The organism is Mycobacterium sp. 050134 (assembly GCF_036409085.1).
Taxonomy (GTDB): Bacteria; Actinomycetota; Actinomycetes; order Mycobacteriales; family Mycobacteriaceae; genus Mycobacterium.
On sequence record NZ_JAZGLV010000005.1, the window covers coordinates 1 to 55,025 of the forward strand.

A 55,025-nucleotide genomic window follows, 5' to 3' on the forward strand; every position below is an offset into this window, starting at 1 on the left:
AGGAGCGAGGAGCGAGGAGCGAGGAGCGAGGAGCGAGGAGCGAGGAGCGAGGAGCGAGGAGCGAGGAGCGAGGAGCGAGGAGCGAGGAGCGAGGAGCGAGGAATCATGCTAATTGAGGCAGGATCCCCCAGGCCGTCGCGGCGCATCAGTCCGCGGACGTGTAGTCGTAGCTCGCGTACGGATTTAGGATCTGCCTGTGCCACAGTAGATTTCGTTGTGAGCGGGTCAGCCTGGCGAGGTCGGCGACTTCTGTCCATTCGCGCTCGATCAGGTCAATCTGCCCGTCGATGATGTCACGCCCCTGGCCGATGGTCAGGCCGTACACGGGTGCGGCGCGGAGGCACGCGGCGAAGGAGCTGTCGCGAGCGCCGTCACGATCGAAGGCTATGGCTTGCGCCGAGGTCTCGCCGGAGCGGGGCTGTGGGCACAGGTCATAGGCGGGGGTTAGTTCAAGGGATTGTCCGTCCCAGAACGCGGCGTGGTTGCGCGCATGGTCGTCGTTGTTGCCGATGGCCACGTTGAACACGATGCGTTCGAATAGCTGTCTGCCTACGTCGGCATGGATCCCGGTGCGGCGCAACACGTCTAGAATGTCCGGGTACGTCGCGTACCGTCCTTCCATCTCGTCGAGCCCGAGCATCGTGAGTCCGGACACGACGATGCGCCGTCCGCCGGCGGGCGGGCGATCGAACCGCTCGATCATGAGAACATCGCGGCCGAGTGAGCTGGCGAGGAACGATGGCGTGGTCTCGATTCCGGCACGCCGGGCGAACTCAAGAGCCAGCGCCTCGGCGTTGACCACGGGGTACGTGTCCGACGTCGAAGAGAACTTGGCGATGTGGCTCACCCCGTCGACGTCGATGAGCGCCTTAGGACGTGCGCCACCAATGGAGGTGCCCCGAACCAGCGCGGCGGCGAGTTCATCGGAAAGCGGGCGTCCCTCCTGCAGCGCGTCAGCAGCCGCATGCAGCTCGTCAATTGTCGCGGAGCTACCACGCGGCACGTAGACATCTGGGCTCGTCTGAAAGTCCAGGCCGCCGATCCGGTTTGACCCCGATTCCAGGAAGTAGGTGATTTGGTCCAGGTCACCGGGGTCGGCGTCGCGCCCCTTGGGGCCGAGGAGTCGTTCGAGGATCACGCGCTGTCCCCAAGAGTCGGGGCCGGCGTCGCGCAGCGCGGAAGCGATCGACATGTGGGAGCTAGGAATCTGCCATCCGGCCGTCAGCGGTAATTCTGGTGTGTAGAGGCTGATGGCGTCGGGGCGGTCGAGGTAGCTGCGTCCGTATCCGAATACATACGGCCCCCCGTTGCGCTGGCGTTGGACGCGCCCCGCGACGACCGGGTCGACGTGACCGGGCAGCCAGACCCAGACAAAGGCGTCACGCCGGGCGGGGATGTTGCGATCAGAAGTTGAGGTCATTGTCAGCGTCGGCTGGTATCGATCGGGGCTGGTATTCGCGGGACGGGAGGAGCGCCACTCGCTCCTCGCCGCGGCGGCGAAGCCTCGCCAGTTCGTCGTCGTCGGCGCCGAATAGTGGCACGCCGAGCACTGTTGCGGCGCTGAAAACGGTGCCGATGGCGACACCGGGCGAGCCCCGCTCGATGGCGGTGACGGTGCGCGGGTCCGCGCCGATGCGCATGCCCAGCGCGGCGGCTGTCCAGTTCTTCTCGTGCCGCGCGAGGCGGATTTGTGCACCGAGCACAGCAAGAGCGTCCGCGGCGGTGCGAGTCGGGGCGTTTATCCGCTTCGGCATGGCTACTTACCTTTAAATGTCATTAACTGTGTTCTAGTGACATTTTATTGTCAATCCGGTCCGGAGGTCAAGGACGCTTAGCCGCCGTATTCGGGGCAGTAGGCGGCGGTGCAGGCGTTGATCGTGGCCGCCGCCTGCCAGCCGGTGAAAGTGCGGTCGTTGGCGAACACCTGCTGCACGGCCCACAGCGCCGCCTGCCGCTTCAAATGCGCCGACTGTGCCGTAGGCGTGCAGTCCGGTGCAATTCCCCGCCAGGGTGCACAGGTCGAGGTAGCCGAGGAGGCGTTCACCCCGTTCGGGGTCTTTCTTGGCGATAGGTGAGCAGGTAATTACGGTTGTCGCCGCGTGCGTAGAGGTCGATGCCGCCCTGGTGTGCGACGACAGCGGGGTAGTCGCGAGTCCACTTGGGCGCGCTACTCATGAGATCGTCTTCGCCAGCTGGTTGACGGCGGCGTGGACTCACGCCGTCGCTGGGTGAGCAGCTTCGCCAGCTCGGGCAACTTCGCGCTACTGAGCACCCGGCTTATATCGCTCGCCAGCTTCGGGGTGATGGACGGACCCCCAGCGCCGATGCCGGGGGTCCTGTTGTCTCGCTTTACAATCCGGCCAATAGGCGCAGGCCCTCGGCAACCTTCAGCCACTCGATTTCGCCGACCGCCGCCGTCAGCACCAGCTCCTCGGCGAAGTCAACGTCGTACCGGTCAGGCAGGTTGATGCCGTTCAGCCAAAGGCACGCCCACGCGGACGCCCACGCGGTGCGCTTGTTGCCGTCGACGAAGGCATGGTTACGAGCCAGGGAGTGCAGGAGGGCGGCGGCTTTGTCCCACAGGGTCGGATAGGCGTCGTCACCAAACAGGCTTGTTTGTGGTCGGGCTACAGATGATTGCAGCAATCCCTCGTCGTTAACGGTGAGCGCGAAGCCGCAAGCGATGCTTCCACCGGCAACGATGTCGTCGCGCTCAAGATAGATGGTCACGCGAGACGGCGGTTCAACTCACCCGACCGCGCCGTCACGTACTCGAATGCCTCGGTGACGCGGGCAGCACGACTGTCGGCTGCCGCCATTATTGCGTCATGAGCGAACGGTTTCAGCGACCTCCCGCTGCGACTGGCAGCCGCGCGAACACGTTCCAGCTCGGCGGCTGTGAACTGGACATTCAACGCGGGCACAGCGCACCTCCCCAATCAGGTACCACGACGGTACCATATTTGCACGGAATCCGTCAGCGCAGAGGTGCAGACCAGCCGGTCGCGCCGGATTTGATGACTGATAGCTGTAGGAATAGACCATCACACGGTCATTACCTGGTTCGGACCGTCCGCCCTCGATCCTCAGGTCGACCGCTTGTTCTCCGTCCGCGAGCACGCCATCGTCGCAAGGCGGGTCAGATTCCCGGAGCCGACCCGTAGGTCAATCTCGAGCAACCCTTCACAAGGTAGGCGCCTCGTGTCGAGTGCAGGCCTCCAGACTTCGCACGGCGACCGATCGCGCACCACCGTCGGTCACCACGCGCTGGACCCACGTGAAGCCGCCGCCCGAGGCCGAGTTGACCCCGGACATCCGCGACTGGTCGCCGCGATCGTCGACCGCACTGCCTTCAACGCCCACATTCGAAAACCAGGGCTGACTCCCATCGGCTGCCGACCTCAAAGACCGCGGCACGCCACAAACGTGCAGCCAAATCACCACACCGGCGGCGTCGCATCACTCACCGGAAACCAAGGCTGCCGCGGCCAAAACAACATCCGGGTGCGACCACAGCAATCCGCCACCAGCCAAATCCACGATATCGCGTCGGGCACCGCAGATGCGTTCGGCCAACGTCAACCCTAAGTCCGGAGAGTGGACGCGGTCGTCGGCGCCAAACAAGACACACACATCCACTCCAGGATCAAACAACTTCGCCGGCCACGCCGACATGGCCAGAACGGTGTCGCGCGCGTAACCAGCTGCGCCCGAAGCAAATCCATCCTCAAGCGCAGTCCGCAACAACGACCGAAACCCAGGCTGACCATAGATCGCTTCATCTGAGGTCGGATAGTTACTCATCAACATGTCAAACAGCGCATCGGCGGTGTATGCCGATAACCTCTGCTCCACGGCGTTCGCATCGAGGGCGACCGCGTCGACCATCGTGCGGTATTCCTCAGGCAAAAGCGCGGTGGTCGGAGGATAGCCCACATCATCGATCGGTGAGACCAACACCACCCCGCGGGCCAATCCTGTCGTGGCAACCGCCAAACCGAAGGGAGCTCCTTGGGAAAGCCCGCGATCTCGACGCGTCGCGGGCGTTCTACGAGCGATACCTCGGCCTCGTCCGCTCCCGGCCGGGCCTCCGCACGCCGTCGTCTTCGACACGAAGCCAATCGCATTCGCGCTCCGCGACGTCGTTCCCGGCACCGATCTCGGCCGTCGCGCAGCCCGGCATCGGTGCCGGGGTCTGGCTGCACGCCACCGACGTCCAGGCGATTCACGACGCTCTCGTCGCCGACGGTCACACCATCGTCGCCGCGCCCATCGACGGCCCCGTTCGGCCGGACGTTCACCTTCGCCGACCCCGACGGCTACCAGGTCACGCTGCACGACCGCGCCTGAGCGGCTGCGACCTAGACGGCCTTACTCCTCGTCTTCGTCCTCGAACTCGTCGAGGTCGAGGTTCAGCGGGTCGTCGCCGTTGGGGTCGACCACGTACTGGCACCAGTAGTTGGGGCTGAAGAAGATCTTGTCCGAGTGGTCGGCGTCTTCCCCGGCCTCCACCATCAGGACGCCGTCGGCGACGCCGTAGCTGAAGGCGTTGGGATATTCGACGAAGCCGTCAACGGTGCGGATGTGCACGTCGTAAGTCACGAGCGGAGTGTGGCACGATGCCCGGTGCCGACGGGCTTACCAGGGGTTTACGGCGCCTGTCGATCGGGTGAAGTGCTGCCGCCGCGGCGCCAACGCCTAATTCAGCCCCTGCTTGAGCTGTTCGCGGGCGTTCTTCTCGACGAGCACCGGCACGAAGTCGCGAATCCGGCTGGCAGCGAACCGCGCGTGCTCGTGCCGGATCAACTCGTCGACCACCTCCGGCGCAATCCGAGGAAACTGCCCGACCAGCCGTCGCCCGATGTCTTCCAGCAGCGCTTCCTCGCTGATTTGAATCATTCGACCCATGCCCAGGCAAGTTCCCACGCGGGCGGTCTCGCTAAACGGCGATCGCTGATTCGGGCGCCGAGGAACTGCTCGCTCACTGGGGCCATCGCACGAGAAATAAATCCTTGCGATCTCTGCGGCGTGTCGTCGCAACCAGTTACGTGTCGTCGTGGGAGGGGCGATGCGAGGCGCTATGACCGTGCGCCCGGCCGCACCCAGGTCACCGTGTTGCCGCGGCCGACGTAGCTGAGTTCGAGTGTGGCGCCGCTGATCTTGAGCGGTACGTAGACCAGGTCCATCGGCGGTCCGGGAGTCACCCAATGTAGCCAGAGGACGCACTGGTTGTCCTCGCCGGGGGGCATCGCGTCCGTTTCGGGAGTGGAGGCCCACGGCTGGTAGCTCCAGGTGCCGGATTCGTCCGCACCGCCACCGCGGGACGTCAGTGTGCCGTCGGCACCCAAGGTGATGACGGTCGCGCCGCCCTGCTCGTTCCAGGCCCCCTTTAATTGCTCCGGGCTGATTTGGGCTTGAGCGCACGGGGCATTGTCGGATCCCGGGGTTGCGGGGACTCTCGGTGAACCCGCAGCGACCGGAGCGCAACCGAGTGCGATCAGCAGGGCAACTGACGTGACCGATCTGGCAATCCGGCGCCCCACACGCATTGCACCGTAAGTTGTTTCGTTCACGGGAGCGGCGGAGCGTCGGGCGGAGGCGCATCGGGTTCGGGGGGCGGCCCGGCCGGCTGGGGTGCCGGCGGCGGCGTGGGATGCGAGCAGTCGGGCAGGTACGTCCACACCCCGCCCGTCCGCGTCCAGGTGATTCCACAACCCAGCGGTACGGCGGCTGGTGTCGGTACCGGTGCGATCAGCACCGCCAAGAGCGCGGCCCCCAAGGCCGGACAAACGACGCGACCCACCGCGGCCGTGCGCGGCGCTCCGCGGCCCGCTCGCCCCACCCTGTGTTCTCCCCGGCAATCGATCCACCAAGTCTGAATTGGGCCACCTCGGTGCGCAACTCGGCGAGGCTGCGACTCGCGCAGCGCAACGCCCCATTTGCTGCGAGAATTGAGCAGGCAAGGCAGCCCGAGGGGGTTCTCGACCGATGATCCACAATCCCTACTGGGACGCCGTCAAGCACTGCGTGGAGACCGAAACCGTCGGCGGCGAGCCGGTGGTCGGTTATTTCAGCGTCGACCGCAGCGTTGAAGAGAACATGGCCCGCACGCCCAACCGGCAGCGGCTGGTCCGGAAATACTGCTGGACGATTCCCGACCCCGACACCGTCGCCTTCGTCGCCGAGCACGCGGACGGCGGCCTCGTGGATCCGATCGCGGGCACGGGCTACTGGGCCTACCTGCTGGGCCAACTCGGCGTCGACGTCGCCTGCTACGACCTGAATCCCGGGACGGCGCTGGTCACTAACGGCTGGCACGACGAGGATCTCTACGCCTGGGTCCACGCCAAGGACTGCGTCGAAGCCGTTGAGATGCACCCCGACCGGACGCTGTTCCTGTCGTGGCCGCCGCACGGTCAGGACGTCGGCGCCAGGATCCTGACCGCGTACCGCGGCGCGCGCGTGATCTACGTAGGCGACGGCCGCGGGGGCGCCACCGGTGACGAACGCATGCACCAGATCCTGGATACGGAGTGGTCGGAGGTCGATTCCCGCCAGCCGGTGCTCTGGTGGGGCCAACACGACCGGGTGACGGTGTACGAGCGCCGTGTGACGTGACGGCTAGCGGGCTTCGGCCAGGCTTTCGAGCAGGTCGGCTGTCTTCACGGCGCTGTCCGCGGCCGGCGTCATCCGCGCGGCCACCTCGCGGGCACGTGTCACGCAGTCGGCGGTGAGAATCGCTCCCAGGTCCGCGGCAAGCGATTCCGCGGTGGTGGCCGCGAACTGCCGGCTGCCTCCGAGTCCGAGCTGTTCCAGGGCGGCGGCCCACATCGGCTGATCGAGCCACAGCCACAGGACCAAGGCCGGAATTCCGGCCCGCAGGCCCGCCGCCGTCGTCCCGGCCCCGCCGTGGTGTACGACCGCACGGCACGCCGGAAGCACGGCCGCATGGTTCACCGACCGCACCACCTTGACGTGGTCGAAACTCGGTACATCGCGAAAATCGTTGGGGCCGCTGCAGATCAGCGCCCGCTCCCCCAGCAGCGCGCACGCCCCGCCGATCGTGGCTACCAGGTCCGCAGGTGCCGCGATCGGCGTACTGCCCAGGCCGAAGCAGACCGGCGGCTCTCCGGCGGCAATCCACGACAGCGCCTCGTCATCGTCACCCGAGGGCAACTGCAGCGTCAGCGCGCCGACGAAGGGCCGTCGGGCGGCCGCGCCGCCCCAGGACGCAGCGACTCCGGGCACACAGAACTCGTCGTAACCCTGGATCTCCACGGACGGGGCGCCGCACGCGGCCGCGTCCGGCAGACCGAGAGCTTGGCGCTGCGCGGCCGCGGCCTGCTGCCGCAGGCTCGAGTACAGCGGGCCGAACGAGAGAATCTGCGGCGGGAAGAAGTGCAGGCCCGCCATCGGAATGCCTTGTAGTTCCGCGACATTCGCGGCCAGCTCTTGCTCGTTCAGCCCTGCCAGCAGCAGGTCAGCGCCGTCCGACAGCGACGCCAGCGTCGCGCTCTTCGACGTCCACGTCTCGGTGAGGTCCGCCAGCACCGCGGGCAGCGCGCCGACCGGATTAGGAACTGTGCCAACGAGGTTCGCGAACGCCTCCGTCTGGCCGCGGGTGTCGGCCCCGTAGGCGACCGCGGCGATCCCCACCGACTCCACGAAACCCAGCATGTCGGGCGGGGCCGTCATCCGCACGTCGTGGCCGCGGCGCGCCAACTCGCGGGCGGCCGCGGCGCAGGGCTCGACGTCCCCCCGGCTCCCGTAGGCCACCACCACAACTTTCATCGGCAACCAACCTATCCGGCGGGTTTGATTGGCCGAACGCCCACCGGGCAAACTTGACGCATGCACGTCATCAGCGGAGTCCGTGACCCGGCCGTCAGCTTCCCCCTCGACACCGCGATCGACGACGCGGGCGAGCGTCGCCAGGCCAACCGCGCCGTGGCCGTCAGCGCCGTCGGACTCGCCGTGACCGGGATCGTCGAGCTGGCCATCGCCCTCGTATCCGGATCGGTCGCCTTGCTCGGCGACGCCCTGCACAACCTGTCGGACGTCTCGACGAGCGTCCTGGTGTTCGTCGGTTTCCGGGCCTCCCGAAAGGTCCCCACCGACCGGTACCCGTACGGATACGAGCGCGCCGAGGACCTCGCCGGAATTGGGGTGGCGCTGGTGATCTGGGGCAGCGCGGCGGTCGCCGGCTTCGAGAGCGTGACCAAGCTGCTTCGCCACGGTTCGACGGGCCACGTGGGCTGGGGCATCGCGGCGGCCGCGGTGGGCATCGCGGGCAATCAGCTGGTCGCGCGGTACAAGCTGGCCGTCGGCCGACGCATCCGCTCGGCCACCATGGTCGCCGACGCCAAGCACTCCTGGCTGGACGCGCTGTCCTCGGCCGGGGCGATGCTCGGCCTCATCGGCGTGGCCCTCGGCTGGGGCTGGGCCGACGCCGTCGCCGGGATCGTCGTCACCGGGTTCATCTGCCACGTCGGCTGGGAGGTCAGCGCCGACATCGCGCACCGCCTGCTCGACGGCGTCGACCCGGAGGTCGTCACCACCGCGGAGACGGTCGCCGCCACGATCCCGGGGGTCCAACACGCGCACGCCCGCGCCCGCTGGACCGGGCGGACCCTGCGGGTCGAGGTGGAGGGCTTCCTCGACCCCGACACCTCACTGGCGGACGCCGACCGCATCGGTCGCGCCGTCGCCGCCGCGCTCACGCCGAAAGTGCCGGACATGCAGAGCTTCACCTGGGCAGCGCGCGCCGCCTCTTAAGCGGGCAGCCCGCTCTTGATGGCCGCGTCCTGCTTGCGGGCAACGTCGAGCACAAAGTCCTGCGGCACGGGATCGCCCGGCGCGCTTTCGAATTCGAGGTCAGCGAACACCTTGCCCTCGACGAACATCACCATGGCCTTGGACACCGGGCCGTCGTGCTTGTTGGCGGTCCCGATGACCATCGTGCCGTTGGTGCCGATGTCGATCGGTCCCGGCGCTCCTCCCTTCACGCCAATCTCCGGGTCGGTCATGGCCTGCGCCGCCATGTCACGGGCCTGGCCGGCCGCGCCCGCGTCGGGATAGACGTAGAGCGTGACGTCGATCTTGCGGGAGTTGGCCTGGTTCATGAATAGCCCGTCGACGCCGGCCGGGCTGGGTACCGGCACGCTTTGCGCCAGCGTGAAGGTGTCGCCCGGCACCACGATATCGGTGGCCTTGATCAACAGGTTGCTGTAATCCGACGGCTGGGCGGCGCCGCTGGTCGGAGCCGCCGACGACGACGCGGCCGAGCTCGACGCCGATGCCGTGGACGCCGACGCCGACCTCGACGTCGACGGGGCTGCCGACTTGTTTCCGCCGCAACCGGTCAGGGCCGCCGCGACGGCCAGAGCCGTCGCCGTCAGACCCACCGTCTTCGCCGATACCTTGGTCACCATTGACTCCTCCGGGCGCGGTGCGGTTTGCTGTATCCCGCGCAACATAGCGGATGAGGTGGCTCCAACGGAAGGCCAATTGCTCAACATTCTTGTTTGCTACGGCAAGCATCGGCGGGGCACCGTCGGGGAGAGATCAACCCCGTTGGGCGGCAAACGAGTCGACGACCTCGACGAGCTCCGCGGCCGCCTCCCAGTTCAGCAGGTGCCCGGCATCGGGCACCGAGACCAGCCGCGCCCCGGGGATGCCCTCGGCGAGCCGGCGCGAATGGCTCGGCGGTGTCGTGCGATCCGCGGTGCCGACCATCACCACCGTCGGAGTCGTGATCTCGCCGAGCCGGGGGTAGCGATCCTCCCGGGAGAACGCCCGCACGATCGGCAGCAGCGGCCCATGCTGCTCCATGTGCCGGTTGAAGAACTCCACGAACACCGAGATCATCGCCGGCGACGGACGTGCGCCGCATTGCGCGGCGCCGAACAGCGTCGCGACCGTCCGGTTGCGCATCAACCGCTGCAGGATTCCGAGTTGCAGCAACGGGATCTGCAGCCGGTTCTGCGGCGCCTCGTCCAAGATGCGACCCGCCCAGGTGGCGAACAAGACGAGGCCGCGCAGCCGCCCGGCCAACCCGGCGTGATCGAGCACCGCGCGGATGGTGACGAAACCACCCATCGAGTGCCCGACGAGCACGCCGTCGCGAACCTCGAAATGCTCTGCGACGGCGGCCAAGTCGGCCGCCATCTGTTCCGATCCGACCCCGTGGGAGCCGAGGGTGGAGCGCCCGTGACCGCGCTGATCGAAGGCGATGACCCGAAACCCGCGTTCCTGCAGCGCATCCCAGACGAAGTTCCACTCCACGACGTTGGCGCTGTAACCGTGGACCAGGAGCACCGGCGGCCCCTCCCCCGCCACCAGCGCGTGCAGCTCGGTCCCGTCGGGCCGTGGGATCGTCACGCGCTCCCCGGTGGGTTCGATGGTCAGCCGTTCGCGCGGGAACGGGTCGGGGTTTCGCGCGATGCGCGAGGTGATTTGCCGCGCCGCCGCCCAGCCCGCCACGCCGGTCCCCCCGAGCGCGGCTCCCACCGCCAGCCCCATTCTCATCCGCAGACCCTTTCGACGGACAGCGTCGCCCGTCGACACGTTACCGACCTCGAGGGCCCGCCATGACCACACCCGCAGAACACGCCGCCGCAGCCGAGACGTTGCAGGAGATGATCCTCGCCGCGTGGGTGTCGCAGGGCATCACCGCTATCGCCGACCTCGGTGTGGCGGACGCGCTGGCGGCCGGTCCGTTGCCGATCGACGAATTGGCCGGCCGGGTGGGCGCCGACGCCGACGCGCTGAGCCGGCTGCTGCGGGCTTTGATCAGCAAGGGCCTCTTCGCGCACCGCGACGACGGCCGCTACGAGCTCAACGCGATGGCCGCCCTGCTGCGCACCGACGGGCCGGTGTCGATGGCCCCGATGGCCCGGTTCATCGGCGCGCGCCAGCACCGCGAGCACTGGAGCATGCTGACCGAGGCGATCAGGACCGGCAGATCGGTCGTTCCGGCGCTGCGCGGCAAGAGCTTCTTCGACTACCTGGCCGACGATCCCGAGTTCGGCCAGATCTTCAACGACGCCATGACCGGGCTGTCCGGAGTGGCGATCGGGCCCGTCATCGACGCCTATGACTTCACGCCGTACCGCACAATCGTCGACGTCGCGGGCGGGCACGGCCGTCTGCTGGCGGCGATCTTGGGGGCGGCGCCCGACGCCCAGGGCGTCCTCTACGACCTGCCCGAGGTGATCGCCGGGGCGACTCCGCTGCTATCGGAAGCCGGTGTGGCCGAACGGGTCCGGCTCGCCGAAGGCTCGTTCTTCGACCATGTCCCGCCCGGCGCCGACGCCTACGTGCTCAAGCACATCGTCCATGACTGGGGCGACGACGAGGCGGTGCAGATCTTGCGCAACGTGCGATCGGCAGCGCCCCCGGGTGCGGCGCTGCTGCTGATCGAGGCGATCGTCGAGGACGGCGACGCCGGACCCGCCGCCAAGTGGACGGACCTGGAGATGCTGGTGATCAACGACGGTAGGGAACGCACCGAAAGCGAGTACCGGACCCTGTTCGAGCGGGCCGGATTCGCGATGAGCGGCGTGGTCCGGACCGCGTCGCGATTCGGCATCTTCGAGGGCCGCGCGGTCTAGTCTCCTAGCCTCGACCGAACCGCTCGCGCAGTTGCGGGTCGCCCTCCCACCACACGCCCGGCGACCCCGCGCCGTCGGCCTGGGCCGTCTCCTCCGCGTCCAACTGCGCATCGACGCGCACCGCGTGCGCCTTTTCGTCCCGGGACAGCGCGCGCATCAGAACCAGGACGAACGGCCACCCGACCAGGTTGCCCAGAATCCACAACACGCCGGCGCCGATCGTCTGGTCCAGCCGCTGATCGGGTCCCCAAGGCCGATGCAATGTCAGGTAGTACGCCGCGCGTATTGGCGAGAGGCCGACCGATGCGGCGCCTACGCCGCCGACGCGCGCGACAGCCGCAGCCGCCGCGGCGCGGGGCGGCTCAGCAGCAGGGACTCGGGCAGCGCCCCGACCGGTCGGGGCTCCGGGAGCGCCCAGATGTCGCCGTCCAACTCCCCGGGCAGTCCCGCCTGGCTCGCGATGAACACGGGATGTTCGCCGCGGGCGGCCTGGCGGTGAAAGTCGCGCAGCGCGGCGAACGCCCACTTGCCCAGCAGGCAGAGGGCGACCAGGTGGACAATGGCCATCATCGCCATCGCCAGGTCGGCGAGCGCCCACACCAGCGTCAGGGTGGACACCGCGCCGAACACGATCGCCAGCAGGGTCACGGCCTTGAGCGCGTTGATGGCAAGGCGCCGTCCGCCGAGGAAGAACAGATTGGCCTCGGCGACCACGTAATTGCTGAGCACCGAGGCGAACGCGAAGACGAAGACCACCGCCGTCATGAGCGCGGTGGTCCACGAGCCGAGCCCCGCGGCGATCGCCGATTCCGTCAGGCTGGCGCCGGCGATCGAGCCCGTGTGGGCCGGATCGTAGACCGACGGCCCCGACATCAGCACGATGAACGCCGTCGCCGTGCAGATCACCATCGTGTCGACGAATACAGCCAGCGACTGAATCAAGCCTTGCTCCACCGGATGTGACACCGTCGCCGCCCCCGCGATGTTCGGGGAACTGCCCATCCCGGCCTCGCAGGCGAACAGTCCGCGCTTGACCCCGGTAAGCATCGCCGTCGCGATGCCGCCCGCGAAACCCCCTGCCATCTGCCGGATTCCGAACGCACCGCCGACGATCTCCTGGATCACCGCCGGCAGCTGGGTGACGTTGACCGCCACGATTGTGAGCGCCAGCAGTCCGTAGGCCAGCGCCACGGCCGGGACCACCAGCTCGGCGAACCGGGCGACCCGGCGGACCCCACCGAACAGGATCGGCGCCGCCAGCGCCACCAAACCCACTGTCGTCCAACGGATGTCGACGCCGTGCGAGGACTTCAGGACACCACTGATCGCGTTGGTCTCCACCATGTTGAAGGCCGTCGAGAACGTGCACACCAGCAGCACGGCGAACATCACGGCACCCGCCCGCGAGCGCAGCCCCCGCTGGATGTAGAAGGCGGGGCCGCCGCGGAACGCGCCGTCGCCCGACCGGACCTTGAAGATCTGCGCGAGCGTGGCCTCCACCACCGCGGTCGCCATGCCGACAGCGGCCACCACCCACATCCAGAAGATCGCCCCGGGGCCGCCGACCGTGAGTGCGATGGCAACGCCCGCGATGTTGCCGGTGCCCACCCGCGATGCGAGGCCGACGCAAAACGCCTGGAACGAGGAAATCCCACCGTCTTGGCGGTGGGACCGGCGCACCTGGCGGACCATACGCCCGAAGTACCGGACCTGGATGAATCGGGTGCGCACGGTGAAATAGAGGCCGGCGCCGATCAAGAGATAGACGAGCACGTGCGTATTGAGCATGTAACTGAGCGGATCGATCACCTGCGTCTGAAAGAACTCCAAGTTTCGAATCCTCGACTTAACACGTGGGCCGGCCGGTAATTGCTGCAGCGTATGGCCGAAATGTTTACGAAAGGTTTCGTTAACCGGGGCGTCGGTAGCGGCGTTGTAAAAACGGGATGACGCTATGCGCCGCCGCCGGGCTTGGCGGCCACCACCGCCAGCGCCTGCGGGCAGTACACATTGGCGGCGATCGCGGTGAACCGTGCGGCGTTGTCCCCGTGGAGGCCCGGGTTGAGGTTCTGCACGGTCTTGACGACGTCCGCCATCTGCTTGCCCTGGTCGACCATCTTGCACACCGATTTGCCGGCGGCGATCACGCGGTCGGCGCCCTGGTAGGTGATGCCGGCCGCCTGCAGTGAGGCGAGGAACGCGTCGTCGTTGCCGTCGGCGGACGCGGGCGCGGCCGCACCGATCAGGGCGGCGAGGGCGACCGGCGCCAGGAGGGCTTTCATAGCGCATCCGATGCTCTCAAAGTCCCGACCGGCGCGCATCTGATTGGCCGGGTTTGCTTGCCGTCAACCCGCGGTTGACAACGTAGGATCGTCAACCTAGTGTTGACGCATGTCCGACCCGACGCGCATCGCCTACCCCGTCCGCCTCGACGAGATGATCGACGCCATCAAGCGGGTGCACGCCGACGCGCTCGACCAGCTCGCCGACGCCGTCCTGGCGGCCGAGCACCTGGGCGAAATCGCCGACCACCTCATTGGCCACTTCGTCGACCAGGCGCGCCGCTCGGGCGCCTCGTGGACCGACATCGGCAAGAGCATGGGTGTCACCAAGCAGGCCGCCCAGAAGCGGTTCGTCCCCCGCGCCGAGGCCACCACGCTGGACCCCGAGCAGGGATTCGGGCGTTTCACCCCGCGGGCCCGCGGCGCCGTCGTCGCGGCGCAGAACGCCGCCCACGAGGCCGGCAACGGCGAGATCACCCCCGACCACCTGCTGCTCGGCGTGCTCAGCGACAAGGCCGCGCTCGCCACCGTCTTGCTGCACCGGCAGAAGGTGGACACCGAAGCCCTGCGCACGTCGGTGCGGCTCCCACCGGCCGCCGGCGAAACACCCACACTCATCCCGTTCAGCGGCCCGGCCCGCAAGGTGCTCGAGCTGACCTTCCGGGAGGCGCTTCGGCTCGGCCACAACTACATCGGCACCGAGCACCTGCTGCTGGCGCTCCTGGAATCGGAGGACAGCGGCGGACCGCTGCATCGCGCAGGCGTCGACAAGGGTCGTCTGGACGCCGACCTGAACGCCGCACTGAAATCCCTGGCCGCCGGCAAGACGGTGGGTGCGGACGGCTGACCCCGTGTGGGATCATGCAAAGGTCCTGCGCGGGAGGAGCAAAGATGCACCGCTGGTTGACCGTCCTGTCCACCTTCCTCGTGGCCGCCGCGGGCGTCATCGCGGTGGGGGTCGCCGCCCCCCGGGCCCACGCCGGTGACGCGCCGATCGGCCACATCGGCGACACACTGCGGGTGGACAACGGCACGTACGTAGCGGACGTCACGGTCAGCGGGGTGTCACCGTGCGACCCGCCGCCGGGATTCGGCTACACGCGCGAGGGCACCTTCAGGGGCTTCCCCGGCAGTTCCGTCGAGCGCGCCGACGTGGTGGTCCGCGCCATCCGCGTGCCCAACGCGTTCATCATGGGCAAGGACTTCAGCTTCACCGGCGTGACGCCGTTCGCCGACGCCTACAAGCCGAAGCCGAACGACGCACCCGACTCGCTCGACAACGTTCTGGTCAACGCCCCCAACGGGGCGATCGTGCGCGGCGAGGTCTACTGGGATGCCTACCGCGACCCCGTCTCCACGGTCGTCCTGTTGGACCGCACGACGGGCTACCACCTCGCGCAGTGGAATCTTTGACCCACGGCGAATCCCTGTCGCCCTCCGTCGATCTCGCCACTCCCGGCTCCGTCGACACCCGTGAACTCGCGGCCGTCGCCGCGCAAACCTTTCCGTTGGCGTGCCCACCGGGAACGGCGCCCGGCGACATCGCGGCGTTCGTCGACGCCAACCTGTCCGCCGAGCGGTTCGCCGACTACCTGGCCGACCCGCGGCGCGCGATCCTCACCGCGCGGCACGACGGCCGAATCGTCGGGTACGCCATGCTCGTTCGCGACGCCGACGCGGCCGAGCTGTCCAAGATCTATGTGCTGCCCGACTACCACGGCGCCGGCATCTCCGCGGCCCTGATGGACCGCACGCTGGCCACCGCGAGACGGTGGGGCATCCGGCGCGTCTGGCTGGGGGTCAACCAGCAAAACCAACGCGCGCAACGCTTTTACACCAAGAGCGGATTCGCGGTCGACGGCACCAGGACGTTTCGGGTGGGCACCCGGCTGGAAAACGACTACGTCATGGCTCGCGCGCTTGCGCGGTGAGCGCTAGCAGGCGAGAGATGGCCCGCAGGTACTTCTTTCGGTAGCCGCCGGCCAGCATCTCGTTGCTGAAGATGCCGTCCAGCCGCGCCCCGGACGCCGCCACCGGTATGCCGGCGTCGTACAGCCGATCGGTCAGCGACACCACCCGCAACGCGACGTTCTGGTCGTCGAGGCCATGCACGCCGGTGACGAAGACGGCCGTGACGCCCTCGATCAGGGTGAGATAGCGCGACGGGTGCATGGTCGCCAGGTGCGCGCACAACGCGTCGAAGTCGTCGAGCGTCGCGCCCGGGGTCGCGGCGGCGCGCGCGGTCACCTCCTCGTCGGACAGCGGCTGCGGCGCCGGCGGCAGGGCGCGGTGCCGATAGTCGGGACCTGCTATCCGCACGGTGGTGAAAATGCTTGCAAGCGTGTTAATTTCACGCAGGAAGTCGTGGGCGGCGAAGCGGCCCTCGCCGAGCTGCTCGGGCAGGGTGTTTGACGTCGCGGCCACCGAAACGCCGCGCTCGACCAGCGACGAGAGCAGGCGCGAGATCAGCGTGGTGTTGCCCGGGTCGTCGAGCTCGAACTCGTCGATGCACACCGCCGTGTAGTCGGCCAGCAGCTCAATGCATTCCGTGTAGCCGAACACCCCGGCGAGCTGGGTCAGCTCCCCGAACGTCGCGAACGCCTTGGGCGTCGCAGCCGCCGGACCGTCACCCGGTAGCCGGTAGTAGGCGGACGCCAGCAGGTGCGTCTTGCCCACGCCGAACCCGCCATCCAGGTACAACCCGACGCCCGGCAATACGGCCCGCTTGCCGAACAGCCGCCGCCGGCCCGCCCGCCGCTCCACGGCCTGCCGGCAGAAGTCTTCGCACGCCGTGACGGCGGCCGCCTGCGTCGGTTCCGCCGGGTCCGGCCGATACGTCGCGAAACTCACGTCGGCGAAGGTGGGCGGCGGGCGCAGCTGCGCGATCAGCCGTTCGGGGGACACCGTCGGATGCCGGTCCACCAGACGCGCCACGCGGCCGGAAGTGGACCCGTGCATGCCCGCACTGTAGCGCCGTGTTGCAATCGGACCCATGCCCGACTCCGGGGCCATCCCCGAGACGCCGCCGCTGTCGCTGCTGGGGTCCGTACGCCCACTGGACGCCGACGCGCTGCCCGCGCTGTACGAGTACCCGGAACCGCGCGAGACGTGGGTGCGCGCCAACTTCATCACGAGCCTGGACGGCGGGGCGACCGCCGGCGGCACCAGCGGATCCATGGGCGGTCCGGGTGACCGCTTCGTCTTCAACCTGCTGCGCGAACTCGCCGACGTCATCGTCGTCGGGGCGGGCACGGTGCGCATCGAGGGCTACTCGGGCGCGCACCTCAGCGTCCCCCAGCGCCAGCAGCGGCAGGCCCGCGGCCAGAGCGAGGTGCCGCAGCTGGCGATCGTCAGCGCGTCCGGCCGCCTGGACCGCGACATGGCGGTGTTCACCCGCACGGAGGTGCCGCCGCTGGTGCTCACCCGCGCGACCGCCGTCGAGGAGACGGGCCGCAGGCTCAGCGGGCTGTGCGAGGTGGTCGATTGTTCGGGCGACGACCCCGGGCAGGTCGACGAGGCCGCCATCCTCGTCGCGCTGGGCGGACGCGGGATGCGGCGCATCCTCACCGAGGGCGGCCCCACGCTGCTGGGCTCGTTCGTCCGGCGCGAGTTGCTCGACGAGCTCTGCCTGACCATCGCGCCGTTCGTCGTCGGCGGCGCGGCCCGGCGCATCACGGCGGGGCCGGGACAACTGCTCACCCGGATGCGCTGCGCCCACGTCCTGACCGACGACGCCGGCTACCTTTACACCCGCTACGTCAAGGCCTAGCTACTGTTGTCGGCATGAGTCGCCGGATCACGCGCGCCGCCATCCTGCTGGCGGTGACGACCGTACTGGCCGGCTGCGTCCCGGGCCTGGCCGCGGACCCGCGCTTCGCCACCAATTCCGGCGCCCGCCCGCAGGGCGTGCCGAGCACGAAGCCGCCGCCCAGCGGGCCGCCGCCGATCGCGGCACCGAAAAACGACCTGTCCTGGCACGATTGCACGGCCCGGGTCTTCGGCGACGCGGCCGTGCGCCCCACACCCGGCGTCCAGCTCGACTGCGCGACCTACGACACGGACCTCGACGCGGTCAACGGCGGGTCGGGCAGCCTCACCATCGGCGTGGTCCGCGCCCGCTCGAGCCAGACGCCGCGCGACGCCGGCCCCCTCGTCTTCACCACCGGCTCCGACCTGCCGTCGTCGGCGCAGCTGCCGGTGTGGCTCGCCGGCGCGGGCGCCGACGTCCTACAGACCCACCCCATCGTCGCCGTCGACCGCCGCGGGATCGGCATGTCCAGCCCGATCGACTGCCGCGACCGCCTCGACCGCCAGGAGATGCGCGACCAGGCGCAGTTCCAGAGCGGCGACGACCCCGTCGCCAACCTCTCCGACGTCTCCAACACCGCCACCACGAACTGCACCGACGCCATCTCGCCGGGCGCGTCGGCGTACGACAACTCCCGCGCCGCCTCGGACATCGAGCGGCTCCGGACCCTATGGGACGTCCCGGCGGTCGCGCTCGTCGGAATCGGCAACGGCGCGCAGGTGGCCCTGACCTACGCCGCTTCGCGCCCGGACAAGGTCGCGCGGCTGATCCTCGACTCCCCCGTCGCGCTCGGTGTCAGCGCCGAGGCGGCCGCCGAGCAGCAGGTCAAAGGCCAGCAGGCCGCGCTCGACGCCTTCGCCGCCCAGTGCGTCGCGGTGAACTGCCCGCTGGGCGCCGACCCCAAGAGCGCCGTCAGCCAGCTGCTGGCCGACGCCCGCGCCGGCAAGGGCCCCGCCGGCGCGTCGGTGGCCGAGGTGGCCGGTGCCATCACCGTCGCGCTGGGCTTCCCCACCGGCGGCCGCGTCGGCGCCACCAACAGCCTCGCCGCCGCGCTGGCGGCCGCCCGCGCCGGCGACGCCAACCAGCTGACCAACCTGATCAACCACGCCGACGCGGTGCAAGACTCCGACGGCCAGTTCGTCAACTCGTGCAGCGATGCGATCAACCGGCCGACGCCGGACCGGGTCCGCGAGCTCGTCGTCGCCTGGGGCAAGCTCTACCCGCAGTTCGGCAGCGTCGCCGCGCTCAACCTGGTCAAGTGCGTGCACTGGCCCACCGGCTCGCCGCAGCCGGCGCCCAAGGACCTCAAGGTCGACGTCCTGCTGGCCGGCGTGCAGAACGACCCGATCGTCGGCAGTGAGGGCGTCGCCGCGACCGCGGCCACCATCATCAACGCCAACGCGGCGAGCAAGCGGGTGATGTGGCAGGGCATCGGCCACGGCGCCAGCATCTATTCGGGCTGCGCGGTTCCCCCGCTCGTCGGCTACCTCAACAGCGGCAAGCTGCCCGGAACCGACACGTACTGTCCCGCCTGAGTTTCGGGGTGGGGCCGGCTCGATTGCCCGCCTCCTCCTGGCCCGCGACGCGGCCGCATCGTCGGCGGGCGGGCGGTGTACGGTGCGCTGGTGACGGCAGCTGACTCGACCCGAACCGGCTTGCGCGAGCGGGCGCTCGCCGCCTTCGCTCCCCGCACGGGCGCACCGAGCGCGGCGACCATCGTGCGCTCGGCGTTGTGGCCGCTGGCGATCATGTCGGTGCTGCACCGCAGCATCATCCTCACGCTCAACGGCAACATCACCGACGATTTCAAGCCCGTCTATCGGGCGGTGCTGAACTTCCGGCGCGGCTGGGACATCTACAACGAGCACTTCGACTACGTCGACCCGCACTACCTGTACCCGCCCGGCGGCACGCTGCTGATGGCGCCGTTCGGATACCTGTCCTTCACGCCGTCGCGGTACCTGTTCGTGCTGATCAACACGGTGGCGATCCTCATCGCCTGGTACCTGCTGCTGCGGATGTTCAAGTTCACGATGGCGTCGGTGGCCGCGCCCGCCCTGCTGCTCGCCATGTTCTGCACCGAGAGCGTGACCAGCACCCTGGTGTTCACCAACATCAACGGCTGCGTGCTGCTCGCGGAGACGCTGTTTTTGCGCTGGCTCCTGGATGGGCGCGTGAACCGCCAATGGTGGGCCGGCGTCGCGATCGGGCTGACCCTGACGCTCAAACCGCTGCTGGGGCCGCTGCTGTTGCTGCCGCTGCTCAATCGCCAGTGGCGGGCGCTGGTCCCCGCGATCGCGGTGCCCGTGGCGATCAACGCCGCCGCCTGGCCGCTGGTCAGCCACCCGATGGACTTCTTCACCAAGACGGTGCCCTACATCCTGGGAACGCGCGACTACTTCAACAGCTCGATCGAGGGCAACGGCGTGTACTTCGGCTTGCCCACCTGGCTGATCGTGTTCCTGCGAATCCTGTTCACGCTGCTCGCCATTGGTGCCCTGCGGCTGCTGTACCGCTACTACCGCACCCGCGATCCGCTGTTCTGGTTCACCAGCTCCTCGGGCGTGCTGCTGCTGTGGTCGTGGCTGGTGCTGTCGCTGGCCCAGGGCTACTACTCGATGATGCTGTTCCCGTTCCTGATGACCGTCGTCCTGCCCAACTCGCTGATCCGCAACTGGCCGGCGTGGCTCGGGGTCTACGGCTTCCTGGCGCTGGACGACTGGCTGATTTACCGGTGGATGAGGTACGGCCGCGCCCTGCACTACCTGAAGATCACGTACGGCTGGTCGCTCCTGCTCATCGTGGTGTTCGCGGTGCTGTACTTCCGCTATCTCGACGCCAAGGCCGAGGACCGGCTGGATGACGGGATCGATCCGGCGTGGCTGCAAAACCGCAAATCGAGCTAACTTGGACACATGACAAGTCCGAAGCTGCAGCTGACCGATGCCGAGTGGCGGCAGAAGCTCACACCCGAGGAGTTTCACGTGCTGCGCCAGGCCGGCACCGAGCGGCCCTTCACCGGCGAGTACACCGACACCAAGACCGAAGGCGTCTATCAGTGCCGGGCCTGCGGCGCCGAATTGTTCCGCAGCACCGAGAAATTCGAGTCCCACTGCGGGTGGCCGTCGTTCTTCGACCCGGCGAACTCCGACGCGGTGATCCTGCGCCCCGACGACTCGATGGGCATGCGACGGGTAGAGGTGCTGTGCGCGAACTGCCACAGCCACCTGGGCCACGTCTTCGAGGGCGAGGGATACCCGACGCCCACCGACCAGCGCTACTGCATCAACTCGATCTCGCTGCGTCTGGCGGCGGCGGGCGGCTGACCTTCCGCGACACGTAACCAGTTGCGACGACACGCCGGGGCGCATCGCAGCCAGTTACGTCTGGCGGAATCCACGACGGAAGAGCGCCTCGCGGACGCGCCGCACTGCGTCCTCTGCGCTGTCGTCGGCGATCACGCGGATCACGATCCAGCCGAGTGCTTCGAGCTTGCGTATTCGCCACTGGTCTTTGGCATATTGGCGGCGGTCGGCGCGGTGATGGTCGCCGTCGTACTCGACGGCGACTTTGTATTCCTCCCAACCCATATCCAGCACGCCGACCGTTCGCCAGTTCTCATTCACGGGGATCTGCGTTTCCGGCGCGGGCAGCCCGGCATCGATGAGCACGAGGCGGAGCCAGGTTTCCCTGGGTGACGCGGCACCCGGGTCGACGAGTGGAAGGGCCCCGCGCAGCCGTCGAAGGCCACGCGCACGCGGGTACCGCGCGGCCAGCCGCAGAACGCCCTCAGCGCGAAACGGGCCCGCTCGCATCAACGCATCTAGCCGCGCCACCGCGTCGCCCCTGGGCAATCGCCTGCCCAAGTCATAGGCCGTTCTCTCCCTCGTGGTCACGGGCAGACCGGCAACGCGCGTGACTTCATCCGCTCCAAGCCGCTCATTACGGGTGATCACGCCGCCCGGGGCATGCCGATTCCGCCAGACCAGTTCGATGGGCTCGTCGTCGTCGATCCAGCGCGAGCCGTGCAGCGCCGCCGCGGCGAGGCCCGCCATGACGCCGCGCCGGTCCGACCACAGCCAGGCCGCGACGGTACGGGTCCTCATTGATAGCGGCTCGCACTTCGCCAGATATACGTCGTGATGAATCGCGCGAAACCCGGTTCGCAGTTGATAGGGAGTCAGCCTCCCCTGCCGCACAGCCTCACTGCCTCTGAAAACGTCTTCCACCTAGAGGAAGACGCCGCTGCACAAATCCCGGCTCCACCAGATGTAAATGGTTGCGACCAACTCCGGCGTGTCGTCGCAGCGGTTTACGTGTCGCGGCGGCCCGAAGAAAAGAGGCCCGCCTTAGTCCACCCGCGTCGCATGCACTTCCCAGAACGGGGCATGCACGCGTCCGTTGACCAGCCACGGCTCCATCGCCCGGAAGCGCTTGAGCATGTCATCGGTCTGCTCGGCCATGTCGGGATTGCGCGCGGCCATCATCTCGATCTGCTCGGCGCTGATGTTGACCAGATAGGTGGTGGGCCCCAGGTAGGTGATCTCCCACCCACCGACCGGGAGCACGTCGCGAAAGTCGCTCTCGGACAACGACCTCATCATCGTGAAGCCGTTGACGTCGTGTTGGCCGAACTCGAACATGTAGAGCCGCGCGCCCGGTTTGGTCGCGCGGCGCAGCGCCTGCACGTACGACCTCTGCAGCTGCGGATCGGAGCTGAACGTGTGGTAGAACGCGCAGTCGACGACGGTGTCGAAGCGGCCCTCGAAGCCGTCCAGCTTGGTGGCGTCGGCCAGCTCGAAGTCGACCGACACCCCGGCCGCGCGCGCGTTGCCCCGCGCGCGCTCCAGTGCCGTCGCCGACCCGTCGATGCCCGTCGCCGCATAGCCCTTCGATGCGTAGTAGATCGCGTGGTGGCCGGGCCCGGTGCCCGGGTCGAGCACCTCACCCCTGATCGCCCCCAGGGCAACCAGCTGCTGGACCACCGGCTGCGGGCCGCCGATGTCCCACGGCGTGGCGGCCGGCAGCCCGTGCGACAGCCGGTCGTCCCGGTACATCTCCTCGAAGCGGGCCGGGTCGGTGGGATCGAATGGGGTGCTCATGGCAGCGAGTTGACCAACTGCTCGACGGGCACCCGCGGGCCGGTGAAGAACGGCGTCTCCTCGCGCGTGTGCCGGCGGGCGTCTGTGGCGCGCAACTCGCGCATCAGATCGACGATGCGGTGCAACTCGGGGGCCTCGAACGCCAGCAGCCACTCGTAGTCGCCGAGCGCGAACGCCGGCACCGTGTTGGCGCGGACGTCCTTGTATTCCCGGGCCGCCATGCCGTGCTCGGCGAGCATGCGCCGGCGTTCGTCGTCGGGCAGCAGGTACCACTCGTAGGACCGCACAAAGGGATAGACGCAGATGTAGGCGCCGGGCTCCTCGCCGGCCAGAAACGCCGGGATGTGGCTCTTGTTGAACTCCGCCGGCCGATGCAGTGCCACGCTGCTCCACACCGGCGAGCAGGCCCGGCCCAGCGCGGTGGTGCGCCGGAAGTCCGCGTAGGTGGCCTGCAGCGCCTCGATGCGTTCGGCGTGAGTCCAGATCATGAAGTCGGCGTCGGCGCGCAAGCCCGCGACGTCGTAGAGGCCGCGCACCACCACCCCGCGCTCCTCCTGCTGTTTGAAAAACGTCGCCGCCTCGTCGACGACGGCGTGACGCTCGTCTCCGAGCGTGCCCGGCCGCACGGAGAAGACTGAGAACATCAGGTAGCGGATCGTCGCGTTGAGGGTGTCGTAGTCGAGCTTGGCCATAGCCCCTATGGTGCCACTTCGGCGCCGAGGGCCTCGACCGCGCGGCCGGCCGCCGCGACACACGCCGGCACGCCGATGCCGTCGAGGTAGCTGCCGGCCACGGCGAGCGTCGGGGGCAAACCGGCGCGCGCCTCGGCGACCAGGTCGGCGTGCCCGGGCCCGTACTGGGGCATCGCGTCGATCCACCGCTGCACCCGCGCATCGAACGGCTCGACCGCGAGCCCGAACACGGCGGCCACGTCGGCCACCGCCCAGGCCAGCAGGTCGGCGTCGGAGGTCGTGACCGCGACGTCGTCGCCGAAGCGCCCGAACGACAGCCGCAACAACTGGCCGTCGCCCCCTTGTCCCCACTTGCGTGACGACAGGGTGATCGCCTTGGTCCGCAACGGCTCGCCGCTGGCGACGAGCACACCCGAACACTGCGGGAACGGCGTGTCACCGGGCACGGCCAGCGCCACCACCGCCGCCGATGCGGTCGCGATCCGGCCGGCCGCGGCGGCCGTGCGCGGGGCGATTTCACCGAGCAGCCCGGCGGCGCGGGCCGGCGGGACGGCCACAACGACCGCGTCGGCGCGCCACGCGGCGCCGGTGTCGTCGATCAGCGACCAGCCCGACCCGATCGGTTCGAGCCGGTTCACCGCGGCGCGAACCCAGCGCAACCCGCTGCGCGCCACGAGTTCGTCGACCAACACCCGGTATCCGCCATCCAGCGCCCCGAACAGCGGCGCGCCGTTGGGGGGCGGCAACGCGCGCCGGACGGCGTCGGTCAGGCTCGCGGCGCCGCGATCGAGGGCCGCCGCCACACCTGGGGCCGCCGCGCGCAGACCGATGGTCGCCGCCGAGCCCGCGTACACCCCGCTCAACAACGGATCGACGGACCGGGCCACCACCTGCTCGCCGAACCGGTTGGCCACCACGTCGGCGACCGACGGATCGCTGCCGGCGCGCCAGTCCAGCGGCCGCGCCGGTTCGTCCCGAATGCGCGCCACCGTCTCGTCGTCGACGAGGCCGGCCACCGACGCCGCCGACGACGGGATGCCGACGACCGTGCCGGTGGGCAGCGGGTGCAATTCCCCCTGGCTGTAGATCAATGGCCGCGCCCCGGCGGAGACCCGCTGGCGCCCCGATAGGCCCAGTTCTGCCACCAGCGCCGGCATCTCGGGCCGGCGCAGGATGAACGCCTCGGCGCCGAGGTCCATCGGCTGGCCGCCGACCGACTCGGTGCGCAGGATGCCACCCAGCCGGTCCCCCGGCTCGAACAGGGTGATGGACGCGGCCGGACCGGCGGCCGCGCGCAACCGGTATGCCGCCGTCAGTCCCGAAATTCCGCCCCCGACAACGCAATACGACTGGCTCATAGGGAATGGACCAGTGACACCAGCTCGGTCAGCACGCCGGGATCGGTTTCCGGCAGCACGCCGTGGCCCAGGTTGAAGACGTGGCCGCCCGCTCCCGCGTCGACCGCGCGGCGCCCGTCGTCGACCACGGCCCGCGCGGCGCGTTCGACCACCGGCCAGCCGGCCAGCACCACCACCGGATCGAGATTGCCCTGCAGCGCGGTGCCGGGCGCGACGCGCGTGGCGGCGTCGGCGAGCGAGGTCCGCCAGTCCACGCCGACGACGGTGGCACCGGCCGCCGACATCGCGCCCAGCAGTTCGGCCGTCCCCACCCCGAAGTGAGTCATGGGGACGCCGTACTCGGCGAGCGTGGCGAACACCCGCGCGCTGTGCGGCGCCACGCAGGCGCGGTAGTCGGCCAGCGACAGCGCCCCGGCCCAGGAGTCGAACACCTGGATGGCGTCCACGCCGGCGTCGAGCTGCGCCCTTAGGAAACCGACCGTGATGTCAGTCAGCTTCTCCAGCAGCGCGTGCCAGCTGTCGGGCTCGGCGAGCATCATCGCCTTGGTGCGCGCGTGGTGACGGCTGGGTCCGCCCTCGATCAGGTAGGACGCCAGCGTGAAAGGCGCGCCGGCGAACCCGATCAGCGGCACCCCGCCCAGGGCGGCCACCAGCAGGCCGACCGCGTCGGCCACCGGCTGGACACGTTGTGCGTCAAGGGGTTTCAGCGCATCGACGTCGGCGGTCGTGCGCACCGGCGACGCGATCACCGGCCCGACGCCCGCCACGATGTCCAGGTCGACGCCGGCACCGAGCAGCGGAACCACGATGTCGGAGAACAAGATCGCCGCGTCGACGTCGTGGCGGCGCACCGGCTGCAAGGTGATCTCGCAGACCAGCTCGGGGTCGAAGCAGGCCGCCAGCATGTCGGTCTGCGCCCGCAGCTCGCGATACTCCGGCAGCGAGCGACCGGCCTGGCGCATGAACCACACCGGGATCCGGGCGGGCTTGCGGCCGGAGACGGCGGCCAGGTAGGGCGACTCGGGGAGGTCGCGGCGAGTACGAGCTGGTCTGTCCATTGTCCTCAATGCTGCCATGACCCGGTCGCTGCGTAATATCGACGACCGTGCCAGTCAGCGAGCCCCCGGTGCGTTACGACGACTTCCCCAGCCTGCGCTGCGAACTGGGCGACAACGGCATCCTGACCCTGGTGCTCGACTCCCCCGGGCTCAACTCCGTCGGCCCGCAGATGCACCGGGATCTGGCCGACATCTGGCCGGCGATCGACCGAGACCCCGCCGTGCGGGTGGTCCTGGTCCGCGGCGAGGGCAAGGCCTTCTCGTCCGGCGGCAGCTTCGACCTGATCGCCGAGACCATCGGCGACTACGAAAGCCGGATCCGCATCATGCGGGAGGCCCGCGACCTGGTGCTCAACATGGTCAACTTCGACAAGCCGGTGGTCTCGGCGATCCGGGGACCGGCCGTCGGCGCGGGCCTGGTGGTCGCCCTGCTCGCCGACATCTCGGTCGCGGGCCGCACCGCGAAACTCATCGACGGGCACACCAAGCTGGGCGTCGCGGCGGGCGACCACGCCGCGATCTGTTGGCCGCTGCTGGTCGGGATGGCCAAGGCCAAGTACTACCTGCTGACCTGCGAGACGCTGCTCGGCGAGGAGGCCGAGCGCATCGGCCTGGTGTCCACCTGCGTCGACGACGACGACGTCCTGCCGACCGCGACCCGCCTCGCGGAGAACCTGGCGCGGGGCGCGCAGAACGCGATCCGCTGGACCAAGCACAGCCTCAATTCCTGGTATCGCATGTTCGGGCCCACCTTCGAGACGTCGCTCGGCCTGGAATTTCTCAGTTTCGGCGGCCCGGACGTCCAAGAGGGACTGGCGGCGCACCGGGAGAAGCGCCCGGCCAGGTTCGCGGGCGGGAACACCCCCTGAGCAGCCCGTTCAGCTCCGGCGCGGCCCCGGCGAGCGCGGATAACGGCTTGGTCGCGACGGGCGCCCGGATCGGCGCGCCTGTTTCGGCGCATCCACCCATGGGTCTACCGTCGGACGCTGTGAGCTCACTCGAACCGGCACCGTTCCGCGAGGCGGTGGCGACAATGAACGCCGTAACCCCGCGGCCGGAGATCGAGCTGGGACCAATCCGCCCCCCGCAGCGGCTGGCGCCCTTCAGCTACGCCCTCGGAGCCGAGGTCAAACACCCGGACCTCGAAATCGTTCCCGAGCGCTCCGAGGGCGACGCCTTCGGCCGGCTCATCCTGCTGTACGACCCCGAAGGCGCCGATGCCTGGGACGGCACGCTACGACTGGTCGCCTTCATCCAGGCCGACCTGGACCCCAGCGAGGCCGTCGATCCGCTGCTGCCCGAGGTGGCGTGGAGCTGGCTGCACGACGCGCTGGCGTCGCGCACCGAGCGCGTCACCGCCCTAGGCGGGACCGTCACCGCCACCACCTCGGTGCGCTACGGCGACATTTCCGGGCCGCCCCGCGCCCACCAGCTGGAGCTGCGGGCGTCGTGGACCGCCACCACCCCCGACGTCGGCGCGCACGTCGAGGCGTTCTGCGACGTGCTCGAGCATGCCGCGGGTCTGCCGCCGGCCGGGGTCACCGACCTCAGCTCGCGCTCCCGCGCCTGACATGAGCGAACCCGACACCGACGACCGAGGCAGCACCGCCCCCGAGGCACCCGCGGCCCGGCCCCTGCTGCATCCCGCCGACGGACTCCCCGAGCTGTCGGTGAGCGTGCGTGAGATCGAAGCGGCCGCGCGGCTGTTGGACGGCGGGCACGGCCCGTTCGCGGTGGACGCCGAACGTGCGTCGGGCTTCCGCTACTCCAACCGGGCGTACCTGATCCAGATCCGGCGGGCCGGCGCCGGCACCGTCCTCATCGACCCCGTCAGCCACGGCGCCGACCCGCTGACCGCGCTGCGGCCCGTCGCCGAGGTGCTCGGCGACGACGAGTGGATCCTGCACTCCGCCGACCAGGACCTGCCGTGCCTGGCCGAGCTCGGCATGCGGCCGCCCGCCCTCTACGACACCGAGCTTGCCGGGCGGCTGGCCGGCTTCGACCGGGTGAACCTGGCGACCATGGTCGAGCTGCTCCTGGGATTCGGGTTAGCCAAGGGCCACGGGGCGGCCGACTGGTCCAAGCGCCCCCTGCCCGCCGAATGGCTCAACTACGCCGCCCTGGACGTCGAGCTGCTGATCGAGCTGCGCGCGGCGATCTCGGAAGTCCTCGACCGCCAGGGCAAATCCGACTGGGCCGCAGAAGAATTCGACTATCTACGCACCTTCAAGACGGGCGAGGCGCCCAGGGACGGCGCCGCGCGGCGGGACCGCTGGCGCCGAACCTCGGGAATCCACCGGGTGCGCGACCGGCGCGCCCTAGCCGCGATCCGCGAGCTGTGGACGACGCGCGACCGGATCGCCGAGCGCCGCGACATCGCGCCCCGCCGCGTCCTGCCCGACGCGGCGATCATCGACGCCGCGGTCGCCGACCCGAAGACCATCGAGGAACTCGTCGCGCTGCCGGTGTTCGGCGGGCGCAACCAGCGGCGCAGCGCGGCGACCTGGCTGGCCGCCCTGGAAGCCGCCCGGAAGAACCCGAGCCCTCCCGAGGACGTCGAGCCGCCGAACGGGCCGCCCCCGGCGGCGCGGTGGAGCAGGCGCAAACCGGAGGCGGCCGTGCGGCTCGAGGCCGCGCGGGCGGCGCTGTCCGAGGTGTCGGAGCGGGTCGTGATTCCCACCGAGAACCTGGTCGCGCCCGACCTGGTGCGTCGGCTGTGCTGGGACTGGGAGGACGTGAGCGATCGGGCGGCCGCAGTCGACGCGTTCCTGCGGGCCGGCCACGCGCGGCCGTGGCAGCGTGAACTGGTGGTCGGGGTGCTGGCCGAGGCCCTGCGGCCGCCGGCCGAGCCGGGACAGCCGAATGGCGGCGACACCGAAATCGACGGTAGCGCGGAAAAGTCCGAGTGAGGGTCGCGCCAACGTCGATTTCGGCGCCGGGCCCGACCTAGTCGAGGTGCTCGCGGATCTCGGGTTTTGCCTCGTCACTGCCCAGCGCCGCGACCCACCCCGTGACCCGGCGGGCGACGTCCTGGTCGGTGAGCCCGAGTTCCGAGAGCAGCTCGCCGCGGGAGGCGTGCTCGAAGAACTCCTGCGGCAGCCCGACGTCGCGGCACGGCGTGTCGATCTCCGCGCGCCGCAGCGCTCCCGAAACGGCCGAACCGACCCCGCCGTTGACCCCGTTGTCCTCGCACGTGACGACCAGCTTGTGCTGCGCCGCCAATTCGACGACAGCGTCGGACACCGGCAGCACCCAGCGCGGGTCGATCACGGTCACGCCGATGCCCTGGTTGTGCAACCGCTTGGCCACTCCCAGCGCCATCGACGCAAACGCGCCGACGGCCACCAGCAACACGTCGTGGTTCAGCCCGGCGGCCGGCACCGCGAGCACGTCCACGCCCGACCGCCGCTCCAGCGCCGGGATGTCTTCGCCCACATCGCCTTTCGGGAAGCGCAGCGCGGTGGGGCCGTCGTTGACGTCCAGCGCCTCGCCCAGCTCCTCGCGCAGGCGGGCGGCGTCGCGCGGCGCGGCCACCCGCATGCCCGGCACGATGCCCAGCACCGACAGGTCCCACATGCCGTTGTGGCTGGGGCCGTCCGAACCGGTGATGCCCGCCCGGTCGAGCACCATGGTGACCGGCAGCTTGTGCAGCGCGACGTCCATCATGATCTGGTCGAAGGCGCGGTTGAGAAAGGTCGAGTAGATGGCGACCACCGGATGCATGCCACCCATGGCGAGCCCGGCGGCCGACGTCAGGGCGTGCTGCTCGGCGATGCCGACGTCGAACAGGCGATCGGGGAACTGCTGCCCGAACGGCGTCAGCCCGGTGGGACCGGGCATCGCCGCGGTGATCGCCACGACATCGCGGCGCTTGCGGCCGAAGGCGATGAGCGCGTCGGAGAATGTGGCGGTCCAGCCCGGCCCGGCGACCTTGGTGGCCCGGCCGGTGACGGGGTCGATGACGCCACACGAGTGCATCTGCTCGGCCTCGTCGTCCTCCGCCGGCCCGAAGCCCATGCCCTTGCGGGTCACGACGTGCACGATCACCGGACGCCCGAAGCCGCGGGCGTGCCGCAGCGCCGCCTCGACGGCGCGCTCGTCGTGCCCGTCGACGGGGCCGACGTACTTGAGCCCGAGGTCGGTGAAGAGCAGCTGCGGCGACAGCGAGTCCTTGATGCCGGCCTTGACGCTGTGCATGAAGCGGTAGGCGAGTTTTCCGACCACCGGGACGGCGCGGATGGCCTCGCGGCCCTTCTGCAGGGCCTGCTCGTAGGCCGGCTGCAGCCGCAGGGAGGCCAGATGATCGGCGACGCCGCCGATCGTGGGCGCGTAGCTGCGCCCGTTGTCGTTGACCACGATGATCACGGGCCGCTTCGAGGCGGCGATGTTGTTCAGCGCCTCCCAGCACATGCCGCCGGTCAGCGCGCCGTCCCCGACCACCGCGACGACGTGCCGGTTGCGATGCCCGCTCAGCTCGAACGCCTTCGCCAGGCCGTCGGCATAGGACAGCGCGGCGCTAGCGTGGCTCGATTCGACCCAGTCGTGCTCGCTCTCGGCGCGCGACGGATACCCGGACAGGCCGCCCTTCTTGCGCAGCGTCTCGAAGTCGTGGGCGCGCCCGGTCAGCATCTTGTGCACGTAGGCCTGGTGGCCGGTGTCGAAGATGATCGGATCGTGCGGGGAGTCGAACACCCGGTGCAGGGCGAGCGTCAACTCGACCACGCCCAGGTTGGGTCCGAGGTGGCCCCCGGTGGCAGCGACCTTGTGAATCAGGAACTCGCGGATCTCGGCGGCGAGAGCGCGCAGCTGCTGTTGGGAAAGGTGCTGCAGATCGGCGGGTCCGCGGATCTGTTCCAGCATCCCGTCAGTCTACGCAGCCAGCGCGGCAACGAGAGGGCGCCGGCGGGAGGGGGCCGGGCTACGGGCGGCCGAAAAGGGCGGCGAGGGTGTCGTGAAGTTCGGGATCCGCCAGGAGGACGACCTCGTCGCCGGCGCGCAGTTCGGTGTCACCGCGCACCGGCACCAGGCCGGTGGTGCGCACCACGATGCTGACCCAGATGTCGCCGACGCGGTCGCCGAGGCCCTCGACCGTGCAGCCCTCCGCGTCAGATCCCGTAGCGACGCTGAAGCGGTGGACGCCCTCCGGTTCGTCCGCCAGCCGGACCCCGATCTCCCACGGCTGAGTCTGAACAGTTCGCATCGGGAGGCGCAGCAGTTGGGCGACGCCGGGCACCGCACTGCCCTGCACCAGTACCGAGAAGACGACGACCACGACGACGATGCCGTAGAGGCGTTCGGCGTCCGGGATGTGCGCGGCCCGCAGGAACTCGCCGAGCAGGATCGGCACTGCCCCCTTGAGCCCGGCGAACAGGATGAAGAGGCGTTCGTTTCGCGCGAGCCGCACGCCGACCAGGCAGGCGCCCACGGCGGCCGGACGGATCAGGGCCGTCAGGGCGGCCCCGAGGACAAGCCCGGGAATCCACACGTCGGGATGGACCAGCACGTCGAGGTCGACGGTCAGACCGAGGATGGCGAACGCGACGATCTCGGCCAGCCCGGCCAGGGCCGCGTGGAAGCGCTTGATCTCCGGCTTGTAGGGCGCGCGGGCGTCGCCGATCACGATGCCGGCGACGAACACCGCCAGGAACCCCGACCCGTGCGCGAGCGTGGCGATGCCGTAGAGCATCAGGCTGGATGCCAGCGTCCGCAGCGGGTAAAGGGCCTCGCTCGGCAGCGCCACGCGGCGCATGAAAACCAGCAGGGCGCGGCCGCCGGCCACCCCGACGGCGAGGCCGATGACCATCTGCAACACGAATTGAGTTCCCACGCCGGCGAACCCGGCCACGCTGAGGCCACCGGCGGCGATCAGGCTGGACATCAACGCGATGCCGACCGGATCGTTGGCGCCGGACTCGCCCTCCAGGATGGTGCTGCTGCGGCCCCTGATCTCGCGCTTGCCCAGCACGGAGAAGACCACGGCCGGATCGGTGGGCGCTACCGCCGTGGCGACGAGCACCGCGGGGAACCACCCGACTCCGCACCCATAGTGCAGCATCAGCGCCGCGCCGGCGGCGGTGAGCGCGGTGCCCGCGACCCCGACCGACAGGATCGGCGCCACCGCCGCGCGGAACCGCGAGAGCCCGATGTGCATTCCGCCGTCGAACAACACCAGCACCAGCGCGACGGTGATGACCTGTTCCACGATCCGCTCGGACGGTGGCTGCACCCAGGGCACGGCGTGCACCGCCAGCGCGGTGCCGACCAGCACGAGCAGCGGCACGGGGATCTTGACCCGCTCGGTCAGGCGGTTCGCCAGCACCGCGACCAGACCGACCGCGCTGGCGAACAAGATGATCAGGGCATAGCGAAGGCTGTCGTTCACGATCGCGGCACCCGGAGGCGGGAAGGCCCTGCGGTGGTAGGCACTCAAACCTTTCGGTCGGTCGGCGGGCACATCGAGGACATCGCCGACCAGACTTCCCGACACACCGCGACGGAGTCTAACCGCTGCCGGGGTTCGGGCGCCTCGCTACGCGCGGGTCAGCAACGCGACGGCCTCGGTGTGGTGGGTGAGCGGGAAGGCGTCGAACACCCTGATCTTTTCGACGGCGTAGCCGTGGCCCAGATACAGGCCGACGTCACGGGCGAAAGAGGCGGGCTCGCAACCGATGTGCACCAACCTCGGCACCTGCGCGGCGGCCAGCAGGTCGATGACCTCGCGGCCCGCGCCCGCACGCGGCGGATCCAGGACCGCCACGTCGGCCGCGGCCCGCCGGGCCGTCAACGCGCGCCGCACCGAATCGGTCACGACCTCCACCTGCGGCAGGTCCGCCAGGGCGATGCGGGCGGCCCGCGTCGCGGCGCGTGACGTGTCGACGGTCAGCACCCGCCCGGACTCCCCCACCGCTTCGCCCAGCGCGGCGGCGAAAACACCGGCGCCGCCGTAGAGATCCCAGACCGTCATCCCGGCCCTTGGCTGCGCCCACTCGGCGACCAGGCCGCTGTACACGCGAACCGCGTCCCGATGCGCCTGCCAGAACGCGGTCACCGGAACCCGCCAGGTGCGCCCACCCACCCGCTGGGCGGCCTCGTAGGCGCCTTCGACGACGGCGGTCGCGGTGCGCCGGCCCTGGCGCAGCGTCCGCACCACGTGGCGCTCGCCGTCGTCGCCCACGGCCACGTGCAGTTGGGCGCCCGGCGGCCAGTCGGGGCCGGCCAAACCGTCGAGCATGCCGTCCGGCAGCTGGGCGCAGCGCAGGTCGGTCACCAGCTCGTCGCTGTGGTAACGGTGAAAACCCGGCCGGCAGTCGGCGCCCACGTCCAGCCGGACGCGGGTGCGCCACCCGGTGGGAGCCGAATCGGCCAGCGGTTCGGCCTCACCGCTCCACTGATGGCCGCCGAGCCGCTGCAGCTGGTTCGCCACGACGTGGGCCTTGAACGCCCGGGCCGCCTCCGGCGCGGCGAACGCCAGGTCGCAGCAGCCGGCGCCGTCCACGCCGGCGATCGGGCACAGCGACTCGGTCCGGTCGTCCGACGGCTCGAGCACCTCGATCGCCTCGGCATGCCAATACGATCCGCGTTCGGCGGTGACGCGCGCCCGTACCCGCTCGCCGGGCAGGGCGTAGCGGACGAACACCACCCGGCCGTCGTGGTGCGCCACGCAGCTGCCACCGTTGGCGGGGTCCCCCGTCACCAGGGTAAGTTCCGGCTGCACGCTCAATCGAAGATTCCCCGACGGGCGTCCCCCGGCGCCGCGTGGTGCTCAAACGTCTTGAGCCGCTCCGACGAATTCAGTTGCCACGGAACTGAAGTCACCATCACATTGGGCATGAACAGCAGCCGGCCCTTGAGCCGCAGCGCGCTCTGGTTGTGCAGCACCTGCTCCCACCAGTGGCCGACCACGTATTCGGGGATGAACACCGTGACCACGGTGCGCGGCGACTCCTTGCTGACCCGTTTGACGTAATCCAGTATGGGCCGGGTGATTTCGCGGTATGGCGAGGCGATGACCTTGAGCGGCACGCTGATATCGCTTTCCTCCCACTTGTGCACCAGCTCGCGGGTCTCCGCGTCGTCGACGCTGACCGTGAGGGCCTCGAGCGCATCCGGGCGGGTAGCACGCGCATACGCCAGCGCGCGCAGGGTCGGCAGGTGCAGCTTGGACACCAGCACCAGCGCGTGGTTGCGGCTCGGCAGGACGACGTCGTGCTGGGCGGCTTCCTGTTGCTCCAATTCACGGCCGACGGTGTTGTAATGGCGGTGAATCATCTTCATGATGATGAAGAGCAGGCTCATCGCGAACAGCGCGATCCAGGCCCCCGCGACGAACTTGGTCACCAGGACGACCAGCAACACCGCGCCGGTGGACAGCAACCCGACCGTGTTGACCACCCGCGAGCGCATCATCTGCCGCCGCACCTTGGGATTGGTCTCGGTACGCAGTAGCCGGGTCCAGTGCCGGACCATGCCGATCTGGCTCAGCGTGAACGAGATGAACACGCCGACAATGTAGAGCTGGATCAGCGCGGTCACCTCGGCGCGAAACGCGATGATCGCCAACAGGGCCGCCCCCGACAGGAACAGGATCCCGTTGGAGAACGCCAGCCGGTCGCCGCGGGTGTGCAGCTGCCGCGGCAGGTAGCTGTGTTGCGCCAGGACCGAACCCAGCACCGGGAACCCGTTGAACGCGGTGTTGGCCGCCAGTACCAGGATCAAGGCGGTCACCGTCGCGATGAGCAGGAACCCGAGGTGGAAACTGCCGAACACCGTCTCCGCCAGCTGAGTCACCAGGGTCTTCTGATAGTAGTTCGGCGGGGCGCCGGACAGTTGGCGGGCCGGGTCGTCGACCAGCTGCACGCCGATCTTCTCGGCCAGCACGATGATGCCCATCAGCAGGGTGACCGCGATCACGCCCAACATCAGCAGCGTCGTTGCGGCGTTACGCGACTTCGGCTTCTCGAACGCCGGCACCCCGTTGCTGATCGCCTCGACCCCGGTCAGCGCGGCGCACCCCGAGGAGAACGACCGCGCCACCAGGAACGCCAGCGCGAAGCCGACGACCTGGCCGTGCTCGGCGTGCATCTGGAACGCCGCGGATTCGGCCCGCAGCGGATTGCCCAGCACGAAGATCCGGAATAGGCCCCAGCCGATCATGATGAAGACCCCGGCGATGAACGCGTAGGTCGGTATCGCGAAGGCCACCCCGGATTCGCGGATGCCGCGCAGGTTCAGCCCCATCACCAGCAGGATCGACACCACACAGAACAACACCTTGTGGTCGGCGACGAGCGGGATGGCCGAGCCGATGTTCGACATCGCCGAGGCCGTCGAAACAGCAACCGTGAGAACGTAATCCACCATCAGAGCGCTGGCGACCACGAGGCCGGCCGTGTCGCCGAGGTTGGTGGTAACAACCTCGAAGTCGCCGCCGCCCGAGGGGTAGGCGTGCACGTTCTGGCGGTAGCTGGCCACCACGACGAGCATGACCGCGGCGACCGCGAGTCCGATCCACGGCGTCAGCGCGTAGGCGGAGACCCCGGCCACCGACAGCATGAGGAAGACCTCTTCCGGGGCGTACGCCACCGACGACAGCGCATCGGAGGCGAACACCGGCAAGGCGATGCGCTTGGGCAGCAGGGTGTGACTCAATCGGTCGCTGCGAAACGGCCGACCGATCAGCAACCGGCGCGCGGCCGTTGAAAATTTCGACACGAGAGCCAAGGGTAAGCCCATCCCGAGTTGCCGGTAGCGTTCCGTGGGCGAGAATGTTGCTGAACGAAATCGGCTGGCCAACCCGGGTTGCCGATCGCGTCACCTAAAGCAGGACCAGCCGAGAGGACCTCAAGTGCGGGTGGTTGTCATGGGCTGCGGCCGGGTGGGATCGTCGCTGGCCGACGGGCTGTCCCGTATCGGCCACGAGGTTGCGGTCATCGACCGCGACAGCTCCGCGTTCAACCGGCTCAGTGCGGAGTTCGCCGGCGAGCGGGTGCTGGGCCAGGGATTCGACCGCGACGTGCTGCTCCGGGCGGGCATCGAGGAAACCGATGCCTTCGCCGCCGTCTCCTCCGGCGACAACTCCAACATCATCTCGGCCCGGCTGGCGCGGGAGACGTTCGGCGTCAAGCGCGTGGTCGCCCGCATCTACGACGCGAAACGCGCCGAGGTGTACGAGCGCCTGGGCATTCCGACGATCGCCACCGTGCCGTGGACCACTGACCGCCTGCTCAACGCCCTGACCCGGGAAAGCGAGACCGCCAAGTGGCGAGACCCGACGGGCACCGTCGCCGTGGCCGAACTCGACCTGCACGAGGACTGGGTCGGGCACCGGGCCACCGACCTCGAACAGGCCACCGGCGCGCGGGTCGCGTTCCTGATCCGGTTCGGCACCGGCGTCCTGCCCGAGCCGAAGACCGTGATCCAGGCCGGCGACCAGGTGTACATCGCCGCGATCTCCGGCCGGGCCGCCGAGGCGGTGGCCATCGCCGCGCTCCCGCCCAATGAGGACCTCGAGACAGGACCGCGCAAATGAGAGTTGCTGTGGCCGGGGCCGGCGCGGTCGGCCGGTCCGTCACCCGCGAGCTCGTCGGCAACGATCACGACGTGACGCTCATCGAGCGCAATCCCGACCACGTCGACGTCGACGCCATCCCGGCCGCGCATTGGCGGCTGGGTGACGCGTGCGAACTGAGCCTGCTGGAGGCGGTTCACCTCGAGGAGTTCGACGTGGTCGTCGCCGCGACCGGCGACGACAAGGCCAATGTGGTGCTCAGCCTGCTGGCCAAGACCGAGTTCGCGGTGCCGCGAGTGGTGGCCCGGGTCAACGATCCCCGCAACGAATGGCTGTTCACGGACGCCTGGGGCGTCGACGTCGCGGTGTCGACGCCGCGCATGCTGGCCTCGCTCATCGAGGAGGCGGTCGCCGTCGGTGATCTGGTGCGGCTCATGGAGTTCCGCCGGGGCCAGGCCAACCTGGTCGAGATCACCCTGCCCGACGACACGCCGTGGGGCGGCAAGCCGGTGCGCCGGCTGCAGCTGCCGCGCGACGCCTCGCTGGTCACGATCCTGCGCGGCCCGCGGGTGATCGTGCCGGAGGCCGACGAGCCACTCGAGGGCGGCGACGAGCTGCTGTTCGTGGCGATCGCCGACGTGGAAGAGGAGCTGCGCGCGCTGCTGTTGCCGGACACCGCGCCCGCCGACGACTAATCGCTGGCGGTGTCCGCCTCGAACCCGGCGCTGTCGGCGCCTGCCATGGCGCGCTGCGCGGCCTTGATCGCCGCGTAGGTGACCAGGGCGGCCATCACCGTGAGCGGCCAGCCCATCGCGATCCGGGCGAACCCGAGCCAACCGGTCTGATCGGCCTCGTACAAGAGCCGCTGGACGATGAACCGGGACGTGAAGACCATCACCCAGCACAGCGATGCGGCGTCGAACGCATAGACGGCGCGCGGGACGGCGCGCCACGCGCGGTCCCGCCCGGTCGCCCAACTCCAGGCGTAGCCGGCCAGCGGCCGGCGGATGACGACCGACGCCGCGAACACCATCGCCCACAGCAGCGACATCCAGATGCCCAGCAGGAAATAGCCCTTGGACGCGCCGACGACGTAGGCGATCAGTGCGCAGACCGCGACGCCGATGAAGCCGGAGAACGCCGGCTGGATAGACCCTCGCCGGATCAACCGCCACAGCAGGATCAGCGTGGCCACGCCCATCGCGGCGCCGATGGCGGGGCCCAGGCCGGACAGGCTCGACGCGGCCACGAACACCACCACCGGCAGCGACGAGTAGATGACACCGCTCACGCCGCCCAGCTGGGCGATGAGGCGGTCCGGGGTGACGCGGTCGGTGGTCCCGGATTCCGGCTGTGGACCTGCCCCCCAATCGTCGGGGGCGATCACCGCTGGATTTCGTAGTGCGGGTTGTAGATGGCTTTGGTGCCGTTCTCCAGCTTGCCCAGCCGGCCGCGGACCCGCAGGGTGCGGCCGGAGTCGATGCCGGGTATGCGGCGCTGCCCCAACCACACGAGGGTGACGGTATCGCTGCCGTCGAACAGTTCGGCGCGGACGCCGCCCGAACAGCCTTTGCCGTTGGTCTCGACGCTGCGCAGCGTGCCGATCATGGTGACCTCCTGGCCACGCTCACAATCGATCACACGCTGCGCGCCGATACTCGCGACCTCGTCGGACAACTCCGCACAGTCGCGTTGCTCCGGATCCTCCGTCAGACGACGGGTCAGCCGGCGCAGATACCCTTGGGCCCCCATGGCCACTCCTGACAATGCTGATAAAGCCGCTGATGTGCGTTGTGCTTCTATCTATGCCAACGGACACCGTAGACCTCTTGGTTCCCCCGCGCCAACCGAACCAAACCTGGTGTCGGAGCGCCCCTCGGGGCGGGGCAGGATCGGGGGGTGAGTGTCGATCTGCGCGGTGTCACGGCCGTCCTGCTCGCCGGAACCGGCAGCGACGATGACTACGTCAACCGGGCGTTCGCGGGGCCGTTGGCCGAGGCCGGGGCGTCCCTGATCGCCCCGCGGCCGCGGCCGGGCCGGTTGATCGGCGGCTACCTGTCGGCGTTGAACGACGCCGCGCGCAGCGGTTCGATCGCCGTCGGGGGGGTTTCGATCGGCGCCGCGGTGGCCGCCGCCTGGGCGCTGGCCCACCCCGATCGCACGGTGGCGGTGCTGGCGGCGCTGCCGGCCTGGACCGGGGCGCCGGGGGCGGCACCGGCCGCGCAGGCGGCGCGGCATTCGGCGGCCCAGCTCCGCGCCGACGGCCTGGCCGCCACGACCGCCGCGATGCGCGCGTCCAGCCCACCGTGGCTGGCCGAGGAGCTGACGCGCTCGTGGCGCGGGCAGTGGCCCAAGCTGCCCGACGCGATGGAGGAGGCCGCCGGGTACGTCGCGCCGAGCCGAGCCGAGCTGGCCGGACTGACCGCGCCCCTGGGCGCGGCCGCCGCCGTCGACGACCCCATCCACCCGCTGCAGGTCGCCGTCGACTGGGTCGGCGCCACCCCGCGCGCGGCCCTGCGCACCCTGACCCTGGAGCAGCTCGGCGCGAACCCGTCAGCCTTGGGCGCGGCCTGCCTGGCCGCGCTCGGTGAGATTTAGCCGCCGGTCGTGGTGCGCAGCTGCTGCATCGCCGACCCCTCGGCGCCGCGGCGCGCGACCGGTTCGTTGGGCGCCTCGACGGGCGTCTCTTGCGCCGCGTCCTGCTGCTGGGCCTGCTGGGCGGCCGCGGCCTGGCGCAGCTGCTCGGCCATCGGTTCGGGCAGCTGCACCGCCAGCGGCGTCCGCACCGGAAGGGGGGTGTCACCGCGCCGGACCACGGTGTCGGCCAATGCCGCCCGCGCCTCCTGCTCCAGCGCCTCCATCGTCTCGTGCGGACCGTTGATGACGCATCGGATCATCCAGCGGTAGCCATCGACCCCGATGAACCGCACCACGCCCGAGGCCGTGCCGACGACCTCGCGGCCCCACGGGCCGTCCTTGATGCTCACCTTGGCCGAGTCCTTGCGCAGCGACTCGGCGAGCTCACCGGCCACCTCGCGCCACAGCCCGGCCGTCTTGGGGGCGGCGTAGGCGGCGATGGTGAACCGCCCGTTGGGCGTCACCACCCACACCGCGCTGGGGACCCCGGTCTCGGTCAGCTCGACCTGCAGCTGGCCGGTCTCCGGCATCGGGATGAGTACCGAGCCCAGGTCGAGCCGGGCCAGTTCGGCGACGGACGGGTCGTCGAAGTCGTCGATGTCGAACGGGCCTTCGATCTCCTCGACCTCGTCGCCGGACTGATTCTCGGCGGCCTGCTCCGCGAGATCGGAGCGCGCCTCGTCGTTGTCGTCCTTACGTCTACCGAATGCCATCACAGACTCGCATGTCCTCCGGAGGAGCCATGGCCGCCATCGCCACGGGAGGTTTCGGCCAGGCCCGCCTCGTCGAACGACGACACCTCGACCAGCTCCACCAGCTCGACCCGCTGCACTAGGAGCTGGGCGATGCGGTCGCCGCGGTGGATGACGATCGGCTCGGCCGGGTCCAGGTTGATCAGCGCCACCTTGATTTCGCCGCGGTAGCCGGCGTCGATGGTCCCGGGGCTGTTGACGATCGAGAGCCCAACGCGCGCAGCCAAACCCGATCGCGGGTGCACCAAACCGACCATCCCGTGCGGGATGGCGACCGCGACGCCCGTTCCCACGAGTGCGCGGTGCCCGGGGGGCAATTCGACGTCCTCAGCGCTGTACAGATCCACGCCGGCATCGCCGTCATGGGCGCGGCCGGGCAGCGGCAGCTCCGGGTCGAGGCGAACGATGGCGAGACTGGTCTGCACGGGGCCACAGACTACCCTTGACCGCGTGTCAGAGACGCGCATCGCGCCGCACATCGTGCGATACCACGAACGGCTGTGGGTGCCGTGGTGGTGGTGGCCACTGGGCTTCGGGCTCGCGGGGCTGGTCGCTTTCGAGGTCACCCTCGGCGTGCCCGCCCTGCCCGACTGGGTCCCGTACGCGACGCTGTTCGCGGTCGCGGCCGGGGCGCTGCTGTGGCTGGGACGGGTCGAGATAAAGGTCACAGCCGGCCCGGACGGTGTCGAACTGTGGGCCGCCGACGCGCACCTGCCCATCACGGTCGTCGCCCGGTCGGCGGAAGTGGCGCCGTCGGCGAAGTCCGCGGCCCTGGGCCGCCAGCTGGACCCGGCCGCCTACGTGCTGCACCGCGCGTGGATCGGCCCCATGGTCCTGCTGGTACTCGACGACCCCGATGATCCGACGCCGTATTGGCTGGTGAGTTGCCGCCGCCCCGAACGGGTGTTGTCGGCATTGCGCAGCTGACGCTCGTCAAGCCGCGCAATCGGTGCAAATCATCACGCCGTTCTTCTCGCTGGCCAGGCGGCTGCGGTGCTGCACCAGGAAGCAACTCGAGCAGGTGAACTCGTCGGCCTGCTTCGGGATGACCCGAACGGACAGCTCTTCCCCCGAAAGGTCGGCCCCCGGCAGCTCGAAAGATTCAGCGGTTTCGTCGACGTCGACGTCGACGACGGCCGAGGCCGCCTCGTTGCGTCGCGCCTTCAGCTCCTCCAGCGAGTCCTCCGAGACGTCGTCGGTCTCAGTGCGGCGTGGAGCGTCATAGTCGGTAGGCATATCTCCTCTTCCCCTGCCCTATCCCCTCGTACCCTCGTAAACCCAAGCAACGCTTTGTACCAGCGTCGAACGCATCCACCAAACGATTCGTGCCCGGATCACCACCGGTTCATGTGTGATTTGCGCCACACTACCCGATCGGCCCCTGAGTTCGGCTTTGAACAGCGCGTTTGGCGCCCAGCTAGAGTGCAGCTGTGGTCGCACAAATCACCGAGGGTACCGCTTTCGACAAGCATGGTCGCCCCTTTCGGCGGCGCAACGCCCGGCCCGCCATCATCGTGCTGATCCTGCTGGTCGTCGCGACGGGTGTGGCATGGACCGCGGCGCTGACCCGGCCGGCCAAGGTCCACGAGGCCGTGGTGTGCAACCCGCCGCCGCAGCCGGCGGGACCCGCGCCGCCGCAGCTGGGCGAGCAGGTGTCACGCACCGCCATGGCCGACGTCGCCCCGGCCAAGCTCGCGGACACCAAGGTGCGCGTCCTGAACGCCAGCGGGCGCGGCGGGCAGGCTGCCGACGTGGCCGGCGCCATGAAGGACCTGGGCTTCGCGCAGCCGACGGCCGCCAACGACCCGATCTACGCCGGCACGAGGCTGGCCTGCCAGGGGCAGATCCGGTTCGGCACGGCCGGCCAGGCCACGGCCGCCGCCGTCTGGCTGGTGGCGCCGTGCACCGAATTGTTCAACGACAACCGCGCCGACGACACCGTCGACTTCGCGGTCGGCACCGAGTTCACCGCACTGGCGCACAACGACGACATCGACGCGGTCCTGGCCACCCTCAAACCCGGCGCCTCCGAACCGTCGGATCCTGCGCTGCTGGCCAGGATTCACTCCAGCAGCTGCTGAGGAGTCAGTCCGGGATCGGGTCCAGCCCCTTGAACCGTTCCAGGATCGCCAACAGCTCGTCGGCGACGCCGGGGGCGGCCGCGACCGTCAACGCGCCCCCCGGGCCGCCCTCGGCCGGCAGCACCACCCGGGCTCCCGCCTCGGCCGCGATCACCGCTCCGGCGGCGCAGTCCCAAACCTGCAGCCCATGCTCGTAGTAGGCGTCCAGGCGTCCCGCGGCGACCATGCACAGATCCAGCGCCGCGGAACCGATCCGGCGCACGTCGCGGACCGCCGGCAGCATCCGCGCCAGCAACGCCGCCTGCGTTTCACGGCGTCCCTTCGAATAACCGAAGCCCGTGCCCAACAACGACATTGACAGCTCGTCGGCGTCGGAGCAGCGCAGCGGCTCCGACCCCCGCTCGTCGGTGACATGCGCGCCCAACCCCTTCGCCGCCGAGTACACGCGGCCGCCGACCACATCGGCGACCGCGCCGGCGACCGGCACGCCGTCGACCTGGACACCGACCGACACCGCGTAGGCCGGGATGCCGTAGACGAAATTCACTGTGCCATCGATGGGGTCGAGCACCCAGGTGACCGCGCCGTCGGACGTCGCCCCACGATCGGCGGGCCCACCGCCCTCCTCCCCGAGGATCGGGTCGCCAGGCCGCAGCGCCGCCAGCCGATCGCGCAGCAGCCATTCGGCCTCGGTGTCCACCACGGTCACCGGGTCGGTCGGGGTGCTCTTCGAGCGGACCGCGTCGCCGGAGGCCGCACCCGCACCGGCACCGAAAACCTCGGCCCGGCGGTGCCGCACGAATTCGGCGGCCTCGGCCGCCAGGGTTTCGGCCACCGAACGCAGGCGGGCCGGCTCGGCAGGTTCCTCAGTCGGGCGCGTCACCCGTCCATCGCATCACAGCGGCAGCCACCGCGCAGACACGCCCAACGGCGCCTTCCGCGACACGGTGGGCGCTAAGGTGGTCGGACAGCCCACGTCTTGCCGAGGGGGTTCGATGACCAGCACCGACACGCCCAGCGCCGACGCGGGCGTTGCCACGCCGCAGCGCCAGGCGTTCGGCATCGACGTCGGCGGCAGCGGCATCAAGGGCGGCATCGTCGACCTGAGCACCGGTCTGCTCGTCGGCGACCGGGTCAAACTGCTGACGCCGCAGCCGGCCACGCCGGCCGCGGTCGCCAAGGCGATCGCCGCCGTCGTCAACGAATTCGGGTGGACCGGTCCCCTCGGGGTGACCTATCCCGGCGTCGTCACCCACGGCGTGGTGCAGACGGCGGCCAACGTCGACAAGTCGTGGATCGGGACGAACGCGCGTGACGTCATCAGCGCCGAGCTGAACGGCCAGCCGGTCACGATCCTCAACGATGCCGACGCGGCCGGGCTCGCCGAGGAGCGCTACGGGGCGGGCGCGAACCAGTCCGGACTCGTCGTGCTCCTAACGTTCGGCACCGGCATCGGCTCCGCTGTGATCCACAACGGCACGCTGATACCCAACACCGAATTCGGCCACATCGAAGTCGGCGGCAAGGAGGCCGAGCAACGGGCCGCGTCGTCGGTCAAGGAGCGCAACGGCTGGAGCTACGAGAAGTGGGCCACGCAGGTGACGCGGGTGCTGGTGGCCATCGAAAACGCCATCTGGCCGGACCTGTTCATCGCCGGCGGGGGCATCAGCCGCAAGGCGGACAAGTGGGTGCCGCTGCTACTGAACCGCACCCCGGTGGTGGCCGCGGCGCTGCAGAACACGGCCGGAATCGTGGGCGCGGCCATGGCCGCGACCGTCGACGTCACGCACTGATTCTCGCCGGTAGGGCGGTACCAGCCCCTGCGGTCGTTACAATGGTCGTCGGCGGTCCCCAGCGCCTAGCCCAGACCAAGAGCGTGCACCATCCACGCTGATACCAAAGCCAAGACCGACATATACACACACTTTCGGTTCTCCATGCCCATACCCACCGAAAGTGCGGCCAAACGAAGGGGTTTAAGTGGCAGCGACGAAGGCAAGCCCGGCAACCGAAGAGCCGGTGAAGCGCAATGCCACCAAGGATCCGTCTAAGAGGTCGGCGGCTTCGCCCGCCAAGGCACCCAACGGCTCCGCCCCAGCGAAACACCCCGCCAAGGCCGCACCCCGGGCCCCCAAGCCCGGGACCGAAGCCGACGGCGACGCCAAGAAGCCGCCGGCAACGGCCAAGGGCCCCGCCGGCAAGCCGGGCCGCGGGACCAAGGCCGCGGACAAGGGCGCCGGGGACGACGCTGAACTGGGGACCGACGGCGCTGTCGAGGAACTCGACGCAGAGCCCGACCTCGAGGGCGACGACATCGAAATCGACGCGACGGACCTCGGCCTGGACGACCTGGACGAGGACGCGGAGTCCGAGGACGTCGAAGTCGACCCGGCCGACGCCGAGGAGGGAACCGCCCCCGCCGCGGCGGCCGGGCCGGCCCCCGCCGACGACGACGACGAGATTGCCGAGCCCACCGAGAAGGACAAGGCCTCCGGCGATTTCGTCTGGGACGAAGACGAATCCGAGGCGCTGCGGCAGGCGCGCAAGGACGCCGAACTCACCGCCTCGGCCGACTCCGTACGCGCCTACCTCAAGCAGATCGGCAAGGTGGCGCTGCTCAACGCCGAAGAAGAAGTCGAGCTCGCCAAGCGGATCGAAGCCGGCCTGTACGCCACGCAGCTGATGTCCGAGATGGCCGAGCGCGGCGACAAGCTGCCGGCCGCCCAGCGCCGCGACATGATGTGGATCTGCCGCGACGGCGACCGCGCCAAGAACCACCTGCTGGAAGCCAACCTGCGGCTGGTCGTCTCGCTCGCCAAGCGGTACACCGGCCGCGGCATGGCCTTCCTCGACCTGATCCAGGAGGGGAACCTGGGCCTGATCCGCGCGGTCGAGAAATTCGACTACACCAAGGGCTACAAGTTCTCCACTTACGCGACCTGGTGGATCCGCCAGGCGATCACCCGTGCGATGGCCGACCAGGCCCGCACCATCCGCATCCCGGTGCACATGGTTGAGGTGATCAACAAGCTGGGCCGCATTCAGCGCGAGCTGCTGCAGGACCTGGGCCGCGAGCCCACGCCCGAAGAGCTGGCCAAGGAAATGGACATCACCCCCGAGAAGGTGCTGGAGATCCAGCAGTACGCCCGCGAGCCGATCTCGCTGGACCAGACGATCGGCGACGAGGGCGATAGCCAGCTCGGGGACTTCATCGAGGACAGCGAGGCCGTGGTGGCCGTCGACGCGGTGTCCTTCACGCTGCTGCAGGACCAGCTGCAGTCGGTGCTCGAGACCCTCTCCGAGCGCGAGGCCGGCGTGGTGCGGCTGCGCTTCGGCCTCACCGACGGACAGCCCCGCACCCTGGACGAGATCGGCCAGGTCTACGGCGTGACCCGCGAGCGGATCCGCCAGATCGAGTCCAAGACGATGTCGAAGCTGCGCCACCCGAGCCGTTCGCAGGTCCTGCGCGACTACCTGGACTAGCGCCCGGCGGCCACCATGGTCGGCGTGGCCGCCTCATCGAGCCGGGGCCGCTGGTGAAGATCGAGGCGGACGCCTACGTCGCCTGACGCAGCGGCGCGAACGTGCCGTCGGCCTGCGGCCGGTACGCGTTGGCCGCGACCACGGCGCGCACCGGCAGCGGCCCGTACAGATGCGGGAACAGCATCGATTCGGGATCCGTCGGAACCCCCGGCTCCCAGCGCACGGGCGAGTTCAGCATTGCCGGGTCCACGTGCAGGAGCAGGAGGTCGACGCGGCCGCGGTACAGGCGGTTGGCGGGCAGGTGGACCTGCTGGGGTGTCGACAGGTGGACGAAGCTGTCGCCGGTCGCCGCGGGGTCGATGGCGCCGCGGTCGCGGGCGCGAGACCAGTCGTCGGCTCCGCACAGGTGGACCAGCAATGTCGGGGGCGGCATCACAGCCGGTGACCCTAGACAACCCGCCGGGGGAGTATCAAACACCTCGTGAGAAACGACACACCCCACAACGGTTGGGGAACAAGGCGAAAACGCCATACGTCTGAGAGAGTGAATCAACGTAAGAACGGAGAAGCCATGAACGCAACTCTGACCAGTCCCGAGCTAACTCGCGCCGACCGCTGCGATCGCTGCGGCGCCGCGGCCCGTGTCCGCGCCAAGCTGCCTTCTGGAGCCGAGCTTCTCTTCTGCCAGCACCACGCCAACGAGCACGAGGCCAAACTGGTCGCGCTTGCCGCCGTCCTGGAGGTCAGCGAAAGCTAGCTCGTTCCGGACTCGCCCGTCGGCAATGTGGGTGACGGGGTCAGTCATCGGTAATGCTGGATACGTATGAGCGATCAGGTCGCGAGGCCGTCCCGCCATCACGTCTGGCGAATCAGTTTGAGGACTCTGGCAAAGAGCTGGGACGACTCGATTTTTTCGGAGTCAGCGCAGGCCGGTTTCTGGTCTGCGCTGTCTTTGCCTCCGCTTCTGCTGGGGATGCTGGGCAGCCTCGCCTACGTGGCCCCGCTGTTCGGGCCGGACATGCTGCCCAGCATCCAGCACCAGCTGATCTCAACGGCGCACAGCGTGTTCTCCAGCAGCGTGGTCACCGAGATCATCGAGCCGACGGTGCGCGACATCGCCAGCCACGCCCGCGGCGAGGTGGTGTCGCTGGGATTCCTGATCTCCCTGTGGGCCGGGTCGTCGGCCATTTCGGCGTTCGTCGACTCCGTCGTCGAGGCTCATGATCAAACCCCGCTACGCCATCCGGTACGGCAGCGCCTGTTCGCGCTGTTCCTCTATGTGGTGATGCTGGTGCTGGTCGTCACGACGGCCCCGCTGGTGGTCACTGGCCCCCGCAAGGTGGGCGAGCACATCCCCGTCGAGCTGGCCAACGTGCTGCGCTACGGCTACTACCCCGCCCTCATCTTCGGGCTGACGGTCGGGGTGATGGTCTTGTACCGGGTGTCGCTGCCGGAACCGTTGCCATCGCATCGCCTCATTTTCGGGGCCGTCCTCGCGGCGGCGGTGTTCGTGATCGCCACCCTCGGACTGCGCTTCTACCTGCGGTGGATCACCAGCACCGGTTACACCTACGGCGCGTTGTCCACGCCGATCGCTTTCCTGCTCTTCGCGTTCTTCGGCGGGTTCGCCATCATGCTGGGCGCCGAACTCAACGCGGCGATACAGGAGGAATTCCCCGCACCCCGGACGCACGCCCACCGCCTACGCAAGTGGCTGGCGGCGCGGATGCCGCCCGGCCGCCGGGCGGAGGATCCCCCGCCCGAGCGCGTAATCCCGGAGTGCAGCGTGGCGACCGCCGAGCCGCCAGCCTGATCAGCCCTTCTTGAGGCTTTCGTAGATCCTCTTGCAGTCCGGGCACACCGGCGATCCCGGCTTGGCCGCCTTGGTCACCGGGAAGACCTCACCGCAGAGCGCGACGACGTGGGTGCCCATCACCGCGCTCTCGGCGATCTTGTCCTTCTTGACGTAATGGAAGAACTTCGGGGTGTCGCTGCCCGTCCCGTTATCGACGCGTTCGTCGGTATCGGTGCGTTCGAGCGTCTGGGTGTCCATGCCTGACATTGTGCCCCGAAATTCGCTACAGCCGGAATCGATCCGGTGTGGAAGAGTGGAGTCATGAAGCGCGACTCCGACCTGGGGTTCGACGATGATGGCAGACCGGTGCTCATCACCGCCGCCGCGGTGTCCTACGAGGAGCAGCACCGCGCCCGAGTACGTAAATATCTGACTTTGATGGCGTTCCGCATCCCGGCGCTCATCCTGGCCGCCGTGGCGTACGGGACGTGGCACAACGGGCTGATCTCGCTGGCGATCATCGCGGCGTCGGTGCCACTGCCGTGGATGGCCGTGCTGATCGCCAATGACCGGCCACCCCGCCGCTCCGACGAGCCGCGGCGGTTCGAGGATGTGCCGCGCCACACCCCGCTTTTCCCGACGGCCGAACGGTTGGCGCTCGAAAATCCCCGGTACGAACCGCAGGCCGCACCCCGGCGCTCGGACGACCGGGGCTGACTGGGCGGCGGCCGACGTTCCGCTGAGCACTCGCCGGCCGCACTTCTCAGGACTTTCTCAGGTCGCCGGCACATCTCTGCACGTCAAGGCGTGTGAGATCAGAAATTGGTGGGAACTCTCAGGCCGGATCTGTCGTTATACCCAATGACAGTTACAAGCCGATCGGGAGGTCGCTATGGCGAACGCCACCACAAGTAGGTTTGACGGCGATCTGGATGCTCAAAGCCCCGCAGCGGATTTAGTGCGCGTATATCTCAACGGAATCGGTAAGACGGCGTTGCTCAACGCGGCAGGCGAGGTCGAATTGGCCAAGCGCATCGAGGCGGGGCTCTACGCCGAGCACCTGCTCGAAACCCGTAAGCGCCTGGGCGAGAACCGCAAACGCGAGCTGGAGGCCGTCGTGCGCGACGGCGAGGCGGCGCGCCGTCACCTGCTGGAGGCGAACCTGCGCCTGGTGGTGTCGCTGGCGAAGCGCTACACCGGTCGCGGCATGCCGCTGCTGGACCTGATCCAGGAGGGCAACCTCGGTCTCATCCGCGCGATGGAGAAGTTCGACTACACAAAGGGATTCAAGTTCTCCACGTACGCCACGTGGTGGATCCGGCAGGCCATCACCCGCGGCATGGCCGACCAGAGCCGCACGATCCGGCTGCCCGTTCACTTGGTCGAGCAGGTCAATAAGCTTGCGCGGATCAAGCGGGAGATGCACCAGAACCTGGGGCGCGAGGCGACCGACGAGGAACTGGCCGCCGAATCGGGGATCCCGGTCGAGAAGATCAACGACCTGCTCGAGCACAGCCGCGACCCGGTAAGCCTGGACATGCCCGTCGGCTCCGAGGAAGAGGCCCCGCTGGGTGACTTCATCGAGGACGCCGAGGCGATGTCCGCGGAGAACGCGGTGATCGCCGAGCTGTTGCACACCGACATCCGCAGTGTGCTGGCCACGCTCGACGAGCGTGAGCACCAGGTGATCCGGCTGCGTTTCGGTCTCGACGACGGGCAGCCGCGCACGCTCGACCAGATCGGCAAGCTGTTCGGCCTGTCCCGCGAGCGGGTGCGCCAGATCGAGCGCGACGTGATGTCTAAGCTGCGCAACGGCGAGCGCGCCGACCGGCTGCGTTCGTACGCGAGCTAGGCCCCCGGCCCGAACCAGGAAAGACGACAGTATGCCCGCCGCTCCAGCGGCGGGCATACTGCGCGCCAAGGAGGCGTTGCATCCGTTCGCGCAGCTGGCCAAGTAGACTCAGCGTCAATGGAGGGTGCGGGATGAACGAGCTGGTTGATACCACCGAGATGTACCTGCGGACCATTTACGACCTCGAGGAAGAGGGCGTGACGCCGCTGCGTGCCCGGATCGCCGAACGCCTCGACCAGAGCGGTCCGACCGTGAGTCAAACCGTGTCCCGGATGGAGCGCGACGGCCTGCTACGCGTGGCCGGCGACCGCCACCTGGAGCTCACCGACAAGGGCCGGGCGCTGGCCGTCGCCGTCATGCGCAAGCATCGCCTGGCCGAAAGACTGCTCGTCGACGTCATCGGTCTGCCGTGGGAGGAAGTGCACGCCGAGGCCTGCCGGTGGGAGCACGTGATGAGTGAGGATGTGGAACGACGGCTGGTGAAGGTCCTCGACAACCCCACCACGTCGCCGTTCGGCAATCCGATCCCGGGCCTCCTGGACCTCGGGGTGGGACCCAAATCCGGCTCCGACGACGACAACCTGGTCCGGTTGACGGAGCTGCCCGCCGGCTCGCCGGTCGCGGTGGTCGTGCGTCAACTCACCGAGCACGTGCAGGGTGATATCGACCTGATCACCCGGCTCAAGGACGCGGGCGTCGTGCCCAACGCGCGGGTGAGCGTGGAGACCAGCCCCACCGGTGGCGGCGTGACCATCGTGATCCCGGGTCACGAGAACGTCACCCTGCCCCACGAGATGGCGCACGCCGTCAAAGTCGAGAAGGTCTGACCGGGGCCCACGTTGGGCCTCCCCTACCCCGCCCGGCGGCCGAACGCCCGCCGCGGCGGCAGCCGCACCCCGACACGCTTCGCCAGCCGGTAGCCCGTGGCCGCCAGCTCCCGGATGCGCTCGGGCCGCAGCCCCGACTGCAAGGCCGTGTCCAGCATGCCCGCCATGCGGTGGCCCGGCTCGCACCGCAGCGCGGCGTCCAGCGACACCCCGGCGAGCGGGCCGTCCCCGCGGGCGTACGCGCTGAAAGCCAGCAACGCCAGCGCCTCGACCCGCCAGGGCGGCGGCAGCAGGCGCGCCAGCAGCGCCCACAGTGATTCCGCTTCGCCCGCCGAATCGCCGACGGCCAGCGCGTAGAGGATGTCGCGTACCACCCCGTCGCGCAGCGCACAGCCCAGCTCGGCGATGTCGGCATCGGGCAGCGACTCGCCAGCCGCCGCCCGGGATGCCGCTGCCATCGCGGTCTCGACGTCGCGCCTGCGGCTCCGGTCCGGATCGGCGTGCTGCGCGACCCGGCGCCTGGCCGCCTCTTCTTCCAGGGCGGCGGCCAGATCCGCGCTGCGAGCGGGGTCCTCGACCGCGATCACGGCCTGGAGTTCGGCGCGCCGTGAGTAGAGCCGCCTGCCGTCCAGTACCGCCGCCGCGGCCAGCGGCGACGACGACGGATCGTCGATCACACCGCCCGAACCGCAATTGTCCACACAGTGCCAGCGCCCACCCCGGGCTACCCGGTCCACCACGTGCGCGGCCCATAACTGAATGTCGTGCTGCGACAACTCCTCGGCCAGTTCGTCGCACAGCTGCCGGTATTCCTCGTTGCAGCCGGGGCAGTGCGCGCCGTCCGCGTCGACGATCACCACGATCGCAGCGTCCGGCTCGGCGGCGGCGGCCATCTCGGCCAGATCAACGATCCGGGAGGGCAGTTCGTCGCCGAGGTCGACCCGCAGCACCGACCCGAGCTCTCCGTCCCCGAGGGACACCAGGATCAATGAATTCTCCGGCACGAAGCCGAGAACGGCGGGTAGCGCAGCGATCAATGCTGCAGGGCGGCCCAGTTGGAAGTCAGGTCGATGCGTCGTCATGGGCACAACGCTGACGATGCCGACCGTCAGGCGGTGCTCACCCGAGCCGGTCGGGTCGCCGCCCTGTGCATGAACCCAGCACTGTGAGTTCAGCTGCTTTACTGTTTAGCGCATGGAGTCGGCGCAAGAGTACGACATGGTGGTCATCGGTTCCGGGCCCGGCGGCCAGAAGGCCGCCATTGCCTCGGCCAAGCTGGGGAAGTCCGTCGCGATCATCGAACGAGGCCGGATGCTCGGCGGCGTTTGCGTCAACACCGGCACCATCCCGTCAAAGACGTTGCGCGAGGCGGTCGTTTACCTGACCGGGATGAACCAGCGCGAGCTGTACGGCGCAAGCTACCGGGTGAAGGAGCGGATCACGCCGGCCGACCTGTTGGCCCGCACCCAGCATGTGATCGGCAAGGAAATCGACGTGGTGCGCAGCCAGCTGATGCGCAACCGCATCGACCTGCTGGTCGGTCACGGCCGCTTCCTGGACCCGCACACCATCCTCGTCGAGGACCCGTCCCGCCGCGAAAAGGTAACCGTCAGCGGCGAGTACATCGTCATCGCCACCGGGACGCGCCCCGCCCGGCCCTCCGGAGTCGAGTTCGACGAGGAGCGGGTGCTGGACTCCGACGGCATCCTCGATCTCAAGTCGCTCCCGGCGTCGATGGTGGTGGTGGGCGCCGGGGTCATCGGGATCGAATACGCCTCAATGTTCGCCGCGCTGGGCACCAAGGTGACCGTCGTGGAGAAGCGGAACGACATGCTCGACTTCTGCGACCCGGAAGTCGTCGAGGCGCTCAAGTTCCACCTGCGCGACCTGGCCGTCACCTTCCGCTTCGGCGAGGAGGTGACCGCGGTCGACGTCGGCTCCGCCGGCACCGTCACCACCCTGGCCAGCGGCAAACAGATTCCCGCCGAGACGGTGATGTATTCGGCTGGGCGCCAAGGACAGACCGACCACCTCGACCTGCACAACGCCGAGCTCGAGTGCGACAACCGCGGCCGGATCTTCGTCGACGACACGTTCCAGACCAAGGTGCCCCACATCTACGCAGTCGGCGATGTGATCGGCTTCCCCGCGCTGGCCTCGACCTCGATGGAACAGGGCCGGATCGCCGCGTACCACGCGTTCGGGGAACCGACCGACGGCATCACCGAGCTGCAGCCGATCGGCATCTACTCGATCCCGGAGGTGTCCTATGTCGGTGCGACCGAGGTCGAGCTGACCAGGGATGCGATCCCCTACGAGGTCGGGGTGGCCCGCTACCGTGAGCTCGCCCGCGGCCAGATCGCCGGCGACTCCTACGGCATGCTCAAGCTGCTGGTGTCCACCGAGGACCTGCGGCTGCTCGGCGTCCACATCTTCGGCACCAGCGCCACCGAGATGGTGCACATCGGCCAGGCGGTGATGGGCTGCGGCGGCACCGTCGAGTACCTGGTCGACGCGGTGTTCAACTACCCGACGTTCTCCGAGGCCTACAAGGTGGCGGCGCTCGACGTGATGAACAAGATCCGCGCACTCAACCAGTTTCGCCGCTAGCAGGCGTCCGGGACGTCGCTCGGCACCGCGTCGCCGGGCCCCCCGGCGTTCGCCCGGGCCAGCAGCTGAGCGACGTGTTCGTCGAACGGCGCAGAGTACGACACGCTCGGCGCGCAGCCGCCGCGCTCGAAACCGCCGATCAGCCCCGTGAGCGTGGTGCCGCTGACCCACGGCGCGCCGCTGGTGCCGTCCACCAGCCCCTCGCAGGCCAACGAGGGAAACCCGCTGTCATTGATCGACGTGCTGGCCTGACACCCGATCGGCGAGCCACCCACTCCGGCCGGGTATCCCAGCACCGTGACGTGGCTGCCGGCTGGCGGCGTGGACCCCAGCGTCAGGGCCAGGCCGACCCGCGATTCGACCGACCCGGCGGCGTCGTTGCTCACCCGCGCGATCGCGTAGTCCGCGTGCGGATCCTTACTGGCCGACCAGCGAGGGTCGAGGTAGACGGCGTCGGCTTTCCACACGTCGGCCGGGGCGGGCGGGGCATCACCCGCCAACCCCGGGACGAAGGTGATCTGGGAGGCGCCGGCCAGGCAGTGCGCCGCGGTGATCATCAGGTTTCCGCCCGTCGAATGCACCACCGAGCCCGTGCACACGTGCACGGAGCCGCCGTCGATGAAGATCGCGCCTACGCGCCTGTCGGGGTCCACCGGGCCGGCCGCGGCCTTCTGCTGGGGCTGGGCCAGCCGCTGCACGGGCCCGCTGGACCGCGGAACGGACACGATCGGGCCGGCCACATGGTCGCCCGGCCGGACGCACGACGTCATCAGCGTCGCCACGCCGACCACCGGGCACAGCAAGAGCATCGGAGCGCGCATTTGGGTCCCATCATGCCTGACCGGGGCGCGCCCGGCGCACCGCGCCGCGGCGTCGGCGGCCTGGATTTGGTATGAATGCCGGCGCATTCGCACGATTGAGTCCGACTCGAAGTTCGTGGTTGTTCCTGGCGCCCGCCGATTTAGTGGACACTTGGTAGGGCACCCTGGATAGACCCCCGAAAGGAGGCAATCCCCCATGGCCCACCATCAAGACCCGGATGACGCCTACTACCAGCCCGGGCAGCACGGTATGTACGACCTGGAGTTTCCGGCGCCCCAGCTGTCGGCCGCGGACGGCCGCGGCCCGGTGTTGGTGCACGCCTTGCAAGGCTTTTCCGACGCCGGCCACGCGATCCGGCTGGCCGCCGCCCACCTGAAGGCCGCGCTGGACGCCGAACTCGTCGCCTCCTTCGCCATCGACGAGTTGCTGGACTACCGCTCTCGGCGACCGGTCATGACGTTCAACAGCGACCATTTCAGCCACTACGACGACCCGGAGCTGAACCTGTACGCGCTTCGCGACAGCGTCGGCACCCCGTTTCTGTTATTGGCCGGCATGGAGCCGGACCTGAAGTGGGAGCGCTTCATCACCGCCGTTCGCCTGCTCGCCGAGCGGCTCGGAGTGCGTCAAACCATTGGCCTGGGCACCGTCCCGATGGCGGTCCCCCACACGCGTCCGATCACGATGACGGCGCACTCCAACAACCCCGAGCTGATCGCCGACTTCACGCCGTGGATCTCCGAGATCCAGGTGCCCGGAAGCGCATCCAACCTGCTCGAATTCCGGATGGCCCAGCACGGACACGAGGTCGTCGGGTTTACGGTCCACGTCCCCCACTACCTGACCCAGACCGACTACCCCGCCGCCGCCCACGCGTTACTCGAGCAGGTGGCGAAGACCGGATCGCTGGAGCTGCCCCTAGCGGCCCTATCGGAGGCGGCCACCGCGATCCGCGGCCGCATCGACGAACAGGTCCAGGCGAGCGCAGAAGTCGCCCAAGTGGTGGCCGCACTCGAGCGACAGTACGATGCCTTCATCGACGCTCAGGAGAACAGATCTTTGCTAACACGCGACGAAGATCTGCCTAGCGGCGACGAGCTTGGTGCGGAGTTCGAGCGATTCTTGGCCCAGCAGGCGGAGAAGAAGTTCGACGACGAGGACCAGGCATAAATTGGCGCAGGAGCTTTGCCAGATCGTTGTTAGATTTAATGCCATGGCCATGGCCCGGCCCCACACCCGACTAACTAGACCCGACTAAAAAGGTGCGCAAGATGACCGAGCGGAAGAGCAAAGCCAACCTCCGCCCGGTGCGCGAGGTGACCGCGCCCTCGCTGGAGTTCCGAACCATCCACGGTTACAAGCGGGCCTACCGGATCGCCGGCTCCGGCCCCGCGATCTTGATGATCCACGGCATCGGGGACAACTCGACCACGTGGAACGCCGTGCAGGCCAAGCTCGCTCAGCGCTTCACCGTCATCGCCCCGGACCTCCTGGGCCACGGGCGGTCGGACAAGCCCCGCGCCGACTATTCGATCGCCGCCTACGCGAACGGGATGCGGGACCTGCTCAGCGTCCTGGACATCGAGCGCGCGACCATCATCGGCCATTCCCTCGGCGGCGGCGTGGCGATGCAATTCGCCTACCAGTTCCCGCACCTCGTCGAGCGGCTGATTCTGGTCGGCGCCGGCGGCGTCACCAAGGACGTGAACTTCGTGCTGCGCTGCGCTTCGCTGCCGATGGGCAGCGA

The 55,025-nt window shown here is 69.3% G+C and carries 62 protein-coding genes and 1 pseudogene (1 of these 63 running past the window's edge); 29 read left to right on the forward strand and 34 right to left on the reverse strand.

The features are described 5' to 3' along the window. Positions 1–145: 145 nt before the first annotated feature. From SKC42_RS07110 to SKC42_RS07130, 5 genes are all read right to left on the reverse strand, one after another. Entirely contained in the window at positions 146–1,192 is a 1,047-nt protein-coding gene (locus SKC42_RS07110; protein WP_330963608.1) for a type II toxin-antitoxin system HipA family toxin, read from the reverse strand. Positions 1,193–1,403: 211 nt separating this feature from the next. Further along, positions 1,404–1,703 (reverse strand): helix-turn-helix domain-containing protein, encoded by a 300-nt coding sequence (locus SKC42_RS07115; protein ID WP_330963609.1) that lies wholly within the window; start codon positions 1,701–1,703, stop codon positions 1,404–1,406. A gap of 128 nt (positions 1,704–1,831) precedes the next feature. After that, positions 1,832–1,960, reverse strand: coding sequence for a hypothetical protein (locus SKC42_RS07120; protein ID WP_330963610.1), 129 nt, complete (start codon positions 1,958–1,960; stop codon positions 1,832–1,834). 389 nt (positions 1,961–2,349) lie between these two features. Continuing rightward, complete coding sequence (locus SKC42_RS07125; protein WP_330963611.1) at positions 2,350–2,730, reverse strand: type II toxin-antitoxin system death-on-curing family toxin; 381 nt, start codon at positions 2,728–2,730, stop codon at positions 2,350–2,352. 729 nt (positions 2,731–3,459) lie between these two features. Next, a complete protein-coding gene (locus tag SKC42_RS07130) occupies positions 3,460–3,996 on the reverse strand; it encodes an alpha/beta fold hydrolase (RefSeq protein ID WP_330963906.1) in 537 nt (178 codons plus the stop codon). On the opposite strand from SKC42_RS07130, the pseudogene SKC42_RS07135 reads away from it, so the two are divergent. After that, a pseudogene (locus SKC42_RS07135) lies at positions 3,978–4,350 on the forward strand (VOC family protein). The gene SKC42_RS07130 and the pseudogene SKC42_RS07135 overlap by 19 nt on opposite strands. Positions 4,351–4,371: 21 nt before the next feature. Here the strand turns inward: SKC42_RS07135 and SKC42_RS07140 are convergent. The 3 genes from SKC42_RS07140 to SKC42_RS07150 form a co-directional block, all read right to left on the reverse strand. After that, positions 4,372–4,602, reverse strand: coding sequence for a hypothetical protein (locus SKC42_RS07140; protein WP_330963612.1), 231 nt, complete (start codon positions 4,600–4,602; stop codon positions 4,372–4,374). A gap of 96 nt (positions 4,603–4,698) precedes the next feature. Further along, positions 4,699–4,899 (reverse strand): three-helix bundle dimerization domain-containing protein, encoded by a 201-nt coding sequence (locus SKC42_RS07145; protein WP_330963613.1) that lies wholly within the window; start codon positions 4,897–4,899, stop codon positions 4,699–4,701. A gap of 179 nt (positions 4,900–5,078) precedes the next feature. Continuing rightward, positions 5,079–5,348: a hypothetical protein gene (locus SKC42_RS07150; protein WP_330963614.1), complete on the reverse strand. Its 270-nt coding sequence runs from the start codon at positions 5,346–5,348 to the stop codon at positions 5,079–5,081. A gap of 640 nt (positions 5,349–5,988) precedes the next feature. On the opposite strand from SKC42_RS07150, the gene SKC42_RS07155 reads away from it, so the two are divergent. Beyond that, entirely contained in the window at positions 5,989–6,618 is a 630-nt protein-coding gene (locus SKC42_RS07155) for a hypothetical protein (RefSeq protein ID WP_330963615.1), read from the forward strand. 3 nt (positions 6,619–6,621) lie between these two features. Here the strand turns inward: SKC42_RS07155 and SKC42_RS07160 are convergent, their stop codons facing one another. Then, positions 6,622–7,791, reverse strand: coding sequence for a glycosyltransferase (locus tag SKC42_RS07160; RefSeq protein WP_330963616.1), 1,170 nt, complete (start codon positions 7,789–7,791; stop codon positions 6,622–6,624). Positions 7,792–7,851: 60 nt separating this feature from the next. On the opposite strand from SKC42_RS07160, the gene SKC42_RS07165 reads away from it, so the two are divergent. Continuing rightward, complete coding sequence (locus SKC42_RS07165; protein WP_330963617.1) at positions 7,852–8,775, forward strand: cation diffusion facilitator family transporter; 924 nt, start codon at positions 7,852–7,854, stop codon at positions 8,773–8,775. On the opposite strand, the gene SKC42_RS07170 is transcribed toward SKC42_RS07165, so the two are convergent. Both SKC42_RS07170 and SKC42_RS07175 read right to left on the reverse strand, forming a co-directional pair. Continuing rightward, positions 8,772–9,428 (reverse strand): hypothetical protein, encoded by a 657-nt coding sequence (locus SKC42_RS07170; RefSeq protein WP_330963618.1) that lies wholly within the window; start codon positions 9,426–9,428, stop codon positions 8,772–8,774. The two genes, SKC42_RS07165 and SKC42_RS07170, sit on opposite strands and share 4 nt — an antisense overlap. A 136-nt stretch (positions 9,429–9,564) precedes the next feature. Next, positions 9,565–10,527, reverse strand: coding sequence for an alpha/beta fold hydrolase (locus SKC42_RS07175; RefSeq protein WP_330963619.1), 963 nt, complete (start codon positions 10,525–10,527; stop codon positions 9,565–9,567). Between the two features lie 62 nt (positions 10,528–10,589). Here SKC42_RS07175 and SKC42_RS07180 point away from each other — a divergent pair, with 62 nt between their 5' ends. After that, complete coding sequence (locus SKC42_RS07180; protein WP_330963620.1) at positions 10,590–11,612, forward strand: methyltransferase; 1,023 nt, start codon at positions 10,590–10,592, stop codon at positions 11,610–11,612. 4 nt (positions 11,613–11,616) lie between these two features. Here SKC42_RS07180 and SKC42_RS07185 read toward each other — a convergent pair whose 3' ends face one another. The 3 genes from SKC42_RS07185 to SKC42_RS07195 form a co-directional block, all read right to left on the reverse strand. Continuing rightward, positions 11,617–11,874: a hypothetical protein gene (locus SKC42_RS07185; protein ID WP_442932029.1), complete on the reverse strand. Its 258-nt coding sequence runs from the start codon at positions 11,872–11,874 to the stop codon at positions 11,617–11,619. Positions 11,875–11,924: 50 nt separating this feature from the next. Beyond that, the gene (locus SKC42_RS07190; protein WP_330963621.1) at positions 11,925–13,442 is read right to left on the reverse strand and encodes an alanine/glycine:cation symporter family protein; all 1,518 of its coding nucleotides are present in this window, start codon (positions 13,440–13,442) and stop codon (positions 11,925–11,927) included. Positions 13,443–13,564: 122 nt separating this feature from the next. Continuing rightward, on the reverse strand, positions 13,565–13,894 hold the full coding sequence (locus SKC42_RS07195; RefSeq protein ID WP_330963622.1) for a DUF732 domain-containing protein: 330 nt from the start codon (positions 13,892–13,894) through the stop codon (positions 13,565–13,567). Positions 13,895–14,003: 109 nt separating this feature from the next. On the opposite strand from SKC42_RS07195, the gene SKC42_RS07200 reads away from it, so the two are divergent. The 3 genes from SKC42_RS07200 to SKC42_RS07210 are packed head-to-tail and all read left to right on the forward strand — an operon-like array spanning position 14,004 to position 15,825. Beyond that, complete coding sequence (locus SKC42_RS07200; protein WP_330963623.1) at positions 14,004–14,741, forward strand: Clp protease N-terminal domain-containing protein; 738 nt, start codon at positions 14,004–14,006, stop codon at positions 14,739–14,741. Positions 14,742–14,785: 44 nt separating this feature from the next. Then, complete coding sequence (locus SKC42_RS07205) at positions 14,786–15,307, forward strand: hypothetical protein (protein ID WP_330963624.1); 522 nt, start codon at positions 14,786–14,788, stop codon at positions 15,305–15,307. After that, complete coding sequence (locus SKC42_RS07210; RefSeq protein ID WP_442932046.1) at positions 15,304–15,825, forward strand: GNAT family N-acetyltransferase; 522 nt, start codon at positions 15,304–15,306, stop codon at positions 15,823–15,825. The genes SKC42_RS07205 and SKC42_RS07210 overlap by 4 nt, the downstream gene beginning before the upstream one ends. Here the strand turns inward: SKC42_RS07210 and zapE are convergent. Beyond that, the gene (gene zapE / locus SKC42_RS07215; RefSeq protein WP_330963625.1) at positions 15,800–16,888 is read right to left on the reverse strand and encodes a cell division protein ZapE; all 1,089 of its coding nucleotides are present in this window, start codon (positions 16,886–16,888) and stop codon (positions 15,800–15,802) included. The genes SKC42_RS07210 and zapE overlap by 26 nt on opposite strands. On the opposite strand from zapE, the gene SKC42_RS07220 reads away from it, so the two are divergent. The 4 genes from SKC42_RS07220 to msrB all read left to right on the forward strand — a co-directional run bounded on the left by SKC42_RS07220 (position 16,887) and on the right by msrB (position 21,028). Next, positions 16,887–17,663, forward strand: a complete 777-nt coding sequence (locus tag SKC42_RS07220) for a pyrimidine reductase family protein (protein WP_330963626.1) — start codon at positions 16,887–16,889, stop codon at positions 17,661–17,663. The two genes, zapE and SKC42_RS07220, sit on opposite strands and share 2 nt — an antisense overlap. Positions 17,664–17,677: 14 nt before the next feature. Continuing rightward, positions 17,678–19,237 carry an alpha/beta hydrolase gene (locus SKC42_RS07225; protein WP_330963627.1) on the forward strand — a complete coding sequence of 520 codons (1,560 nt, stop codon included), beginning with the start codon at positions 17,678–17,680 and terminating at the stop codon, positions 19,235–19,237. Positions 19,238–19,312: 75 nt separating this feature from the next. Beyond that, a complete protein-coding gene (gene aftC, locus SKC42_RS07230) occupies positions 19,313–20,608 on the forward strand; it encodes an arabinofuranan 3-O-arabinosyltransferase (RefSeq protein ID WP_330963628.1) in 1,296 nt (431 codons plus the stop codon). Positions 20,609–20,617: 9 nt separating this feature from the next. Continuing rightward, positions 20,618–21,028, forward strand: a complete 411-nt coding sequence (gene msrB, locus SKC42_RS07235) for a peptide-methionine (R)-S-oxide reductase MsrB (protein WP_330963629.1) — start codon at positions 20,618–20,620, stop codon at positions 21,026–21,028. 54 nt (positions 21,029–21,082) lie between these two features. Here the strand turns inward: msrB and SKC42_RS07240 are convergent, their stop codons facing one another. From SKC42_RS07240 to hemE, 5 genes are all read right to left on the reverse strand, one after another. Next, complete coding sequence (locus SKC42_RS07240) at positions 21,083–21,931, reverse strand: endonuclease domain-containing protein (protein ID WP_330963630.1); 849 nt, start codon at positions 21,929–21,931, stop codon at positions 21,083–21,085. 120 nt (positions 21,932–22,051) lie between these two features. Then, positions 22,052–22,804: a class I SAM-dependent methyltransferase gene (locus SKC42_RS07245; RefSeq protein ID WP_330963631.1), complete on the reverse strand. Its 753-nt coding sequence runs from the start codon at positions 22,802–22,804 to the stop codon at positions 22,052–22,054. Next, complete coding sequence (gene hemQ, locus SKC42_RS07250; protein WP_330963632.1) at positions 22,801–23,496, reverse strand: hydrogen peroxide-dependent heme synthase; 696 nt, start codon at positions 23,494–23,496, stop codon at positions 22,801–22,803. The genes SKC42_RS07245 and hemQ overlap by 4 nt, the downstream gene beginning before the upstream one ends. Positions 23,497–23,501: 5 nt before the next feature. After that, the gene (locus SKC42_RS07255; RefSeq protein WP_330963633.1) at positions 23,502–24,854 is read right to left on the reverse strand and encodes a protoporphyrinogen oxidase; all 1,353 of its coding nucleotides are present in this window, start codon (positions 24,852–24,854) and stop codon (positions 23,502–23,504) included. Next, positions 24,851–25,912: a uroporphyrinogen decarboxylase gene (gene hemE, locus SKC42_RS07260; RefSeq protein WP_330963634.1), complete on the reverse strand. Its 1,062-nt coding sequence runs from the start codon at positions 25,910–25,912 to the stop codon at positions 24,851–24,853. Before hemE ends, SKC42_RS07255 begins: the two co-directional genes overlap by 4 nt. A 47-nt stretch (positions 25,913–25,959) precedes the next feature. Here hemE and SKC42_RS07265 point away from each other — a divergent pair, with 47 nt between their 5' ends. The 3 genes from SKC42_RS07265 to SKC42_RS07275 all read left to right on the forward strand — a co-directional run bounded on the left by SKC42_RS07265 (position 25,960) and on the right by SKC42_RS07275 (position 28,821). Beyond that, the gene (locus SKC42_RS07265; protein WP_330963635.1) at positions 25,960–26,781 is read left to right on the forward strand and encodes an enoyl-CoA hydratase/isomerase family protein; all 822 of its coding nucleotides are present in this window, start codon (positions 25,960–25,962) and stop codon (positions 26,779–26,781) included. 98 nt (positions 26,782–26,879) lie between these two features. Beyond that, the gene (locus SKC42_RS07270) at positions 26,880–27,482 is read left to right on the forward strand and encodes a DUF3000 domain-containing protein (protein ID WP_330963636.1); all 603 of its coding nucleotides are present in this window, start codon (positions 26,880–26,882) and stop codon (positions 27,480–27,482) included. A gap of 1 nt (position 27,483) precedes the next feature. Continuing rightward, positions 27,484–28,821: a ribonuclease D gene (locus SKC42_RS07275; RefSeq protein ID WP_330963637.1), complete on the forward strand. Its 1,338-nt coding sequence runs from the start codon at positions 27,484–27,486 to the stop codon at positions 28,819–28,821. Between the two features lie 37 nt (positions 28,822–28,858). Here the strand turns inward: SKC42_RS07275 and dxs are convergent, their stop codons facing one another. The 4 genes from dxs to SKC42_RS07295 all read right to left on the reverse strand — a co-directional run bounded on the left by dxs (position 28,859) and on the right by SKC42_RS07295 (position 35,623). Beyond that, entirely contained in the window at positions 28,859–30,772 is a 1,914-nt protein-coding gene (dxs, locus tag SKC42_RS07280; protein WP_330963638.1) for a 1-deoxy-D-xylulose-5-phosphate synthase, read from the reverse strand. A gap of 58 nt (positions 30,773–30,830) precedes the next feature. Continuing rightward, a complete protein-coding gene (locus SKC42_RS07285; protein ID WP_330963639.1) occupies positions 30,831–32,294 on the reverse strand; it encodes a cation:proton antiporter domain-containing protein in 1,464 nt (487 codons plus the stop codon). A 147-nt stretch (positions 32,295–32,441) separates the two neighbouring features. Then, the gene (locus SKC42_RS07290; protein ID WP_330963640.1) at positions 32,442–33,632 is read right to left on the reverse strand and encodes a class I SAM-dependent RNA methyltransferase; all 1,191 of its coding nucleotides are present in this window, start codon (positions 33,630–33,632) and stop codon (positions 32,442–32,444) included. Further along, positions 33,629–35,623: an APC family permease gene (locus SKC42_RS07295; protein WP_330963641.1), complete on the reverse strand. Its 1,995-nt coding sequence runs from the start codon at positions 35,621–35,623 to the stop codon at positions 33,629–33,631. Before SKC42_RS07295 ends, SKC42_RS07290 begins: the two co-directional genes overlap by 4 nt. A 133-nt stretch (positions 35,624–35,756) precedes the next feature. Here SKC42_RS07295 and SKC42_RS07300 point away from each other — a divergent pair, with 133 nt between their 5' ends. Continuing rightward, positions 35,757–36,440, forward strand: a complete 684-nt coding sequence (locus SKC42_RS07300; RefSeq protein ID WP_330963642.1) for a potassium channel family protein — start codon at positions 35,757–35,759, stop codon at positions 36,438–36,440. After that, positions 36,437–37,114, forward strand: a complete 678-nt coding sequence (locus SKC42_RS07305; protein ID WP_330963643.1) for a potassium channel family protein — start codon at positions 36,437–36,439, stop codon at positions 37,112–37,114. The genes SKC42_RS07300 and SKC42_RS07305 overlap by 4 nt, the downstream gene beginning before the upstream one ends. Here SKC42_RS07305 and SKC42_RS07310 read toward each other — a convergent pair. Beyond that, a complete protein-coding gene (locus SKC42_RS07310) occupies positions 37,111–37,803 on the reverse strand; it encodes a DUF3159 domain-containing protein (RefSeq protein WP_442932047.1) in 693 nt (230 codons plus the stop codon). The genes SKC42_RS07305 and SKC42_RS07310 overlap by 4 nt on opposite strands. Continuing rightward, complete coding sequence (locus tag SKC42_RS07315; protein WP_330963645.1) at positions 37,803–38,171, reverse strand: OB-fold nucleic acid binding domain-containing protein; 369 nt, start codon at positions 38,169–38,171, stop codon at positions 37,803–37,805. Before SKC42_RS07315 ends, SKC42_RS07310 begins: the two co-directional genes overlap by 1 nt. Before the next feature lie 147 nt (positions 38,172–38,318). On the opposite strand from SKC42_RS07315, the gene SKC42_RS07320 reads away from it, so the two are divergent. Beyond that, positions 38,319–39,017 (forward strand): alpha/beta hydrolase, encoded by a 699-nt coding sequence (locus SKC42_RS07320; protein WP_330963646.1) that lies wholly within the window; start codon positions 38,319–38,321, stop codon positions 39,015–39,017. On the opposite strand, the gene SKC42_RS07325 is transcribed toward SKC42_RS07320, so the two are convergent. Both SKC42_RS07325 and dut read right to left on the reverse strand, forming a co-directional pair. Then, positions 39,014–39,769 (reverse strand): DUF3710 domain-containing protein, encoded by a 756-nt coding sequence (locus tag SKC42_RS07325; RefSeq protein WP_442932030.1) that lies wholly within the window; start codon positions 39,767–39,769, stop codon positions 39,014–39,016. The two genes, SKC42_RS07320 and SKC42_RS07325, sit on opposite strands and share 4 nt — an antisense overlap. Continuing rightward, positions 39,769–40,233: a dUTP diphosphatase gene (dut, locus tag SKC42_RS07330; protein WP_330963648.1), complete on the reverse strand. Its 465-nt coding sequence runs from the start codon at positions 40,231–40,233 to the stop codon at positions 39,769–39,771. Before dut ends, SKC42_RS07325 begins: the two co-directional genes overlap by 1 nt. 25 nt (positions 40,234–40,258) lie before the next feature. Between dut and SKC42_RS07335 the strand changes: the two genes are divergently transcribed. Further along, positions 40,259–40,735 carry a DUF3093 domain-containing protein gene (locus SKC42_RS07335; RefSeq protein ID WP_330963649.1) on the forward strand — a complete coding sequence of 159 codons (477 nt, stop codon included), beginning with the start codon at positions 40,259–40,261 and terminating at the stop codon, positions 40,733–40,735. A gap of 6 nt (positions 40,736–40,741) precedes the next feature. Here SKC42_RS07335 and SKC42_RS07340 read toward each other — a convergent pair whose 3' ends face one another. Further along, positions 40,742–41,044 (reverse strand): DUF4193 domain-containing protein, encoded by a 303-nt coding sequence (locus tag SKC42_RS07340; protein ID WP_330963650.1) that lies wholly within the window; start codon positions 41,042–41,044, stop codon positions 40,742–40,744. Positions 41,045–41,238: 194 nt separating this feature from the next. Here SKC42_RS07340 and cei point away from each other — a divergent pair, with 194 nt between their 5' ends. Then, complete coding sequence (cei, locus tag SKC42_RS07345; protein WP_330963651.1) at positions 41,239–41,889, forward strand: envelope integrity protein Cei; 651 nt, start codon at positions 41,239–41,241, stop codon at positions 41,887–41,889. A 4-nt stretch (positions 41,890–41,893) separates the two neighbouring features. Here cei and SKC42_RS07350 read toward each other — a convergent pair whose 3' ends face one another. Next, positions 41,894–42,772 carry an inositol monophosphatase family protein gene (locus SKC42_RS07350; protein WP_330963652.1) on the reverse strand — a complete coding sequence of 293 codons (879 nt, stop codon included), beginning with the start codon at positions 42,770–42,772 and terminating at the stop codon, positions 41,894–41,896. A 112-nt stretch (positions 42,773–42,884) separates the two neighbouring features. Between SKC42_RS07350 and ppgK the strand changes: the two genes are divergently transcribed. Further along, positions 42,885–43,682, forward strand: a complete 798-nt coding sequence (ppgK, locus tag SKC42_RS07355) for a polyphosphate--glucose phosphotransferase (RefSeq protein WP_330963653.1) — start codon at positions 42,885–42,887, stop codon at positions 43,680–43,682. A gap of 187 nt (positions 43,683–43,869) precedes the next feature. Continuing rightward, a complete protein-coding gene (locus tag SKC42_RS07360) occupies positions 43,870–45,372 on the forward strand; it encodes an RNA polymerase sigma factor (RefSeq protein ID WP_330963654.1) in 1,503 nt (500 codons plus the stop codon). A gap of 73 nt (positions 45,373–45,445) precedes the next feature. Here the strand turns inward: SKC42_RS07360 and SKC42_RS07365 are convergent, their stop codons facing one another. Beyond that, complete coding sequence (locus SKC42_RS07365) at positions 45,446–45,805, reverse strand: DUF952 domain-containing protein (protein ID WP_330963881.1); 360 nt, start codon at positions 45,803–45,805, stop codon at positions 45,446–45,448. Positions 45,806–45,943: 138 nt separating this feature from the next. Here SKC42_RS07365 and SKC42_RS07370 point away from each other — a divergent pair, with 138 nt between their 5' ends. After that, positions 45,944–46,129: a DUF7455 domain-containing protein gene (locus tag SKC42_RS07370; RefSeq protein ID WP_330963655.1), complete on the forward strand. Its 186-nt coding sequence runs from the start codon at positions 45,944–45,946 to the stop codon at positions 46,127–46,129. A gap of 66 nt (positions 46,130–46,195) precedes the next feature. Then, positions 46,196–47,185 (forward strand): YihY/virulence factor BrkB family protein, encoded by a 990-nt coding sequence (locus SKC42_RS07375; protein ID WP_442932031.1) that lies wholly within the window; start codon positions 46,196–46,198, stop codon positions 47,183–47,185. On the opposite strand, the gene SKC42_RS07380 is transcribed toward SKC42_RS07375, so the two are convergent. Then, positions 47,186–47,425, reverse strand: a complete 240-nt coding sequence (locus SKC42_RS07380; protein WP_330963656.1) for a DUF3039 domain-containing protein — start codon at positions 47,423–47,425, stop codon at positions 47,186–47,188. 45 nt (positions 47,426–47,470) lie between these two features. Here SKC42_RS07380 and SKC42_RS07385 point away from each other — a divergent pair, with 45 nt between their 5' ends. From SKC42_RS07385 to ideR, 3 genes are all read left to right on the forward strand, one after another. After that, positions 47,471–47,884: a DUF3099 domain-containing protein gene (locus SKC42_RS07385; protein WP_442932032.1), complete on the forward strand. Its 414-nt coding sequence runs from the start codon at positions 47,471–47,473 to the stop codon at positions 47,882–47,884. A gap of 175 nt (positions 47,885–48,059) precedes the next feature. Then, positions 48,060–49,019 (forward strand): sigma-70 family RNA polymerase sigma factor SigB, encoded by a 960-nt coding sequence (gene sigB / locus SKC42_RS07390; RefSeq protein WP_330963658.1) that lies wholly within the window; start codon positions 48,060–48,062, stop codon positions 49,017–49,019. Positions 49,020–49,150: 131 nt separating this feature from the next. After that, a complete protein-coding gene (gene ideR / locus SKC42_RS07395) occupies positions 49,151–49,846 on the forward strand; it encodes an iron-dependent transcriptional regulator IdeR (protein ID WP_330963659.1) in 696 nt (231 codons plus the stop codon). Between the two features lie 23 nt (positions 49,847–49,869). Here the strand turns inward: ideR and SKC42_RS07400 are convergent, their stop codons facing one another. Then, positions 49,870–50,928, reverse strand: a complete 1,059-nt coding sequence (locus SKC42_RS07400; RefSeq protein WP_330963660.1) for a DUF4192 domain-containing protein — start codon at positions 50,926–50,928, stop codon at positions 49,870–49,872. 112 nt (positions 50,929–51,040) lie between these two features. Between SKC42_RS07400 and sthA the strand changes: the two genes are divergently transcribed. After that, positions 51,041–52,456: a Si-specific NAD(P)(+) transhydrogenase gene (sthA, locus tag SKC42_RS07405; protein WP_330963661.1), complete on the forward strand. Its 1,416-nt coding sequence runs from the start codon at positions 51,041–51,043 to the stop codon at positions 52,454–52,456. Here the strand turns inward: sthA and SKC42_RS07410 are convergent. After that, positions 52,453–53,277 carry a trypsin-like serine peptidase gene (locus tag SKC42_RS07410; RefSeq protein WP_330963662.1) on the reverse strand — a complete coding sequence of 275 codons (825 nt, stop codon included), beginning with the start codon at positions 53,275–53,277 and terminating at the stop codon, positions 52,453–52,455. The two genes, sthA and SKC42_RS07410, sit on opposite strands and share 4 nt — an antisense overlap. Positions 53,278–53,473: 196 nt before the next feature. Here SKC42_RS07410 and SKC42_RS07415 point away from each other — a divergent pair, with 196 nt between their 5' ends. Continuing rightward, positions 53,474–54,448, forward strand: coding sequence for a proteasome assembly chaperone family protein (locus SKC42_RS07415; RefSeq protein ID WP_330963663.1), 975 nt, complete (start codon positions 53,474–53,476; stop codon positions 54,446–54,448). Positions 54,449–54,549: 101 nt separating this feature from the next. After that, positions 54,550–55,025, forward strand: partial view of an alpha/beta fold hydrolase gene (locus SKC42_RS07420; protein ID WP_330963664.1) — the 5' portion only. The gene runs 556 nt beyond the window's last position; the window shows 476 of its 1,032 coding nt (coding positions 1–476); it begins with the start codon at positions 54,550–54,552; the stop codon falls past the right edge of the window.

Excerpts from the sequence above, each read along its gene's own strand:
- SKC42_RS07110 (WP_330963608.1), bottom strand. The coding sequence starts at position 1,192 with ATGTCGATCGCTTCCGCGCTGCGCGACGCCGGCCCCGACTCTTGGGGA.
- SKC42_RS07145 (WP_330963613.1), bottom strand. The coding sequence starts at position 4,899 with ATGATTCAAATCAGCGAGGAAGCGCTGCTGGAAGACATCGGGCGACGG.
- SKC42_RS07155 (WP_330963615.1), top strand. The coding sequence starts at position 5,989 with ATGATCCACAATCCCTACTGGGACGCCGTCAAGCACTGCGTGGAGACC.
- SKC42_RS07160 (WP_330963616.1), bottom strand. The coding sequence starts at position 7,791 with ATGAAAGTTGTGGTGGTGGCCTACGGGAGCCGGGGGGACGTCGAGCCC.
- SKC42_RS07165 (WP_330963617.1), top strand. The coding sequence starts at position 7,852 with ATGCACGTCATCAGCGGAGTCCGTGACCCGGCCGTCAGCTTCCCCCTC.
- SKC42_RS07175 (WP_330963619.1), bottom strand. The coding sequence starts at position 10,527 with ATGAGAATGGGGCTGGCGGTGGGAGCCGCGCTCGGGGGGACCGGCGTG.
- SKC42_RS07180 (WP_330963620.1), top strand. The coding sequence starts at position 10,590 with ATGACCACACCCGCAGAACACGCCGCCGCAGCCGAGACGTTGCAGGAG.
- SKC42_RS07195 (WP_330963622.1), bottom strand. The coding sequence starts at position 13,894 with ATGAAAGCCCTCCTGGCGCCGGTCGCCCTCGCCGCCCTGATCGGTGCG.
- SKC42_RS07200 (WP_330963623.1), top strand. The coding sequence starts at position 14,004 with ATGTCCGACCCGACGCGCATCGCCTACCCCGTCCGCCTCGACGAGATG.
- SKC42_RS07205 (WP_330963624.1), top strand. The coding sequence starts at position 14,786 with ATGCACCGCTGGTTGACCGTCCTGTCCACCTTCCTCGTGGCCGCCGCG.
- SKC42_RS07220 (WP_330963626.1), top strand. The coding sequence starts at position 16,887 with ATGCCCGACTCCGGGGCCATCCCCGAGACGCCGCCGCTGTCGCTGCTG.
- zapE (WP_330963625.1), bottom strand. The coding sequence starts at position 16,888 with ATGGGTCCGATTGCAACACGGCGCTACAGTGCGGGCATGCACGGGTCC.
- SKC42_RS07225 (WP_330963627.1), top strand. The coding sequence starts at position 17,678 with ATGAGTCGCCGGATCACGCGCGCCGCCATCCTGCTGGCGGTGACGACC.
- msrB (WP_330963629.1), top strand. The coding sequence starts at position 20,618 with ATGACAAGTCCGAAGCTGCAGCTGACCGATGCCGAGTGGCGGCAGAAG.
- SKC42_RS07245 (WP_330963631.1), bottom strand. The coding sequence starts at position 22,804 with ATGAGCACCCCATTCGATCCCACCGACCCGGCCCGCTTCGAGGAGATG.
- hemQ (WP_330963632.1), bottom strand. The coding sequence starts at position 23,496 with ATGGCCAAGCTCGACTACGACACCCTCAACGCGACGATCCGCTACCTG.
- SKC42_RS07255 (WP_330963633.1), bottom strand. The coding sequence starts at position 24,854 with ATGAGCCAGTCGTATTGCGTTGTCGGGGGCGGAATTTCGGGACTGACG.
- hemE (WP_330963634.1), bottom strand. The coding sequence starts at position 25,912 with ATGGACAGACCAGCTCGTACTCGCCGCGACCTCCCCGAGTCGCCCTAC.
- SKC42_RS07270 (WP_330963636.1), top strand. The coding sequence starts at position 26,880 with ATGGGTCTACCGTCGGACGCTGTGAGCTCACTCGAACCGGCACCGTTC.
- SKC42_RS07275 (WP_330963637.1), top strand. The coding sequence starts at position 27,484 with ATGAGCGAACCCGACACCGACGACCGAGGCAGCACCGCCCCCGAGGCA.
- dxs (WP_330963638.1), bottom strand. The coding sequence starts at position 30,772 with ATGCTGGAACAGATCCGCGGACCCGCCGATCTGCAGCACCTTTCCCAA.
- SKC42_RS07305 (WP_330963643.1), top strand. The coding sequence starts at position 36,437 with ATGAGAGTTGCTGTGGCCGGGGCCGGCGCGGTCGGCCGGTCCGTCACC.
- SKC42_RS07315 (WP_330963645.1), bottom strand. The coding sequence starts at position 38,171 with ATGGGGGCCCAAGGGTATCTGCGCCGGCTGACCCGTCGTCTGACGGAG.
- SKC42_RS07325 (WP_442932030.1), bottom strand. The coding sequence starts at position 39,769 with ATGGCATTCGGTAGACGTAAGGACGACAACGACGAGGCGCGCTCCGAT.
- SKC42_RS07340 (WP_330963650.1), bottom strand. The coding sequence starts at position 41,044 with ATGCCTACCGACTATGACGCTCCACGCCGCACTGAGACCGACGACGTC.
- ppgK (WP_330963653.1), top strand. The coding sequence starts at position 42,885 with ATGACCAGCACCGACACGCCCAGCGCCGACGCGGGCGTTGCCACGCCG.
- SKC42_RS07365 (WP_330963881.1), bottom strand. The coding sequence starts at position 45,805 with ATGCCGCCCCCGACATTGCTGGTCCACCTGTGCGGAGCCGACGACTGG.
- SKC42_RS07370 (WP_330963655.1), top strand. The coding sequence starts at position 45,944 with ATGAACGCAACTCTGACCAGTCCCGAGCTAACTCGCGCCGACCGCTGC.
- SKC42_RS07375 (WP_442932031.1), top strand. The coding sequence starts at position 46,196 with ATGAGCGATCAGGTCGCGAGGCCGTCCCGCCATCACGTCTGGCGAATC.
- SKC42_RS07380 (WP_330963656.1), bottom strand. The coding sequence starts at position 47,425 with ATGGACACCCAGACGCTCGAACGCACCGATACCGACGAACGCGTCGAT.
- sigB (WP_330963658.1), top strand. The coding sequence starts at position 48,060 with ATGGCGAACGCCACCACAAGTAGGTTTGACGGCGATCTGGATGCTCAA.
- ideR (WP_330963659.1), top strand. The coding sequence starts at position 49,151 with ATGAACGAGCTGGTTGATACCACCGAGATGTACCTGCGGACCATTTAC.
- SKC42_RS07400 (WP_330963660.1), bottom strand. The coding sequence starts at position 50,928 with ATGACGACGCATCGACCTGACTTCCAACTGGGCCGCCCTGCAGCATTG.
- sthA (WP_330963661.1), top strand. The coding sequence starts at position 51,041 with ATGGAGTCGGCGCAAGAGTACGACATGGTGGTCATCGGTTCCGGGCCC.
- SKC42_RS07410 (WP_330963662.1), bottom strand. The coding sequence starts at position 53,277 with ATGCGCGCTCCGATGCTCTTGCTGTGCCCGGTGGTCGGCGTGGCGACG.
- SKC42_RS07415 (WP_330963663.1), top strand. The coding sequence starts at position 53,474 with ATGGCCCACCATCAAGACCCGGATGACGCCTACTACCAGCCCGGGCAG.